This window comes from Leisingera sp. ANG-S5 (assembly GCF_000813925.1).
GTDB lineage: Bacteria > Pseudomonadota > Alphaproteobacteria > Rhodobacterales > Rhodobacteraceae > Leisingera.
This window is the reverse complement of sequence record NZ_JWLH01000005.1, coordinates 380,394-435,602: the sequence shown is the minus strand read 5'-3', so window position 1 is coordinate 435,602 and position 55,209 is coordinate 380,394. Positions and strand designations below refer to the sequence as shown.

Here is a 55,209-nt window from a genome sequence, read left to right as displayed (position 1 = left end):
GACCGTGAAACAGATTGCACGCTGCGGCTGTCGGCTGAAAACCTGAAAAAGCTGCTGAACGGAAACCTCAATCCGATGACCGCTGTCATGATGGGCAAGATCAAGGTTTCCGGAGATATTGGCGTTGCCATGAAACTGAGCAAGCTGATCAGCTGATCAGCTTTGCTGGCCGCAAGTTTCCCGGGCTGCGCGCCGCAGGGGCGCCGGGCACCCCTCTCGGCAAGTCAGATCTTTGCAGCCTTCATTTGTTCATAGTAGGGTATCGCCGCCTGCAGGACCGGCTGCAATACCTCCGGCACCTCCGGCAAAGGGCCTTCAGGGCCGGCGAATCCGGTGGAAGTCCAGACAGCGCCGTACCAATGCGCCGCCCAGACACCGTCATCCCTGTGGCCGCCTTTGGGCCAGCTCAGCATCTTTGGTGAATAGGGCATCCCGATCATCTCACACAGTTGTTCCAGCTTGGCGGCCGGATCCTCGCGGATGTCATGGCTGTCCACCACAACCGGCACCTGCCCCCAGCTTCGCACCAAATCAAACAGCTCCGCCTGCTGGCGAAAGCCGATGTCTTCCAGAACCGGGTTTTCCCTCTTTGCGGCATATGAGGCGATCACCCGTGCCGGGTGGCGGATCAGGAAGACGTTGGTGACCTCCCGCATCCATTCCCTCGGAACCCCAGGAATCATGTGCTGCGTCATGTGCTTCTGGTAGTAAAACGGCTTGGCCGCCGGCACCGCTCCCAGCAATGCCTGCGCCACGGTTTCAGGGTCCTGCGGCTGGCTTTCCAGAATTTCCGCACGCATAGGGTGATCGAGTCCGGTCATCGCCAGATAGGCTGCATAAAACGGCTCATCCACCACGGCGCAGTCGCCGCGGTTGCCAAAGGCATACATCATCGCCGTCGACAGGTTCCTTGGCCCGGACCACATGGCAATCCGCATCAGGCGCACTCCTTCTCGATCAGCGCCTTGTAAAGGCCGCGAATACGTTCAGTCATCGGTCCCATCTGGCCGCTGCCGATTTGCCTGCCATCTATGCTGCCGACCGGGGTTTGGGCACCAAAAGTCCCTGTGAGAAAGGCCTCGTCTGCGCCATAAGTATCCACCAAAGAGTAGTTCCGCTCGTAGACCGGAATGCTGTTTGCACGGCAGAGATCAATCACCTTTTGCCGGGTGATGCCGTTCATGCAGTAGTCACCAGTGGAAGTCCAAACCTCCCCCTTGCGCACGATGAAGAAGTTGCACGCGTTGGTGGTGTTCACAAAGCCATTCACATCCAGCATCAGCGCCTCATCCGCGCCGGCCTTCTCTGCCGCGATACAGGCGAGGATGCAGTTCAGCTTGGAGTGGGAGTTGAGCTTGGGATCCTGGGTCATCGGCAGCCCGCGGAGATGCGGCACCGTCGCCAGTTTGATCGGGCGCGGAAGATTGGGGCGGGAGTGCTCCATGATAATGGCCATCGTCGGCCCCTGGCGCGACAGTGAAGGATGCTGGAACGGCCGGGTTTTCACGCCGCGCGTCACCATCAGCCGGGCGTGAGCATTGGTCGTCATTCCATTGGCTTTTTGAGTCTCCAACACAGCATTTTTGACACCATTTCGGTCCAGGCCAATGTCCAGATCAATGGCCTTGGCCGCCTCGAACAGCCGGTCCAAATGCTCATCCATGAAGGCCCAGGTGCCGTTATACAGGCGCAACCCTTCCCACACGCCGTCACCCAGCATGAAACCGCTGTCATATACACTGACCTTGGCGTCGGCCTTGGGCACAATTTCACCGTTCAGATAAATCAGGATCTCTTCGTTGCGCTGATCTTCTTCGGCCTGGTGGGTGCTCATCTTTTCGGTCATGGGGTCCTCCTTGGCCGGCACGTTATTGATACTGGATCCGGAATCCAAACGATAACGTGCTGTCACCAGTCCGTGAAATCCTGACTTGCCGGGTTGAGAGAACCCACTGCAGCCGGCAGTCTGGCCCCAAGCAATTCAAGGAGTCGGGAATGCGAGTTCTGGAGAAGATTAAACCCCTGGTTCTGAGCGGTCTGATTGCTGCCGGGTTCGCCGCGCATGGTATTCCGGTTCAAGCGCAGTCCACAGAAACTCTGACCGTTGCTGGCGGCTGCTTCTGGTGCGTGGAAAGCGATTTCGAAAGCGTGCCGGGTGTGGTTGAAGCAATATCCGGCTATACTGGTGGCACTACGGTAAGCCCCACCTATAAAGATGTCACCAAAGGCGGCACCGGCCACTATGAGGCAGTGCAAATCGTCTTCGATCCCGCAAAAGTCTCTCGCGGGCACCTAATAAACTTGTTCTTCCGCTCAGTAGACCCCACCGACCCTGGAGGCCAGTTCTGCGACCGTGGCGACAGCTACCGCACCGCAGTATTTGTTTCTAACGGCGAAGAAAGGTCCCTAGCCGAACAAACAAAGGCACAGGCTCAGCAGGCGTTGGGGCAGAAGATTGTGACCCCAATACTCTCATCCAAGACCTTTTTTCAGGCTGAAGATTACCATCAGGACTACTACAAGGGCGACAGTCTGGTATTCACCCGGTTTGGTCCCAAGCGTCAGGCGGAGGCTTACAAACGCTACCGCCAGGCCTGCGGTCGCGACGCAAGAGTAATCCAGCTGTGGGGTGATACTGCGCCCTTTGCCAAAGGGCATTGAGCCGGAGCCGTCCGGTTTCAGAACCGGGCGGCTTGTAGTTCCGCCAAGGTAGGGATGACATCAGCCGTACCGTGCCGTGTGACCATAAGAGCCCCCGCGCGGCTGGCTTGCGCCATTGCCTCTGCCACTGTCAGCCCCAGATCCAGACCAGACAGAACGTAGCCGGTAAAGGTATCGCCGGCGCCGGTTGTATCAACCGGCGTGACCGGCAAGGCTGGCACGTCACTGACAGCGCCCGTCTCCCCGTTAATATGCCGCGCACCCTTGGCACCCAGGGTAATGATCACATCCGTGATGCCCAACGCCCCAGGTTCCTTTCCCGTGGCTTGCTGAAGCTGCTGCGCTTCGACCTCATTCAAAATCAGGAAATCCAAGTATGGAAGGACCGACTGCACAGCGTCTGCATCAAACGGAGCGGCAGCGTAGCAGACGCGCAACCCTTTGAGGCGGCCCAGCTGCGCCGCCTCTGCCTGCATGCTGGTTTCGTTCTGCATGACAAGAATGTCACCAGACTTCGCCATGGACAGAGCCTTCTCTACCTGCTTTAGACTCAGCGCCCGGTTGGCACCGGGGAACAGGATGATCTGGTTTTCTCCCTCAGGTTCCACCGCAATGATGGCATGCCCGGTTGGAGTGTCCGTCTGGACAATGTGGCCGATGCCGACCCCATACTCCTTAAGACGCTCCACCGCCCATTCACCGTCAGGCCCCACAGCACCGATATGGTACACGTCACTGCCGGCGCGAGTGGCAGCAACAGACATGTTGGCACCTTTACCGCCAAGGAAACGGTCAAGGCCGCGGGCGGCAAGGGTTTCCCCCGCCGCCGGCAGATGCGGCATGCTATAAACCATGTCCGCATTGATAGAGCCGAGATTCCAGATCGCCATGTCAGATCACCCGATATTGCAGGCCGCCAGCACCGCCATGTTCAGAATGTCATTGGTCGTGGAGGTGGTCGAGCAGATCTGGATCGGCTTGTCGATACCGGACAGAATCGGACCGATCACGGTGGCACCGCCCATCTCCTGCATCAGCTTGACCGAGATCGAAGCCGAGTGTCGGGCCGGAACGATCAGGATATTGGCAGGACCGGTCAGGCGCTGGAACGGGTAATACCGCTGCGCGCGCTCATTCAATGCCACGTCCACGGTCATCTCGCCTTCATACTCGAAATCCACCCCGCGCTGGTCCAGAACAGTCGGCGCGACATGCATCTTTTCAGCACGCTCCGAAACCGGATAGCCGAAGGTGGAAAAGCTGACAAAGGCCACCCGCGGTTCAAGCCCCATGTGACGGGCAACCACGGCGGCGCGCTCTGCGATGTTGGCCAGGTGGTTTTCATCCGGCCATTCGTGCACCAGCGTGTCGCCGATCAGCACGATCCGGCCCTTGTGCAGCAGCGCGGTCACACCAGCCACACCGTGGTCGGCATCGGCATCAAACACATGGTTGATCCGGTCCAGAACATGCGCCGACTTGCGAGTTGCGCCGGTAACCAGGCCATCACCATGCCCGTGCGCCAGCATCAAGCTGGAGAACACATGCCGGTCGCGGCCAACCAGGCGGTGGATATCCTTACGGTCAAACCCTTTGCGTTGCAGGCGGTTATACAGGAAATCCTTGTATGCCTCGAAATGCGGCGTGTTGGCAGCGTTGATAATCTCCAGTTCACGCACCGCATCGCCAAGTCCGGCTTTTTCCAGCTTGACGCGCACGTCTTCCTGGCGGCCCACAACCAACGATTTACCGAAACCGGAGCGCTGGTACATAACCGCGGCCCGCAGCGCCCGGGGATCGTCACCCTCAGCAAAGATCATTCGCGACTGGGCGGAGCGCGCACGGGCGTTCAGGCCGCGCAGGATCGACGCTGTCGGGTCCATGCGAGATTTCAGGCCAACCTCATAGGCATCCATGTCCACGATGGGGCGCCGCGCCGCGCCGGTATCCATACCTGCCTTGGCCACAGCCGGCGGAATCCGGTGGATCAGCCGCGGATCAAACGGAGTCGGAATGATGTAATCGCGGCCAAAGGTCAACGACTTGCCATAGGCCAGCGCCACCTCGTCCGGCACATCCTCACGCGCCAGCGCCGCAAGCGCATGGGCGCAGGCAATCTTCATCTCATCATTGATGGCGCGGGCATGAATATCCAGTGCGCCGCGGAACAGATACGGGAAGCCAAGAACGTTGTTGACCTGGTTCGGGTAATCCGACCGGCCAGTGGCAACGATGGCATCCACCCGCACTTCATGCGCCTCTTCCGGTGTAATCTCCGGATCCGGGTTTGCCATGGCGAAAATCACCGGGTTGTCGGCCATGGAGGCCACCATCTCCTGGGTCACCGCGCCTTTGACCGAAACGCCAAGGAACACATCGGCTCCGCGCATGGCTTCTTCCAGGGTACGCAGATCGGTGCTGATCGCATGCGCCGACTTCCACTGGTTCATCCCCTCGGTGCGGCCCTGGTAAATGACCCCCTTGGTGTCGCAGACGATGCAATTCTCATGCCGTGCACCCATTGCCTTCAGCAGTTCGATACAGGCAATACCCGCCGCGCCGGCGCCATTGAGGACGATCTTCACATCCTCGATCTTCTTGCCCGACAGATGCAGCGCGTTGATCAGACCCGCTGCGCAGATCACCGCGGTGCCATGCTGGTCGTCGTGGAACACCGGAATGTCCATCTCTTCCTTGAGCTTCTGCTCAATGATGAAACATTCGGGTGCCTTGATATCTTCCAGATTGATGCCGCCAAACGTCGGGCCCATCAGCTTGACCGCTTCGATGAACTTGTTCGGGTCCTCGGTGTCCAGCTCGATGTCGATTGAGTTGACGTCAGCGAACCGTTTGAACAGGACGGATTTGCCTTCCATCACCGGCTTGGAGCCCAGTGCGCCGAGGTTGCCCAGACCCAAAACAGCCGTGCCGTTGGAGATCACCGCAACCAGGTTACCTTTGTTGGTATAATCATAGGCTGTCTCTGGATTTTCGGCGATCGCTTCACAAGGCACCGCTACGCCCGGAGAGTAAGCCAGCGACAGATCCCGCTGTGTGGTCATCGGGACGGTGGCATTGATCTCCCACTTACCCGGAGACGGCTCCAGGTGGAACGCCAGGGCTTCTTCATCGGTGATCTTGTTCTTGGGCATTTAATTACGTGTCCTCTCCTCGTCGCGGACCGTCTTAGCCCAGCCCACGGCGCCCCTCAATCCGCGGTTTCAAGAATCTGTATCGCCAGATTTTAGAAAAAAGCGGCTAAAAGACGATAGATTCCGTCAGGTTTTCGCCTCAAAGCAGACCGCGGAATGCTGTAATTTCTTAATAGGTATTAACGCGCACCTGCCTCCCAGGTGGCGCTATGGCCAGGAATTCAGAGGCCTGCAAGCAAGGGCCAGAACGGCGTTTGTCCGCCCGCAAAGGGCATAGGATCAAAGGAAAAGTGAGGAATGATAAGCTTCCACAACAATTCCGGTGCGATGGTGGCCTTGCAGACATTGGGCGGAGTCAATTCTCAGCTCAATCAAACGCAAGACAGCATTTCCACCGGTCAGACCATTAACTCAGCACAAGATAACGCGGCCCTCTGGGCAATTTCCGAGCTGATGAACTCGGATATTTCCGGCTTACGCTCGGTGTCGGACTCATTGTCGCTGGGCGAAGCTACCGTGGCGGTTGCCTCAGCCGGGGCAGAGCAGATCACCGAAACCCTGACTGAAATGCGGTCACTTGCAATCATGGCCAGCAGCGGAATGGGCGACTTCAGCAAATATGAAGCGGCCATGGCAAAGAAGACCGAGCAGATCAATTCGATCATCTCGTCTTCCGGCTTCAACGGGGTGAACCTGCTGAAAACCGATGTCGACGGGGCCGGCGGCACTGGGCTGACAGTACCGTCAGCGATTTCCAGCGACGGCAGCCTCAGCACCCTCAGCGTTGATGGCGTCGACTTCGAAGGCAGCCCGCTTTTCGATCTCGGCAGCCGGACAACAATCACTGACGGTGCCAGCGCCCTGACTGCTTTGAGTGAAATCGAAGGCTTTCTTGCCTACGCAATCGAAGGCTCGGCGGCTTTGGGGTCGAGTGCCAATCAGCTGGCTGGCCAGGGCGACTATGTCAGCAAGCAATCTGATGCGCTCACCCGCGGTGTCAGCTCCATGCTCGACACCAACATGGAGGAAGCTGCAACCAAAATGCTGGCGTTGCAAGCACAGCAACAGCTGAGCACCCTCTCGCTCTCCATCGTCAACACGATGCCTGACACTCTGCGCAATCTCTACTGACAGCAGGCTGCCGCTGGCGCGCTGGCGGCAGCCATATCCGGGTTTTCCTCGCTCCGCCCCCATTGTAGATGTCTTGCAAAGACGACCCCGGGGGACCTCCAATGACCATAACGCCCATGATGGCGCAGTATCTCGAGATCAAGGAAGCGCATGCGGATGCGCTGCTTTTCTACCGGATGGGCGACTTCTACGAAATGTTCTTTGAGGACGCCGTCAACGCAGCCGAAGCGTTAGACATCGCACTGACCAAACGCGGCAAGCACAACGGTGAAGACATCCCGATGTGCGGTGTGCCGGTGCATGCAGCCGAAGGGTATCTACTGACTCTGATCCGCAAGGGATTCCGCGTTGCGGTAGGTGAACAGCTGGAAAGCCCAGCCGAAGCCAAAAAACGCGGCTCCAAATCTGTTGTGAAGCGAGATGTGGTTCGACTGGTGACCCCAGGTACCCTGACCGAGGATTCCCTGCTGGAAGCCCGCCGTCACAACTTCCTGGTTTCCTACTCCGAACTGCGCGATGAGGCTGCGCTGGCCTGGGCCGATATCTCCACCGGCGCATTTCACGTGATGCCGGTTGCACGGGTGCGCCTGTCTCCAGAGCTGGCCCGCCTCGCGCCCTCAGAGCTGATTGTTGCAGATGGCCCAGCCTACGAGGCCGCCCGCCCGCTGGCCGATGAATACAAGATCCCGCTGACCCCGCTGGGCAAATCAAGCTTTGACAGCACCGCTGCGGAAAAGCGCATCTGCACCCTGTTCAGCGTCAGCGCTCTGGACGGCTTTGGCACCTTCACCCGCGCTGAAGTTTCCGCAATGGGCGCACTGATCGACTATCTGGAGATCACCCAGAAGGGCAAACTGCCGCTGCTGCAGCCCCCCCAGCAAGAGGCACAGGACCGGGTGGTTCAAATCGACGCCGCCACTCGCCGCAATCTGGAACTGACCCGGTCCTTATCCGGCGGCCGGGCCGGTTCTCTTCTGTCTGTCGTAGACCGGACCGTCACCCCCGGCGGCGCCCGCTTGCTGGAACAGCGGCTGTCCAGCCCATCGCGCAATCTGGACACCATTCATCAGCGGCTGACCGCCCTCGACTTTGCTGTTGAAACTACGCGCAAAGCCGAAGACCTGCGCGCTGCACTGCGCAAGACACCGGACCTTGACCGTGCGCTCTCGCGTCTCGCGCTGGAACGCGGCGGCCCTCGCGATCTGGCCGCCATCCGAAACGGTTTGTCACAGGCAGAAGTAATCGCGGACCTCTGCACTGGTTTGGATCTGCCGGACCTGATATCCGGCGCCATATCCAATCTGCAAGGGTTCGATGATCTGGTATCGCTGCTTGACGCTGCCCTTGTAGCAGAACCACCGCTGCAGGCCCGCGATGGCGGCTTCATTGCAGCCGGCTATGACCCTGAGCTGGACGAGGCCCGCACTCTGCGCGACGAGGGCCGATCGGTAATCGCGTCAATGCAAAAGCAATACGCAGAGCACACCGGCGTCGCCTCGCTGAAGATCAAGCACAACAACGTGCTGGGCTACTTCATTGAAACCACCGCGACCCACGCGGACAAGATGATGTCGCCACCCCTCAACGAGACCTACATTCACCGCCAGACCACAGCAAACCAGGTCCGGTTCACCACGGTGGAGCTGAGTGAGATCGAAACCCGTATTCTCAACGCGGGCAACTTGGCGCTAGAGATCGAAAAAAGGCTCTATGCAAGGCTTTCTGGCGCCATTCTGGACAATGCCCCGCGCCTCAACACTGCTGCGCGGGGACTGGCAGAACTGGACTTGCTGACGGCACTGGCCGATCTGGCACGCGGCGAAAACTGGATCCGCCCCAAGGTCGACAACAGCCGTGCGTTTGACGTGGAAGGCGGCCGTCACCCGGTTGTGGAACAGGCCCTGCGCCAGCAAGGCGGAGAAGCTTTCGTCGCCAACGACTGCGATCTGACTGCGCAGGACGGTGCTGCCGTCTGGCTTCTGACCGGTCCCAATATGGCCGGTAAATCGACCTTCCTGCGTCAGAACGCATTGATAGCCCTGCTCGCCCAAATGGGCAGCTTTGTCCCGGCCGAGGCCGCACATATCGGCCTTGTCAGCCAGCTGTTCAGCCGCGTCGGTGCCTCTGATGATCTGGCCCGCGGCCGCTCCACATTCATGGTGGAAATGGTCGAGACCGCCGCGATTCTGAACCAGGCAGATGACCGCGCTCTGGTCATTCTCGATGAAATCGGCCGCGGCACTGCCACCTATGACGGCCTGTCGATTGCCTGGGCGACACTGGAGCATCTGCACGAGGTGAACCGCTCCCGTGCACTCTTTGCCACCCACTACCACGAGCTGACCCAGCTTGCCGCCAAACTGGAAGGTGTTGAGAACGCCACCGTAGCAGTCAAGGAATGGGAGGGCGAAGTGATCTTCCTGCATGAGGTGCGCAAGGGCGCCGCTGACCGCTCTTATGGCGTTCAAGTGGCCCAGCTCGCCGGCCTGCCTGCATCTGTTGTCGCCCGAGCCCGCGACGTCCTCGACATGCTGGAGCAAGGCAGCCGCGAAGGCGGGTCCAAGATCCAGATCGACGACCTGCCGTTGTTCGCAGCCGCCCCGCCACCACAGCCCAAGGCACCGGCAGGGCCCTCGCCGACCGAAGAGCTCCTCGCCAGCATTCACCCGGACGAGCTTTCTCCCAGGGAAGCACTTGAAGTGCTCTACAAGCTCAAGGAAGCTGCGAACTAAAGCAAAGAGCGGGTCCAAACGGACCCGCCCTTTCATCTTTCAAAAATACTCCCGCCGGAGGCGCAGGCCCGCCAGGGTCTGCTCATCAGCTGGCCGGGGTCGAGGACACACCCACCTGCGCCGCGCGCAGCAGACGGTCGTGCAGCATGAATCCTTCCGCTGAGACCTGAATGATGTCACCCGCCTTGGTGCCCGGTACAGGCGCTTCGAACATTGCCTCATGTACTTGCGGATCGAACTTGTCGCCAACCTCGGGCGACACAATCCGAATTCCGTGCTTCTCAAACACGCCAAGCAGCGAACGCATTGTCAGTTCCACGCCCTCAATCAGGGCGGCGGACACCTCGCGCTGCTCGTCGGTGGCCGCTTCAATCGCGCGCTTCATGTTGTCATAGACCGGCAGCATGTCGCGGGCCAGCTTCGACCCGCCATAGTTTTCTGCCTCACGGCGCGCTTTATCACCGCGTTTGCGGGCGTTCTCAGCATCCGCCAGCGCCCGCATGAAGCGGTCTTTCAGCTCATCCCGTTCCGCCCGGAGCGCATCAAGTTCCAGCGAGGCATCATCAAATTCCTCGGTTTGCGCAGCCAGCTCTTCAGCTTCGGCGGCGGCGATGTCATCCAGAAAGTCTTCGTCCTTGAGCTCTGCCATGTTTCACCTCTAACTCCGGTCGGACAACAGTTTGCCGACCAGCTGTGCCGTGTAGTCCACGATCGGCACAATCCGTCCGTAATTCAGGCGCGTTGGGCCAATCACCCCAACCGCACCGATGATCTTTCGATCCGCGTTCATATAGGGAGACACCACCAAAGAGGAACCCGAAAGTGAGAAAAGTTTGTTCTCCGACCCGATAAAAATGCGCACACCCTCGCCTTCTTCGGTCAGTTCCAGAAATTCGGCAATGTCCCGCTTGCGTTCCAGATCATCGAACAGCGTGCGGATCCGCTCCAACTCCTCGGCTGCTCCAGTCTCGGCCAAAAGATTCGCGCGGCCTCGCACTATCAGTCGTGCCTGTTCGCTGCCTTCCTCTTCCCAGACAGCCAGTCCGCTTTCGATCATCGCATGTGCAAGACTGTCGATTTCCTGACGCCGGGCGGAAATCTCTCTCTGGATCTGCCGTTGCACCTCGCTCAGCGTCTTGCCTTCGATCAGTGCATTCAGGAAATTTGCGGCTTCACGCATCGAACTGGGCGTCTGCCCTGGCGGCGGTGTGAATAGCCGGTTCTCCACATGACCGTCAGAAAAAACCAGAACCACCAGTGCGCGGTCATGCGCCAAAGAGACAAACTCAATGTGCCGGATCTCCGCTTCATGCTTGGGTGTCAGCACAAGGGAAGCGCCTTGCGTGACACCAGACAGTGCAGCGCCAACCCGGTCGAGCATCCCGCCAACGTCACCTGCATTCCGGCCTAGAGTCGCATCAATCTTCTCACGGTCTTTTACGTTGAGATCGCCAACTTCCAAAAGACCATCAACAAACATCCTGAGGCCCATCTGCGTGGGTACCCTGCCGGCGCTGACGTGCGGGCTGTCCAGCAGGCCAAGGTATTCAAGATCTTGCATAACGTTACGCACGGTGGCTGCGCTGACCTTTTCACTCAGCGAACGGGTCAGCGTGCGGCTGCCAACCGGATCGCCGCTCTCTAGATAGCTTTCCACCACTGCGCGGAACACGTCCCGGGAGCGGTCATTCAAGTCCTTCAGAATGTTGTTCGGATCGCTCATCAGCCTGCCAGCATTTCTTCCGGTCTAAACATAGGAACCCGGCTCCAAAATGTCATTAAAGAGCACTTCGGGAAAAGGTCAATCGGGCTTGCATAGCCCCGCGTCCGGGGGATATCCCCAAGCCAACAGCAAAAGGAAGTGCCATGCGACCCTCAGGACGAGAACTGAATGAAATGCGCCCTGTCTCGATCGAGACCGGCTTCACCAAACACGCCGAGGGCTCCTGCCTGATCAAGGCCGGCGACACCCATGTCCTGTGCACCGCCACCATCGAAGACCGTGTGCCGCCCTTCATAAAGGGTACCGGCCTGGGCTGGGTTACCGCCGAATACGGCATGCTGCCCCGTGCCACAAACACCCGGATGCGCCGCGAAGCAGCCTCTGGCAAGCAGGGCGGGCGCACAGTGGAAATCCAGCGCCTGATCGGCCGCGCGCTTCGGGCCGGCGTCGACCGCGTTGCCCTGGGCGAGCGCCAGATCACCATCGACTGCGACGTCCTGCAGGCCGACGGCGGCACCCGCTGCGCCTCGATCACAGGCGGCTGGGTTGCCCTGCGTCTGGCCGTCAACAAATTGATGAAAGCTGGTGATGTGCATATCGATCCGCTGGTGGATCCTGTGTCGGCCGTTTCCTGTGGCATCTATGCCGGCCAGCCGGTGCTGGATCTGGATTACCCCGAGGATTCTGAGGCCGGCGTGGACGGCAACTTCATCATGACCGGATCCGGTAAACTGATCGAAGTACAGATGTCTGCCGAGGGCTCCGTCTTTTCCCGCGACCAGATGAACCAGCTGATGGACCTGGCCGCTAAAGGCACCTCCGAGCTGGCAGAAATGCAGAAGGCCGCCTGCAAATGACCCGCAAACTGGAAGGCGGCAAGCTGCTTGTCGCCACCCATAACAAGGGCAAGCTGAACGAGATCTCCGAAATCCTCGCCCCCTTCGGCGTGCAGGTTGTTGGCGCCGGCGAGATGAATTTGCCGGAACCCGAGGAAACCGAGGACACATTTGTCGGCAATGCCCGCATCAAGGCCCACGCTGCCGCCACGGCAACCGGCCTGCCGGCCCTGTCCGATGATTCCGGCATCACCATCGACGCACTCAACGGAGCGCCCGGCGTCTACACTGCCGACTGGGCCGAAACACCGAACGGCCGCGACTTCAAGCTGGCAATGACCCGCGCCAATGATGAGCTAACCGCTGCCGGAGCCAGCGCGCCGCGCACTGCCCAGTTCCGCTGCACCCTGGTGATTGCGTGGCCCGACGGACATGACGAAGTGTTCGAGGGCGTGATGCCAGGTCAGCTGGTCTGGCCGATCCGCGGCGAACACGGCTTTGGCTACGACCCGATGTTCCAGCCTGACGGCTTTGACATCACCTGCGCCGAAATGGACCCGGCGGAGAAGAACAAGATCAGCCACCGCGGCAAGGCGGTGGCCCAGTTCGTCCAGGGCTGTTTCGGTGGATGACTGGCGCAATGGGGGCTTTGGCCTTTACGTGCATTGGCCTTTTTGCCAGGCCAAATGCCCCTATTGCGATTTCAACAGCCATGTTTCGGCAAGCATAGACCAAAAGCTCTGGGTTAGAGCCTATCTGAGCGAGCTTGACAGACTCTCAGAGCAGCTTTCCGGTCGTGTTCTGAACTCGATTTTCTTTGGCGGCGGCACCCCTTCCCTCATGCGGCCGGACACTGTGGCCGCTGTTATTGAGCGCGCACGTGAAATTTGGCCTTTCGCCAATGACATAGAGATATCTCTTGAAGCAAACCCTGGATCTGTTGAAGCCGGCCGTTTTGCGGGCTACCGCGACGCAGGCGTAAACAGGGTCTCCATGGGCATACAGGCCCTGAACGACGAAGACCTGCGCCGGCTTGGTCGTATTCACAGCGTTGCAGAGGCCAAAACAGCTTTCGACATAGCCCGTAAATGTTTCGATCGCGTGAGCTTTGACCTCATCTACGCGCGTCAGGGGCAAACATTAAAATCTTGGCAGGCGGAACTGCGCGAAGCGCTCTCCATGGCCATCGACCACCTGTCGCTCTATCAGCTTACCATCGAAGAAGGCACTGCCTTTGGCGACCGGTATGCCCGCGGCAAGTTGCGCGGGTTGCCGGAAGACGACACGGCAGCAGATATGTACCAGGCTACCCAGGAGGTCTGCGCCGGCTTCGGTATGGCTGGCTATGAAATCTCGAACCACGCCAAGCCCGGAGCAGAATCACGCCACAACCTGATCTACTGGCGCTATGGCGACTATGCCGGCATCGGCCCCGGGGCCCACGGACGTCTGACCTTGAACGGCCTGCGTCATGCCACTGAAACCCATCTGGCGCCCGGGGCCTGGTTGAATGCGGTGAGTAGTGGCAACGGGGAATCCCTTCGAGAGAAACTAAACCGGGTAGATGCTGCGGCTGAATACCTCATGATGGGGATGCGCCTGTCTGAAGGTCTGGATATGGGGCGATACAGCCAGCTTTCGGGGTGCAAATTGCCAGAAGACCGGCTGCATGATCTTGCACAAATGGGTATGGTGACTATCTCTGGCCAGAGGCTTCGCGCGACTGACCAGGGCCGCGCGGTATTGAATGCGGTACTCCGCGAACTGTTGATGGATTGAAGCAATGCGTTTCCTCTACGCCGGCCTGGGATTATTCTGCGTCGCCTTGGCCGTCATTGGCATTGTTCTCCCCCTGCTTCCCACCGTTCCATTCTTACTTCTTGCAGCGTTCTTCTTCGCAAATTCCTCTGAGCGCCTGCACAACTGGATCGTTGATCACAACGTCTTTGGTCCTATGATCATGGACTGGCGCGATCATGGCGCTATCCGGCCGGGTGCAAAAAAGGCGGCAACCCTGTCGATTGCCGCCGTCTTTGGCCTGTCTCTGCTGTTGGGCGTCCCCGGTCACGTGCTGGGGATTCAAACAGTAGTTCTGTCAACCGTGCTTCTCTTCATCTGGACCAGGCCTAACGGCTGAGCAGATTGCACAGTTCGTCCAACTGATCCAGGCTCTCATAGCTGATCGTCACCGCACCCGCCTCACCGCCAGGCTTGTGATCGATCGAGACCTTCATTTTCAGCATCGCTGACAAGTCGCCTTCCAGTGCCCGGGTATCGGCGTCCTTTTCTGGAGCTTTACGAGGTTTCTTGGCACCGGCCGCCTGAATGCCAGCCGCGTCTTTTTTCACCAATGCTTCGGTAGCACGAACGGACAAACCACCCTTCACGATCTTTGCCGCTAATTCTGAGGCATGATCCGAAGTGATCAGAGCGCGGGCATGGCCCGCGGAAAGTTTGCGTTCCTGAACCAGGATTTGGACATCTTCCGGAAGGTGCAGAAGGCGCACAAGATTGGCGATGTGGCTACGGCTTTTTCCCAGCGCCTCTGCCATCTTTTCCTGCGTATGCCCGAATTTTTCCATCAGTTGCTTGTAGCTCTGCGCCTCTTCCATTGCGTTCAGATCCGAGCGCTGGATGTTTTCGATGATGGCAACTTCCATCATCTCCAGGTCGGAATAATCGCGGATCAGAACCGGAACTTCGTGCAACTGGGCTGCCTGCGACGCGCGCCAGCGGCGCTCACCAGCAACAATCTCGTACTTCCCGCCAGGACGGGGCCGAACGATCAGTGGCTGAAGAACCCCCTTCTCCTTGATGGAAGCCGTCAGGTCATCCAGGTCTTCCTGCAGGAATTGGCGCCTCGGCTGGTTCGGGTTGGCAATGACATTTTCGATTGGCACCAGAATTTCCGCATTTCGTGGTGCCTCAGCCTGCGTGCTGACTGGCGCAGGGTTCACATCTGCCATCAACGCCGACAACCCCCGGCCAAGTCCGCGTGGTTTTGTCTTTTTGTCTGCCATGGTTGCCTCCGGTCCGTATTCTGCATTTAAGCCGCTATCTTGTGATGTTTATTCAGGATTTCTTCTGCCAGTGCGCGATAAGCCTGTGCACCCTGGGAGTTACTGTCATAGTTCAATACGGGCTGTGCGTAAGACGGTGCCTCACTCACACGCACGTTGCGCGGAATCTTCGTTTGAAATACAAGATCACCCAAATTATCCCGTGCGTCCTGCTCAACCTGTTGCGACAGGTTATTGCGCCGGTCGAACATGGTCAGAACGATTCCCTCAATCCGCAGATTCGGATTCGCCGACTGCCGGACTTCCCGGATCGTCAGCATCAACTGTGTCACGCCTTCCAGCGCAAAGAACTCACTTTGCAATGGCACTAGGACTGAATGCGCAGCAACCATCGCATTAACTGTCAGCAAATTCAGGGATGGCGGACAATCAATCAGAACATAATCCCAATCATATTCATCCATAGCCGTTTGCCGAAGAGCATCGTGCAATAGGAAGCTGCGCTTCTCATTGGTGAATAGTTCGATATCGGCAGAACTGAGATCAACAGTCGCTGGAATAATGCAAAGATCCTCAATCTCCGTTTGCCGGATAACATCCGACAAAGATGCGTCCTCAACAAGGAGATCATAAGTCGTCAGGTCCCGATCCGACGGTTCAATACCCAATCCTGTGGAGGCATTGCCTTGCGGATCCAGGTCGACAACCAGTACCCGCAGCCCGCATTCCACCAGCGCTGCTGCAAGATTTATGGCTGTTGTTGTCTTCCCTACCCCGCCTTTCTGATTTGCGACCGCGATGATCCGAGGCCCCTCCGGGCGGGAAAAATCAGACACGTTCTACTCCCCTGATTTTCAAGATTACTGCTTCTGGCTCAGTCAAACTTTTAGTCGTTTCCAACTCGAATCGCCATTGCTGCCGAGCGTTATCCACTTCTTTTTTCCAGTTCTCACCTTTGGGGAACACGCAAACGCCATCGGACGCGAGATGACGCTCTGCGAAACCCAAAAGATCACTCAATCCGGCAAGTGCCCTGGCAGACAATACATCTGCGCTCTGCGGTTCAACCTGTTCAATCCGGCTGCTCAGGACTGTAATCGATGCGCCGCACTCTCTGGCCGCTGTTCGAAGGAAGGCAGACTTGCGTTGATCACTCTCGATCAACGTTATCTTGGTTTCCGGAGTTTCATCCGCGGCGAGCAACGCAACCACAACTCCAGGAAATCCTCCGCCGCTGCCGATGTCGACCCAATGCTTCGGCGCGTCGACACTGCGGAAAACTTGAACAGAATCCGCTATATGACGCGTCCAGAGTTCGTCAAGACTGGAACGGGAGACCAAGTTGATCTTCGGATTCCACTTGCGAATAACTCTTTCAAAGATCTCGAGGCGTTCAAATGTTTCACGTGAAACACTGAGGTCATCTAGGAGCTTCTTGCTGCTCATGCAGTCTTCTCCTGCCCCGATTTCCCCTTGCGAAGACGGGCAAGGATCAGCGCAAGGGCAGCGGGAGTCATTCCGTCGATCCGAGCGGCTTGGGCCAGGGTTTCCGGACGCACTCGCGCTAGCTTCTGTTGAAGCTCTTTGGAAAGACCGTCGACATCTTCAAAAACAAAGCCCTTCGGGATCACATGACCTTCATCACGCTTCATTGCGGAGATTTCCCGCTCCTGACGCGCAATATAATTTGCATAGAGGGCGTCCCGCTCCATCTGCCGGCTAATCTCCGGATCCACTTCATCCAAGTCAGGCATCAGCTGGATCACATCTTCAAAAGTGACATCAGGAAAAGCCAGAACATCCAAACCAGTCCGCCTATTGCCATCCTGATTGATCCGGATACCCGCAGTTGCCACCTGTTTGGGTGTAAAAGTCTCGGACTCAAGTCTCTTTCGTGCTGAGACTAGTTGTTCATTCTTCTTCTCAAAGGCCCGCCGACGTTCTTCTCCGGCACACCCCAGATCAATCGCCATCGGTGTCAGCCTTTGATCTGCATTGTCAGCCCGAAGGGACAATCTGAACTCCGCCCTTGAGGTGAACATCCGGTAAGGCTCAGTAACGCCGTTAGTCGTAAGATCATCGATCATTACACCGATGTAGCTGTTCGACCGGCTGAAGGTGATAGGCTCTCTTTCCCTGGCCCTGTGCGCCGCGTTGAGCCCCGCGACCAGTCCCTGCGCAGCGGCTTCCTCATAGCCAGTCGTTCCGTTGATTTGTCCTGCAAGATAAAGGCCAGGAACATCCTTTAGCGATAGATCTAACTGGAGCGCTCTTGGATCGACATAGTCATACTCAATCGCATACCCCGGCTGCAGGATGTCTGCGTGCTCAAGACCTGAAATCGACCGGACATATTCCTCCTGCACCTCCACAGGCAGGCTGGTGGAGATGCCATTGGGATACACGGTGTGATCCGTCACCCCTTCTGGCTCCAGAAAGATCTGATGGCTTTCCTTGTCCGAGAACCTCACAATTTTGTCTTCAATCGAGGGGCAATACCGCGGTCCGACCCCTTCGATATGTCCGCCATACATCGCGGATCGTTCCAAGTTCCGGCGGATTATGTCGTGGGTTTTGGCATTGGTATGCGTAATGCCGCAAGACACCTGCTGCGCATTCAGGGTTTTAGACAGAAAGGAAAAGAAGACAGGATCATCATCTCCAGGCTGGGCGTCCAAACTCTCCCAGTTAATGGTCCGCCCATCCAAGCGTGGCGGCGTGCCAGTTTTAAGTCGACCGAGCGGAAGTTCAAAACTATCAAGGCGCTCAGCCAATTTGACAGACGGTTTATCTCCCATCCGGCCGCCTGGCTTCGACACATCTCCAATGTGAATAACGCCGCGAAGAAACGTGCCTGAGGTCAGCACAACCGACTTAGCTGGGATTTCGCTGCCGTCAGCCAGCACAACGCCGGCAACAGTTTCTCCGGACATCAGAAAGTCTGTTACTTCGCCTTCCACGATGTCCAGGTTCTGTTGAGACTCCGTCAGTCGAAGCATTTCCAGGCGATAGATAGCTCTATCCGATTGGGCCCGCGGCCCTTGTACGGCAGGTCCCTTTCTGCGGTTCAGCAACCGGAACTGAATTCCTGCCAAATCAGCAACACGGCCCATGACGCCATCCATTGCGTCAATTTCCCGGACCAAGTGCCCTTTGCCCAAGCCACCAATTGCCGGGTTGCATGACATTACTCCGATGCCGTCACGGTTCAAGGTCACCAGTGCAGTTGCGGCGCCCATTCTCGCCGAAGCATGGGCAGCTTCGGTACCGGCGTGGCCCCCGCCAACTACAATCACGTCATACGATGAATGTTTCACGTGAAACACTCCTTCACTTTCCGAGACAGAAACTAGAGAAAATCTCATCAAGAAGATTTTCAACCCCGATCCGGCCAACAAGCATCTCCAAGGATCGGATTGCCGAACGCATTTCTTCGGCAGCTATATCATAATACTCCGGTCCGCGCCGCAGAATGTCTTGGGCTTCAGTCAAGCTGAGCAGAGCCGACAACATCGCATCCCGGTGACGGGCACGCGTTGCAATTCCCGCCTGTGCTGAACGGCTCTTGAGGACAGAGGACACATGATCAACAAGCTGATCGACACCCTGCCCCGACCGGCCCGAGATTGCATTTCCTTGTTCTGCACGCAAATCAGCCTTTGGCCGCAAGCGAATGTCGCCGGCGCGCATCTCGACGTCCAGAACTTCACTGTCTTCCGCAAGAAACACACGCAGATCGGCTTCCTCAGCCCTCCTTCGGGCCAGGGCAATGCCGATGCCCTCGACATGGTCATCCGTGTCGCGAAGGCCGGCAGTATCCAAAAGCGTGACCGGCAGGCCGGCTAGATCCATCCGCACTTCGATAATATCGCGCGTCGTGCCGGCATACTCTGACGTGATCGCGGCTTCCCGGCCGGCCAGCGCGTTCAGCAGCGTGGACTTTCCCACATTCGGAGCACCGACAATAGCAACTTCAAACCCGCTGCGAATCCGCTCTGCTATTCTAACGCCGGCGGTCTCCTTTTCGAGGCCGGCTTGAACATGTGCCAGCAGCTCAGAGACTTCCGGGGTCACGTCAACCGGCACCTCTTCATCAGCAAAATCGATTGTGACTTCGATCAAGGATGCGGCACGGATCAGGCTTGTACGCCAGGATTCGGCCAATCGCCCCAGCCCGCCGGCAAGAACGACCTGTGCTTGTCTGCGTTGCGCTTCGGTTTCAGCATCTATCAGATCGGCGAGCCCTTCGACCTGCGCCAGGTCCAAGTTGCCGTTTTCCAAAGCGCGGCGGGTGAACTCCCCCGGTTCAGCCATGCGAAGCCCGTTGATTCGCCCCAGGGAATCCAACACAGCAGAGACCACCGCCGTACTTCCATGTGTTTGAAATTCAACGGTATTTTCACCCGTAAAGCTTTTTGGAGCTGAGAAGCTTAGAACCAGAGCTTCGTCCAGGCGTTCACCTGATTCGTCTTGCAAGATTCGCAGACTGGTGCCCCGCGCCGGCAGTTCACCGCCGCAAATCTGCGCGCCAGCGTCAAGCGCCAATGGGCCGGAAATGCGGATTACCGCGACCCCGGCCTTCCCTTGTGCGGAGGCCAGCGCAAAGATCGTGTCCATGGGATGGCCCTTCTTTCTTGCCGGCCCGGATCAGGTGTTCATAGAGTCGAAGAATTCGGAGTTCGACTTTGTCTGCTTCAGCTTCGACAGCAGGAACTCGATAGCATCGGTAGTGCCCATCGGGTTCAGGATCCGGCGCAGCACAAAGGTCTTGGCCAGATCGCCCTTGTCGACCAGCAGATCCTCTTTCCGGGTGCCGGATTTGAGAATGTCGATTGCCGGGAACACGCGTTTGTCGGCAATCTTGCGGTCCAGCACGATCTCCGAGTTACCGGTGCCTTTGAATTCTTCAAAGATCACCTCGTCCATGCGCGAGCCGGTGTCGATCAGCGCGGTGGCGATGATGGTCAGCGAACCGCCTTCCTCGATATTCCGCGCGGCACCAAAGAAGCGCTTGGGCCGCTGCAGCGCGTTTGCGTCAACGCCACCGGTCAGAACTTTACCTGAAGACGGAACCACCGTGTTAAACGCCCTACCAAGTCTTGTGATCGAGTCGAGAAGAATCACAACATCTCGTTTATGCTCCACCAGGCGCTTGGCCTTTTCGATGACCATTTCGGACACTGCAACATGGCGGGTTGCCGGTTCGTCAAAGGTGGAGGACACAACCTCACCCTTCACCGAGCGCTGCATGTCGGTCACCTCTTCCGGACGTTCGTCAATCAGCAGAACGATCAGGTAGCACTCCGGATGGTTCTTTTCGATCGAGTGCGCGATGTTCTGCAGGATCACCGTCTTACCGGTGCGCGGCGGCGCCACGATAAGCGAGCGCTGACCCTTGCCGATGGGGGCCACCAGGTCGATCACCCGGGCAGAGCGGTCCTTGATGGTGGGATCCTCGATCTCCATCTTCAGGCGCTCATCCGGATAGAGCGGTGTCAGGTTGTCAAAAGCGATCTTGTGACGGGCCTTTTCAGGCTCCTCGAAGTTGATCTTGGTGACATTGGTCAGTGCAAAATAGCGCTCCGACTCCAGCGGCGCCTTGATCTGGCCTTCGACCGTGTCGCCAGTGCGCAAAGAATACTGGCGGATCATGTCGGGAGAGACATAGATGTCGTCCGGACCCGGTAGATAGTTTGCCTCAGGAGAGCGCAGAAAGCCAAAGCCGTCCTGCAGCACTTCCAGCACACCGTCGCCGCCGATGTCCCAGCCCTCATCCGCGCGTTCCCGCAGGATCTGGAACATCATCTCGCCCTTGCGCATGGTCGAGGCGTTTTCGATCTCCAGCTCCTCAGCCATCGCCAGCAGGGCTTTAGGGCTCTTGGCTTTGAGATCGGACAGATTCAGGGATTGCACGGTCATATAGATACGGCCTCTACTCCCCGCTTACCCGGGGGTCGATCACACGACAGGTTAGGAAAACACGGTTGCCCGGACGGGCCCGCTGAGAGCCATACATAGGGACTCGTTTCAGATGAGTCAAACGCCGGCTGAAAACGTTTCGCAGCCACAGCCCCCACCCCAGCGCCGCTGCGTCAGAATTTGAAGATGACCGAGATCACAATCACCGCCATCAGCACCGTCGGCACCTCGTTCATCATCCTGAACTGCCGCCCCGTCAGCGTATTGCGCCCGTCTTTGAAATCCCGGTGGCGGAACAGCAGCCAATGGTGGAACCATGTCATGGCGATGACGGATAGACCCTTGGTCCAAGGCCAGAGGTAGCTCCAGTCGACAATGCCGGGTGTCAGTACGATGAACAGACCTGCAGCCCATGAAACATACATTGCAGGGCGCATGATGATCCTGAGAAGCTTCTCTTCCATAGTCAGGAAAATCGGTACTGCTTCCTGAACCTTCTCTGCCTGCTCCACATGATACACGAACAGACGGGGGAGGTAGAAGAGACCGGCCATCCAACTGAGTACTGCCATGATGTGAAGTGACTTGGCATATGGGTAGAGCGCGAACATCAGATCGCTCAAGTCCATGGGCAGTTCTCCCCGTTCAGATCTGACCACCCTAATAAATAAAGAAATATTAGAAGGATGATGTTTTTGTAGTGTGCGTGGATTCCAGTGGATAAGTGAATCTTCCTTCGCTTATCCCCAGCAGGGATAAGATTCCAGCGTGCATGGGACAGGAGTCGTGGAAATTTGGTTAACGCTCTTAAAACAAGGGTTGTTAAGGATCAGTTTACCTATCTGAACTTGGGGATAACCACGGGATGATCCGGGGAGAGCCGGCATATCCACGATTTCAAAGTTATCCTGACTCACAAAGGACGACTCAGCCGGCAGAATCCCGAGATTTGCGTCAACCCCTGGAGTCTTTACTTAACCGCGGAAAACCATACAAAACGTCCTGAAACGATCTGCGTCTTTCCCACGGGGTTTTCCACATGACTGCCCACATTGTGCTGGCTTCCGGTTCCGAAATCCGGGCGCATCTGCTGCGTCAGGCGGGTATTGATTTCGAATGCGATGTACCGCGCTTGGATGAGGATGCGATTAAGTCAGCCCTATTGGCCGAACAGGCTCCGCCGCGGGACATCGCGGATGCGCTGGCAGAGGCAAAGGCGCGCAAAATCAGCGGGAAGCATTCTGGAAAGCTGGTTCTAGGCTGTGATCAGGTGCTTGATTTTGAGGGGAGCCTTCTTTCCAAGCCAGTCAGTCCTGAGGAGGCACTGCACCAGCTCAAGGAGATGCGCGGCAAACGTCATATGCTATTGTCAGCTGCCGTGATCTACCGGGATGGTGAACCGATCTGGCGGCATGTGGGCCAGGTCCGGCTGGTAATGCGTAAATGTTCGGACAGTTACCTTGAGGACTATGTCGCCCGCAATTGGGATAGCATTCGCCATGCGGTCGGGGCTTACAAACTGGAAGAAGAAGGTGTGCGGCTGTTTGCCGGCATCGACGGCAGCTACTTTAATGTCTTGGGATTGCCGCTGATGGAGCTTATCAGTTACCTGGGTTTGCAAGGGGTGATCAAGCAATGACAGAAGCAAAAATCCCGCTCGCCGGTGTGATCGGCTGCCCGGTGGCGCATTCTAAATCCCCGCAGCTGCATGGCCATTGGCTGAAGACTCACGGCATCGCCGGTTACTATGTTCCCATGCATGTAGAGCCGGAAGATCTTGCCGAAACCATCCGGACGATGCCGAAGATGGGGTTTGTCGGGGCGAATGTCACTATTCCGCACAAGGAAGCGGTGATGGAGATTGCTGACAAAGTGACGGACCGGGCGCGGCTGATCGGTGCGGCTAATACGCTGATCTTCCGCAAGGATGGAACGATCATGGCCGATAATACGGACGGTTACGGTTTTATCACCAACCTGCATCAGGGCGCGCCGGATTGGGATCCGCAGTCCGGGCCGGCTGTAGTTTTGGGGGCTGGCGGGGCATGCCGGGCAGTGGTCGCTTCCTTGATGGAGGCTGGTGTGCCGGAAATCCTGCTGACCAACCGCACGCGTGAGCGGGCGGACCAGCTGCAGAAGGACTTTGGCAACCGTGTCAAAGTGGTGGAATGGGTTCAGGCCGGCAATATCGTGGAAGAAGGCGCGCTGATCGTGAACACAACCTCACTCGGCATGGTGGGCAAGCCGCGTCTGCGGGTTCCGCTGGACGGGCTGCGGTCAAATGCTGTTGTGACCGATTTGATCTATGCGCCGCTGAAAACCGACTTGCTGCAAACTGCCGAGGATGCGGGCTGCACTGTGGTTGACGGTCTGGGTATGCTGCTGCATCAGGCGGTTCCGGGATTTGAACGCTGGTTTGGACACCGGCCTGAGGTTGACGCTGCCACGCGCGCGGCGGCACTCAGATGAGTTTCAGCCTTGGCCTCACCGGCTCTATCGGTATGGGAAAAAGCACCACTGCCAAACTGTTTGCGGCCCAGGGCTGCGCTGTTTGGGATGCCGATGCGGCCGTTCACCGGCTTTACGGCCGAGGCGGTGCCGCGGTGGCGCCGATGGGTGCTGCCTTCCCGGAGGCAATCGAGGATGGCGCAGTCAGCCGTATTGCCCTGAAACAGATCATCGGCCAATCCCCGGACGCTCTTAAACGGATCGAAAGTATCGTGCATCCGCTGGTGGCTCAGGACCGGGCCGCTTTCCGGGCGCAGGAAATCAGTGACATCCTGGTTTTCGACATCCCCCTGTTGTTCGAAACCGGCGGCGATGCGGAAATGGATGCTGTGGCCTGTGTGACCGTGGATGCGGGCACTCAGCAAAAGCGTGTTCTGGCCCGCGGCACGATGACGGTTGAGCAATTCCGGCATATCCTGCAAAAACAGATGCCGATTGAGGAAAAAATAGCCCGGGCTGACTATGTGATCGAGACAGACACGCTCGACCACGCAGAGGCACAGGTGGCAGAGGTCCTCGCAGATATCAGGAGTAAGCTGGGCCATGCGTGAAATCGTCCTCGATACTGAAACCACTGGTTTTGATCCGTTTTCCGGCGACCGGATTGTCGAGATCGGTGCAGTGGAGCTGTTCAATCACATGCCCACCGGGGAAACGTTTCACGTTTACATAAACCCGGAACGCTCAATGCCGGCAGAAGCATTCTCGGTTCATGGCATTGGCCCGGACCTGCTGGAGCCGCCCCAGAAACCGGAACCCGGTGCGGTTACTCTGCGCGACAAACCGGTTTTTGCCAAAGTTGGCCAGAAGTTCCTGGATTTTGTGAAAGACTCCAAGATGGTCATTCACAACGCCAGTTTTGATATGAAGTTCCTGAACGCGGAACTTGAGTGGATGGGGCTGCCAAAGCTGCCGATGGACCAGGCAATCGATACTCTGGCAATGGCGCGCCAGCGGTTTCCCGGCTCGCCGGCGACGCTTGATGCGCTCTGCCGCCGGTTCAATATCGACAACTCCAACCGGACCCTGCATGGCGCGCTGCTCGACTCCGAAATCCTGGCAGATGTGTATCTTGAGCTGATTGGCGGTCGGCAGCCGGATTTTGGCCTGTCCACGCAAGCCGCCTCGTCAGGCTCCGCACAGGTTGAGGATGACTGGCGCCCTGCCCCGCGGCAATCTCCGCTTCCGCCGCGGATCACGGCCGATGAACTGGCGGCACATGAGGCCTTTGTCGGCAAAATGGGAGAAGATGCCTTGTGGAAGGCCACCTGACTCCAAATTGGCTGGAAACGAAAAAACGCCGCTGAGACCAGCGGCGTTTTCTGCTTCAGAGACCGAAGACTTTACTGTGTGGGTTCGGCTGCAGCCGCTTCTTGCTGGCGGCGCGCCAGTTCGTTGCGGTAGATCCCGACAAAGTCGATGTTGTCCAGGTTCAGCGGCGGGAAGCCGCCGTCGCGGGTCACATCGGACACGATGCGGCGCAGGAACGGGAAGGTCATGCGCGGGCATTCGATCAGCAGGAACGGGTGCAGCTGGTCTTCCGGCACGCCGACGATGTTGAAGACGCCGACATATTCCAGCTCAAGCACGAACAGGACGTTGCCGCCTTCCTTGTTCTTGGACTCGACGGTCAGCTTGGTGATCACCTCGTACTGGTTCTCAGTCGAACGCTTTTTCGCATCCAGGTTAACCTGCACGCTGACGTCGGGCTGAACCTCGCCGCCAGTGCCTTTTTGCGCCATCACGTTCTCGAACGACATGTCGCGGATGAACTGTGCCAGAACGTTCATCTGGACTTGCGGCTGCTGCTGGGCTTCGCCGTTTTCGGCCATCGGGATACTCCTGAAATATGCTTTGGACCGTGCTTAACAGCTTGGCCCGGACACCTCAACGGGGCCCGTCAACCCAGCCGGACGGGCTGCTTGGGCGCTGCCCGGGAGTCACATCTTCGTAGTCTCCGTCGATGATGTCATGCGGTTTTCCAGCGCTTCCCGGATAGTGGCGGCCCTGCATGCTGCCTGGTCCCATCTGGAATTGCGCCACGGTGATGCGAGCACGCAGATAGCGATAGACCGCCAGCCGGACCGGCGGCATCAAAAGCGCAAAGCCAACAGCATCAGTGAAGAAACCGGGGGTCAGCAGCAATGCACCAGCAACCAGGATCATGGCCCCATGGGCCAAAGGTTCAGCCGGATCGGACAATTGCTGAAAAGACGACCGCAGCTGTCCCATCGCCATGCGTCCCTGTGTTTTCACCAGCCAGGTGCCCAGTACTGCGGTTAGAACCACGATGGCCAGGGTCGGCCACAGGCCGATGGCGCCGCCGACCTGAATAAACAAAGCAATTTCAATGATGGGAACCATCAGAAAGGCCAGGAAGAGATACATGGGGGTTTCCTTGCGATCATACACCCGGGCGGTAGACTTGCCCCCGCCCGTCACCTACATAAGGTCTGACCGCTTTGGTTTCAAACAAAGCACGAACGCCTAGCATGAGGTATCCATGGAGTCGCCTGTGATTCAGCTTTTGGTTCTGGCCGGTATTGCCGTGTTTCTGATCCTGCGCTTGAAAAGCGTTCTGGGAACACGCGAAGGCTTTGAAAAGCCGCCGCTGCCGAAGTCCGAAACCAAGAGCCGCCGCCCGGATCTGGAAGTGATCGAAGGCGGCCCGGACCGCGACATCACCGATTATGTTGCTGAAGGCAGCCCGCAGGCTCAGGCCCTGGCTGCGATGAAACGGGCTGAACCCTCGTTCCAAGTGCAGGATTTCGTTCAGGGCGCCCGCGGTGCGTACGAGATGATCTTGATGGGATTCGAGCACGGCAATCTGGATGACATCCAGCCGTTCCTGGCGGAGGATGTTTTTGATAGCTTCGTGGAAGCCGTCGCGCACCGCGAGGACCAGGGGCTGAAGATCGAAGCCGAATTCATCGGAGTGCGTGAAACCACTCTGGCCGATGCGCAATTTGATGCGCAGTCTGGCCGGGCTGAGATTACAATGCGCTTCGTGGGGGAATTGACCTCCGTCGTGCGCGACCGCGGCGGCGATATTGTCGAGGGCGACCCCAAGGCGGTGAAACGCCAGAAAGACACTTGGGTCTTTGCTCGCAACATGGGCAGCGATGATCCCAACTGGCAGCTTGTTGCGACGGACGCATGATTGCGGCGCTTCGGGGGGCACTTGGGGCAGCTGCAATTGCAGGTGCCGCGATGACCGCCTCCGGGGCGCACTCCGAAACTGTGTCCAGCATTCTGGACTTTGCTCAGCTTGACGGCTGGGCACATGATGACCACGCAGCCGCGCTGGAGGTTTTTCTGGGAACCTGCCGGGACCTCAAGGATCCGGATTGGACCGCATTGTGCAAGGCGGCTCGCTCCCAGTCACCTGATGGCGCCCGTGCGTTTTTTGAGCTGTTTTTCCGTCCGGTTCTGATCGAGGACGGCAACCCTGCCCTGTTTACCGGATATTTTGAGCCGGAACTGACAGGGTCACGCTACCCCACGGGCCGGTTCCGCTATCCGGTCTACAAGATGCCCCCAGAGGCGCGTGCAACAGATCAGTGGCTGCCGCGCCGGGATATCCTGAGCAGTGACGTGATGCAGGGCCGCGGGCTGGAAATCGCCTGGGTCGATGATCCGGTAGAGCTGTTCTTTCTTCAGATTCAGGGATCAGGGCGCATCCGCCTGCCGGATGGCTCGACCATCCGCGTCGGATACGGAGGCGCCAACGGCCATCCGTACAAGTCGATCGGCAAGGAACTGGTGCGCCGCGGCGTCTACAATGCCCATCAGGTCAGCGCGCAGGTGATCAAGTCCTGGGTGCGGCGAAATCCGGCGGACGGCAAGGAGCTGCTGTTCCACAACCCGTCTTATGTGTTTTTCCGTGAGGTGCGTAAGGTCGCGGCTTCCAAGGGGCCGCTTGGCGCCATGAACCGCTCCGTCACCCCAATGCGGACTATTGCCGCCGATCCAGCCTATACACCTCTTGGTGCGCCGGTCTGGGTGGAAAAGGACGGGCATCTGCCGCTGCGGCGGCTGATGGTGGCGCAAGATACCGGTTCTGCTATCAAAGGTGCCCAGCGGGCTGACATTTTTGTCGGCACAGGGGATGCGGCGGGCGAAACCGCCGGCACGATGAAAGACCCGGGCCGGATGGTGGTTCTGCTGCCGATCCAGCGGGCCTATGCGATGCTGCCGGAAGACATCTAAATGACACGGCGCAAACTGACAGGAGATGAGATCGACCTTTGGCACAAGGTCGTGAAGCACACAGAGCGGTTGCACCCGGGTACCCACTCCACGCCGCCAGCAGCGCCGATGCCGAAACCCAAACCGGTCAAGCAACCGGAACCGCGCCTGGCGCCGTTCAAGGTTGGCAGCAATGCCAAACCCAAGCCGGTGAAACATGATCTGAAGCCGTCGATTGCCCGTAGCCTGGCCAGTGATCCGCTGCAGATGGACGAAAAGGCCTTCCGCCGGATGAAACGCGGCAAGATCAGGCCGGAAGGCAAGCTGGACCTGCATGGCATGCGGATCGACACCGCGCACCCTGCCCTGACGCGCTTTATCCTTTCGGCTCAGGCATCGGGCAAGCGGCTGGTGCTGGTGGTAACCGGCAAGGGAAAGGACCGGGACGAGCCGGGCCCGATGCCGGTGCCGCGCGGGGTGCTGCGCCACAAGGTGCCGCAATGGCTTGCCCTGCCGCCGTTGTCGCAGGCGGTTCTGCAGGTCACGCCGGCTCACATCAGCCATGGCGGAGAAGGTGCATATTACGTCTATCTCCGGCGGGGCCGCTGACGGCTGTCACCGGTTATTGGATGGGGGGCCTTCCAGCGCGATTTCTATGGCACTGTCCCGGATAACGATCTGGCCCGGTAAAATCCTGCGCAGACGGTCCTGATCACGTTCGAATGTCTGCGCCGTTTGCCGGGCGCCTTTCAGCAGCGCCAGCAGCGCCGGTGAGCTGGCAGCAACAAAATGCTGCGATTCCGCTTCGTCGGCAAAGGCCGTCGTATCAATGACTTCTACCGGAAGGTCGCTGATTTCCTCAATATTGTTGAGATTGCCCAGCCTTGCCCGCCCGTTCAATCCGCGCAGCCGTTGCGACAGGGTCAGGATATTGTCCTTTTGCGAAACGAAGATGGCAAACGGCTGCGGGACTTCGGCAAAGCGCTGCATCTGCGACTTGAACACATCAACGTCCAGGTCCGGAGACATCAGCACCACGCCGCCCAGGTTGCGGGCGGTCCATCCCGGTGTCTTGATTTCGATCTGGCGCAGCGCCTCCATGGTCAGCAGCCCGCCCATGGAATGCGCCACCACCACAACCCGGCCGGTGCCTGGCGAACGCAGCTTGCGCAGCAGCATTTCCAGTCCATCGCGGGCAAACAGGACGCTATCGGCATCATATGCATAGCCAAGCGCCTTGCCCTTGCTGGGCCAGGAATAAATGACCGTTGCCCCGGGGACGTTGATGTCATGGGTCAGTTGCGCCGCGCGGAACGCGGTTTCGGCCTGGGTGGAATTGAAGCCGTGCACAAATACAGTGACGTCCCTCTCCTGCGGCGGGAACTTGGCCAGTTCCTGGTTCAGGCGTGAAGAAAAGGCAGCTTCGCTCTCGAATTTCCGGCGTCCGGCCATGGTGAACTCAGTGGCTGGATCTGGATCCTGGTATCCGAATTCCAAGGATCCAGGCTGCCGGTTGGGCGGAATTGACACAGTAAGCTCAAGCAGGCTGAATCCTTCCGTCCGGTCAGAACCAAAGGTCCCATCCGGCAGGGGATCGCGGTTGGTCGCTGCAAAAATGGTCTTGGCAGTACCCAGCTGCAAAGCTCCAGGAACTGTGGGCGAGTAGGACCTGTCCGTGCAGCCTACGAGGACGGTCACGAACAATACGCAAACTGCGCGCAGAACCTGCATGATATTTGCCCCCGAATTCAAATAGCGGCAGGCTATCTGACCTGCCGCCATTGTCCAGTGGCTCAGCGCGGCTTGGGCAGTTTACAGCACGTAACGGCTAACATCCGCAGAGCGGCCAAGCTCACCCAGGTTCTTTTTCACAAAAGCCGCGTCTACCGTGACCGCCTCGCCCGAACGGTCAGGCGCTGTGAAGGAAAGTTCTTCGAACACGCGTTCCATTACGGTGTAAAGCCGCCGCGCGCCGATGTTTTCGACAGTCTGGTTCACCTCAGCCGCGATTTTGGCCAGCGCGGCAATCCCGTCTTCCGTGAAGGTCACTTCAACTTCCTCGGTGCCCATCAGCGCGGTGTACTGCCGTGTCAGCGCATTGTCGGTCTCCGTGAGGATGCGGACAAAGTCCTTTTCGGTCAGCGCCCGCAGGTTGACCCGGATCGGCAGGCGGCCCTGCAGTTCTGGCAGCAGATCCGACGGCTTGGCGATATGGAACGCGCCGGAGGCGATGAACAGGATATGGTCGGTCTTCACAGGCCCGTGTTTGGTGCTGACGGTGGTGCCTTCGATAAGCGGCAGCAGGTCGCGCTGCACGCCTTCCCGGCTGACGTCGCCGCCGCGGGTTTCCTGACGGGCGCAGACCTTGTCGATCTCATCCAGAAAGACGATGCCGTTCTGCTCCACCGACTCCAGCGCGGTGCGGGTGACGGTTTCGTCATCCAGCAGCTTGTCAGCTTCCTCGCTGATCAGCACCTCATAGCTTTCGGCAACGGTCATCTTCTTGCGCGTGGTGCGCCCGCCCATCGCCTTGCCGAACAGGTCGCCCAGGTTCAGCATTCCCATGTTGCCGCCACCGGGCTGGCCGGGGATTTCGAACATGCCCATCGGATTGGAGGTGTCGGCCACATCCAGTTCGATCACCGTGTCGTCCAGCTCCCCCGCCTTCAGTTTTTTGCGGAACATCTCGCGGGTGGCCTCACGGGCATCGCTGCCGGCGATGGCTTCCACAACCCGGTCCTCTGCGGCCTTATGGGCGTTGGCCTTCACGTCTTCGCGCATGTACTCGCGGGTCTGGGCAATGGCGCTGTCCACCAGATCGCGGATGATCTGTTCCACATCCCGGCCGACATAGCCGACCTCGGTGAACTTGGTGGCCTCAACCTTGATGAAAGGCGCGCGCGCGAGCTTCGCCAGACGGCGGGAAATCTCGGTTTTGCCGACGCCGGTGGGGCCGATCATCAGGATGTTCTTGGGGTACACTTCATCGCGCAGATCGTCGGCCAGCTGCTTGCGCCGCCAGCGGCTGCGCAGTGCCACGGCGACGGCGCGCTTGGCTTCCTTCTGGCCGATGATGAAGCGGTCCAGTTCCGAGACGATTTCGCGGGGGGTCAGATCAGTCATGGGTCTTTCCGTTTCAGTGTGAGGGCGGCAGCCGGTCAAGTGGCAGCACACCGGACAAGGGGGTAAGCAGGACCGCTCGGATGCGGCTCCAGAAGGCGCCGAGGGCAACCAGAAACACACCAAGCGCCAGTATGGTGATGGCGGTGCCTTCGCCGCTGAACACGGTGTCGGCCAGGGTGACGCTGTAGCCGATGGCGGCAATCAGGAAGGACCGGCGGTCGATGATGATTGCGATGAGGGCAAACAGCACAAGGACGGCAAATAAGAGAAAATTTGAACTGGAGGTGCCACTGTCCAGAAGGCTGAGAGCAATGGTGTTGACCAGGGCCGGTGCGGCAACGACATGCAGCCAGAACCCCTGCGCGGACCGCCGCGTCACCCGGTGCGGGTCGCTGAGATCGAAAATCATCGCAACCGCAAAAACGCAACACCCGACGGCCAGAGTGATCCAGGCAAAGGGGCCACTGGCTGACAGCAGGAACAGATCGCTTATTCCTGCTGGGGTGCCGGCCCGTATGGCGCCCGACAGAAGTGCAACCGCAAAGACCCCCAAAGCAATCAATGCCATGGCAAAGGGGACCCGGAAGCGCACCCAGAACACCGCGATTGTAGCGGTTGCGGCTGCAACAGGCAGCGGCAGGCTGGAGAAGTCGTTCTGCGCAATCATGAAAGGTTGCGAGAAATATGCTGTAAACCCGGTGCCTGCATTGCCGGCCCACAGCAGCGACAGGGCGATGGCAGGTGCAACCATGCGGCGGCGGCGGATGAAGTATTCAGCCAGCAGCCAAAGAACCGCGGCCCCTGCGATGGCGGAATAGACCGCCTTCTGCTGATAGCCGCCCAGCGAGCCTGCCAGATCGACGGCTGTAAAAGCCATCCAGCCGGAGGCCAGGATCAACAGGCCGATGACGATGAATATCTCGTTGAACCCTTTAAACAGTTCAAAGGGTTCATCGCCCGGAGCCAGGTTTTCCCTGGCGCCCCGGCGGCTGTCGGCCAATGCCAGCAGCGAGGCCGCCTGAGCTTCGCTTAGCAGGCCTGAGCCAACGGCGGCGCGCAGATCGTCCTGGTTGACCCTGCCCACCTCAGCCTTCCCGTCCAATGGTTTCGACGGTCAGATTTCCATTGGTGTAGACGCAGATATCGGCGGCAATGGCCATGGCGTCGCGGGCCACGGATTCCGCGGATTTATCGCTGTCCATCATGCCGCGGGCTGCAGCCAGGGCAAAATTGCCGCCGGATCCGATGGCCGCCACATCATGTTCGGGCTCCAGCACATCGCCGGCGCCGGTGATCACAAACATATCGGTGCCGTCAGTGACGATCAGCATCGCTTCCAGCTTCTGCAGGTATTTGTCGGTGCGCCAGTCCTTGGCCAGTTCCACACTGGCGCGGGCCAGCTGGCCCGGGGTTGCTTCCAGCTTGGCTTCAAGACGCTCCAGCAGGGTGAAAGCATCGGCGGTCGAGCCGGCAAAGCCTGCCACCACATCAAAACCGCCGGGCGACAGGCGCCGCACCTTGCGGGCGGTGCCCTTGATCACTGTCTGCCCCAGCGACACCTGGCCGTCGCCGGCGATGACCACCTGACCGTCCTTCTTGACGCCGATGATGGTGGTGCCGTGCCAGCCGGGGAATTGATCGTCTGCCATAAATGCCTCCGTTAAGTTGCCCCCTATATGGAACCATCCCCCCGCCGGCACAAGAGAGCGGGCCGGATCACAGGCTTTGCAAGGACTGCAAGGGGTTTCGCCGCTATGCAGAAAGCGCAAGGCGGGGCTGTCGAACCGGCAATTGCGGGACTCAGCTACGCATCCTACATGGGGCTCACAACCGGCACAGGGTCGGCTGTTTCTTAGAAGGATATGCGCAAATGACGACCGCAAACATTCATGCGCCGCTCGGAGCAGTCACCGTTCTCCGCGTGGTCGACGCTATGACCAATGTGAAAACCTCCATCGTGGAGTGGTATGAAGCCCGCGAGACCCGCAAGGCTCTGGCCCGGCTGACCGACGCACAGCTGGACGACATCGGCATGAGCCGCGCCGACATCGCCAAGATCTGAGACTAAATTGGTCGAAGACATTGAATGAGCCGCCCAGAAACGGGCGGCTTTGTTCATTTCGGGGCTGTGATTTTGTATTTCCCGGCCTGATCCGGCAGCCAGGCCTCGATTGCAGCGGTGGCCACTACATGGCGGCTGCCGGCTTCTGCATCCTCCACATCCAGCCCGCCGTTGACCGCCCGCACACTGGCCCTGCCCCGCGGCAAGTCCTGCGCTACCAGATCGCAATCCACCGCCTCCGGCCGCTGCACCCCGATGGTCACGTCAACACGCATTTCGCTGTGATCGATGCCAAGCTTGGAAAACAGGGTGATCGACGAATGATGCAGTGCGTCCTGCACCGCGCGCCGCGCCGCCTTGGTGTAATCCTGGCCGTAAAGGTCGTTGCCGGTGCCCATTTCCAGGATGATGCGTTTCTCGCTCATTCCACCGTCTCCATGTCAAAGGAAACCACCACAGCCGCATTGGCTATCACCGTCTGCCCGCCACGTGGTTTTTCGATGTCGAGCCCGCCTTCCACAACCCGGATGCTGGGCTGGCCGTAGGGAAAAATCTCCAGCAGTGCGTCCCTGTCTACCGCTTCTGGTTTCTGCACACCGATCTCCGCGTCGATAATCATGTCTTCCTTACGGAAATCAAACAGTTCCGCCATGTTGACGGAGTTGTGCCACAGCGCGTCCTTGATCGCCCGGCGAGCGGCTTCAGTATAGTCCTCGCGCCTCAGCGACGTGCCCATGCCGAATTCCACCAGTACCCGTGTCTTGGCCATTTTGCCTCCTTTACCTGTCTCAAGGCGAACCGTCGCAGGGTATCAGCTCAAAGGACAGTGCCAGTTTGCCGCCAGCCGGTACGCCAGCGCTCAAAACAAAAAAGGGCCGTCCCCGTGGGGACAGCCCTAGGAAATCCGGTTTGGATCCGGCTCAGATCGACTCTTCGATCCAGCTCTGCAGCGCGGCCTTGGGGGCGGCGCCGGCACGGTTGGAGATCACCTGGCCGTCCTTGAAGATGAACAACGCCGGAATGCCGCGCACGCCCATGGCGGCTGCGGAGTTCGGGTTGCTGTCAACGTCGACCTTGGCGATTTTCACCTTGCCGCCGAATTCCGCGGCCAGCTCTTCCAGAGCCGGGCCAATCTGTTTGCAGGGACCGCACCACTCGGCCCAGAAATCCACCACAACGGGGATATCGGAGTTCTTGACTTCGGCGTCAAAGGTGGCGTCGGTGACGGCTACGGTGGACATATGCATGTCTCCATGAGTGTGTGGCAACTGGAGTTGGAACCTATGTACGGCTTAACGGATCGTCAAGGTTCCAGACGCCGCATCAGCGCCGCTGTCACAAGTTCGTGCGGCAGCGGCATCAGCGTGGCCGTTCGGGTCCAAAGAAGCGCGGTTTCGATAGTGCGGCCCGGGTAAATCTGTGCCAGCGCATGGGCATAGGCACCCATCTGGCGCAGCAAACCTTCGGGGCATTGTTCCGGCACTTCCGGTACGGTGGCATTGGATTTGAAGTCCACCGCCAGAACCCTGTCAGGTGTGACGATCAGGCGGTCTATGATGCCATGCAGACGGCCTCCGTTCAGGTCGGCGGTGATGGGCACTTCGGCCAGGGTTTCAGGGGCGAAAATATGGGACAAGCCGGCGTTTTTCAGAACGCCGGACGCCTCGGCGAGCAGCTCTGCAATATCCTCGGCTTCCTGCAGAAGGTTGCCGGCAAGCTGCGGCCAGTGGTCTTCAGGCCGGCCCGGCAGGTGCTCCAGCAGCAGGTGCAGCCGGCTGCCGCGAGCCTTGGCGGCTTCCTCATCCAGGCCCAGGTCACCTGGCAAGGCCTTCGCCCCGCCCAGGTCAGAGGGGCTGAGCGCCGGCGCCGGCGCCTCATAGGCTCCGGCCGCGCGGGAAAAAACCTCCGGCAAGCTGTATTTCAGGACTTCCCCCACCGGCTTTTCAATCCGTGGCAGCCCGTCCCAATCCCCGTGCTGCAGGCGTAATCCTGCCCCGCCGGGACAGTCGAACTCCACTGCGCCACCCTCGCGCAAGGCGCCCTCTGTCATGCGGTACCAGCTGTCGCCTTGTTCGCCCGCGTCGCCCGCGGCAGCGACAATCAGCCACTTTTCCGCCCGGGTCAGAGCCACATAGAGCAGCCGCAGGCGTTCATTCTGCAGCTTTTCCTGGGCAGCTTCACGGGCCGCCAGCATAGCAGCAGGCATCTGGTCCTTGGGCAGCTTCCAGACAGGTGTGCCTTCGGCCAGCATGATCTCCGCGTCCCGCGGGGCCTGGCGTTTGGCGGTGTCCGGCAGGATCACGATCGGCGCCTCCAGACCTTTGGATCCATGCACCGACATCACCCGGATCATATTGCCGGCCGCGCCCATCTGGCGTTTGATCTCCAGATCATCGGTCTGCATCCAGACCAGAAACCCGGTGAGGCTGGGCACATCGGTGCGCTCATACGCCAGAGCCTGCGACAGCAGCGCGTTGATGCCGTCTTCCGCTTCCGGCCCCAGCCTGCCCAGCAGTTTCTGGCGGCCGCCGTGGCGGGTCAGGATACGCTCAATCAGATCAAAGGGCCGCAGGAAATCCGCATTGGCGCGCAGGTCATCCAGCACCGCCATGGTCTCCGGGAACTCCTGTGCCCGCTCCCGCAGCGCGGGCCACAGGTACATCGCCTCCCGCCGGTGCGCGAGATCAAACAACGCCTGCTCGGTCCAGCCGAACAGCGGCGATTTCAACGCTTCCGCCAAGGACAATGAGTCTTCCGGCAGCGCCAGGAACCGCAGCAGCGCGGCAATGTCCTTGACCGCCAGCTCCGCACCGACCTTCAGCCGGTCAGCGCCGGCGATAGGCAGTTCAGCCTTCTTGCAGGCGCGGATGATTTCCGAGAACAGATCGGAGCGGCGCTGCACCAGGATCAGGAAATCGCCGGCCTGCACCGGACGGCGCTGAAAGGTGCCGCGTTCGGGCCCATCCTCCGGAATGGTGACGCCGGTTTCAATCATCTGCTTGATCGACCCGGCAATCCGTTCTGCCAGAATCACCGTGTGATGGCGGCTGCTGGGGCGGTCGACGGGGCTGGTCCAATCGGGATCCTCGTCATCCTCCACCTTTTCTACCACCGGCCACAGGTCCACCCGGCCTGGCAGGTCCGACTTGAAGGCCCTATGCAGCGCGTCCTTGCGGAAACCGGCGCGCGGGCTGTCCTTGAACACCAGATCGACCAGCTTCAGGATTGCCGCAGAGGAACGGAAGGAGAAATCGAGCGAGGCATCCTGCAGCCCTGCTCCGGTTTCCGCCAGCCGGTTGCCGAACTCCTGCTGCATCCGGTCAAACGCATCCGGGTCAGCGCCCTGGAACGAATAGATCGACTGCTTCTTGTCACCGACCACAAAGATGGTGCGCTCCACGTCCGAGCGCGCGCCCTCGCCGGCAGTGAATTCCTGCGCGAGTTTTTCGATCACGTCCCATTGCACCGGGCTGGTGTCCTGTGCCTCGTCCACCAGAATGTGGTCGATGCCGCCGTCCAGCCGGTACAGCACCCAGGCAGCCACGCCGGGATCGTTCAGCAGTTGCCGGGCTTTCAGGATAAGGTCGTCAAAGTCGAGCCAGCCGCGCAGTTGCTTGCGCCGTTCATATTCCGGCAGGAAGGCGGCTGCGAAGCGGTGCAGGTCGTGGCTCTTGCGCGCGGCAGTCAGCGCCAGACGTTTGGCGCGCGCGTCCTCAACCCGCAGCATCAGCGGTTCCAGCTGGTCCATCAGCGACAGGTGGGATTCGCGCAGTTTCTTGGTTGGGAACTTGTCTATTTTGGCGGTGAAAGGCTCCTTGGCGCCGGCGCCGGTCAGGAACACGCTTTCGAGCGCGCCAAGATCGGCGATTGCCGGTTTAGTAATCCCCGCCAGTTTCTCCGCTGCTTTCTGGTCGGTTGACCCGCCCTGTCCCAGCATCTCCCGGGTACGCTGCAGCAGCTCTTCCTCGCCGCCCAGAAACACCAGCGATTCAAGCGCTGTTTCATCGAAACCTTTGGGAAGGCCAAACAGGTCCAGCAGCCCGTCCCAGTCCAGCGTCTCTCCGAAGTCGGCCCGGCGATTGCAAATTGAGGAAGTGAGTGTTTCGAAGTCGCTGTCGCTCACATGCCGCGCGAGGGCATCGACCAGCGGGGCATCAGCGCCTTGCGCAAAATCCTCCATGATCTCCGCCCGCAAAAGCTGGCCCGCACGGTCGTCCATTTCGGAAAACTGCGGGCTGACGCCGGCCTCCAGCGGGAAGCGGCGCAGCAGAGACGAACAGAAGGAGTGGATGGTCTGGATCTTCAGCCCGCCCGGCGTCTCAATCGCGCGGGCAAACAGGGTGCGCGCCTTGGCCAGATCCTCAGCCGCAGTGTTGACCTCTCCCAATTCGGTCAGCGCTGCGATCAGCGCCGGATCTTCCAGCATCGCCCATTCGCCCAACCGCTTGAACAGCCGGTTCTGCATCTCGCTGGCGGCGGCCTTGGTATAGGTGAGGCACAGGATGTGCTGCGGCTGCACGCCCTTCAGCAGCAGCCGGGCCACCCGGTCGGTCAGCACCTTGGTCTTGCCGGAGCCGGCATTTGCCGCCAGCCAGGTGGAGGCATCGGGCCGGGCGGCGCGGAACTGCGCCTCAGAGGCGGCGTCGCGGATGGTCATGCCAGATCCTCCGGTTGCGGTTCGGCGCTGCGGTCCCATTCGCCGTAGCGCGCCAGGTGGTCGTAGTCGCCGGCGATGTCATCCCGATACACCATGCGGCGGCTCGAGTAGCCCTGTTCAGGCTCGAAATAGGCCCCGATAAGGGTACGCAGCTCATCCCAGACCTTGGCGGGCGGCTCGTCCTTGAGCGGTGCGCGCACTTCTTTCATGCTGGAGCCAAGGCCAATGAACAGGGCGCGGGCAACCTCCGCCGGGCCAAGATCGTCAAAGGCGCCTTCCTCAGCCATGGCGGCCTCGATCAGCAGCTGCTTTTCAAACTTCTTCTGCTGGGACTCGCTGGGCGGCGCGCCGGTCTTGTAGTCATACAGATGCAGGAAACCGCGCTCATCCATGTCGATCCGGTCGGCGCGGCAGGCGATGGTGAAATCCAGCGGATCCAGCCGGGCGCTGCCCTTGGCTTCAAAGGCAACAGGTTTGGCGCGGGCCTGGCGTTCCTGTTCTGCCAGCACAAAGTCGCCGGCAATCTTGCGGATGCGGCTGTGCCACAGGATACGGGCAACGGGCCAAGGCACATGGGCATCCAGCAGCTCCCGGGTCTTTTCGATCAGCTGGCTGGCAGTCAGCAGGCTTGGATCCGCCTGGGCTTCCTTGATGAAATGCTCAAATACCTCATGCACCACAATCCCGCGCAGCAGGGCGTCGGGTTCCTGCACCAGCGGGTTCAGCGGCTTCAGCCGCAGCACATGTTTGGCGTAAATCGCATAAGGGTCGCGGATCAGCCGCGGAATTTCCGTAATGGTCAGGCGCCGCGGGCGGGCCGCAACCGGCGGACGCGGCGAGGGACGCGGCATCTGCGGAATGGGCGTAGGCTCCTCCAGCGCGTCTGCCCAGCCCAGCCATTGCCGGCCTTTGGCTCGCATCGCGTCCAGCGCATCCCGGCCGCCCTGGTCCGGCAGGCCGGACAGCAGGTTGGACAGGCGGTTCAGCCAGCGTGACGGTACGGTGTCGGCTTCCTCTGACCGTTCGGCGCGGGTCAGCCAGACCTCAGTTGCGGCAATTGCCTGCTGGAAGTCATGCGCCGACAGGCCGATGCGGCGTTCGGGCAGCAACAGACCTGCCTGATTGCGCAACTGGCGGTTCAGCCAGGGATCGGGACTGGCGGCCTCAGGCCAGCTGCCTTCGTTCAGGCCGCCCAGAATGACCAGATCGGCGCCCTGCACACGCGCCTCCAGCGTGCCCCAGATCATGATAGAGCCATATGGCGCATCGCGGTCGCGCACTTCACCCTGGCTCAGCAGCGCGCCCAGCAGGTCGGCAAAATCGCGGGCGGTCATCTCGCCGCCATAGGGGGCCTCACTCTCCAGATTTTCGATACAGGCGAGGGCGGCTTGGCCCGCCTTCTTGTCCCACAGCGTGCCGGCGCCGTCCGTTTGGCTGCCGGCAGCGATACGCTCGGCCAGATCGCGCAGCCGTTCGACCCAATCGGTCAGGGGCAGGGTGCCGGCGATCTCCTGATCCGCGAAACAGGCGCTCAACCAGCCGGTCCAGCCCTGTGTCAGCTGACGGCCCTTTTCAAAGCTGGCAAAGGCCGCGGCATCGGGGAAGGGCGGTCCGTTGCGGCGCAGCGACAGTTCCAATTCGCGGGTCTGGCGCAGGTGATTGCCGCGGTCCGCACCGTCATGGGTCAGCGGGTGCTTCAGCAGCGTCAGCAGGCTGTCACAGGCCAGCGGCTTGCAGAACAGCCCTGCCACATGGCGCAGAAACCGGCCTGGTGGCGACAGCTGCAGCGGCAGGCCGGCGGAATCATCCGGCAGGATGTTCCAGCGGTCCAGCGCGGCGGAAACCTGGCGTGTCAGCATCCGGTCAGGCGTGATCAGCGCAGCGGTCTGGCCGTCCTCTGCCGCCTGACGCAAGCGCAGCGCAATCGCCAGCGCCTCAGCACGGGGGCTGGGAGCCTCAACCAGGGTGACGTTTTCGGTGGCCTTGTCCAATCCGGTCAGCTTGGGGCCTTCGCTCATCCAGGCGTCGGTCACCGGGGCCGGGCGCAAGGCCAGCGAGACCAGCCGGTTCCGTTCGGGAGAGACCGGCCGCGTATCGGTCCAAGGCTGCACGTCGCCCGGGGCCAGTTCCAGGTCCTTCATCAGCTTGTGAAACCTGTACTGCGGGTGATCTTCCGAGATCATCGGGTCATCCAGCCCGCCCCAGACATGATCCGGCTGGTCGAAATCGAAACCGGGCAGCACCACGGCGCCCTGCGGCAGGCGGGCAATGGCCTGCATCAGCATCAAGGTGGTGCCGCGCGACCCGGTGGAGCCGGCCAGAATGACCGGGTGGGCAGGCGGGTTTTCCTGCCATTCCTCAATCAGGTTCAGCACCACCTGCCGCTGCCGCGCCTGTGCGTCCATCGCGCCCTCATGCAGGCCGGTGAATTCATCCGCGATGCCGATGAAGGCCTGCGCCCGTGCCCAGTGGCCGGACATGTCCGAAACGTCCAGTTCCCGGATGGCATCCGTGCTGACACCTTCGCCCTGCATCTCGTCAATCAGCGCCGCGAGGCTGTCAGAGAGATCATAAAGTGACGCGCGGGAGGCAAGGTCGGGCTGTGCATCCAGCAGCTTGGTAATCAGCTGCGACAGCTCCAGCCGGCGCCGCAGCGGGGGCAGGGCGGGCGGCAACCCGTCCAATGCAGCCCGCTGCGCCAGGTCGGTCAGCATCAGCATGCGCGGCAGCAGCATCGCGGGGCCGTCGTCAAACAGGCTGCGGATACGCCGCGCCATGCGGGAGGTGTTGACGATCAGCTCTGCCCTGGCCAGTGCTTCCGGCGGCAGCTTCCGGGCGCGCTCACGCAGTCCCTCGACCAGCGCCTGCGGGAAATCCACGCCGCAGGGCACGGCAAAGACGCGCGGTTTGGCGGACGGTTCAAACATCATCTGCGGCAATCAGGTCCTCGGCCAGCTTGATCCCTTCGGGATGGCCCACATCGCACCAGCGGCCAGGATATTCCAGTGCAAACAGCCGTCCGGCTGCAGCCATCCGGTTCCACAGGACATTAAGCGAGAACACCTGCTCCTCAACGTCCTGCAGCCCTTGTGTTTTCAGGATCTGCACCCCGCCATAGACCAGATTTCCGCCGCGGCTGATACGGCCCTCGGCATCGGCTGAAAAGTCGCCCTGGCCACTGCGGCCGATGGCATTCGCAAGCGGCACACAGACCAAAAGCGCATCCATCCGGTCCGGGTCCCAGGCCTTTTGCGCCAATTGCAGCGGGTTCGGGCCTTTCCAGATGGCATCCGTGTTCATGGTGAAAACCGGGCCGCTGCCCAGCAGAGGCAGGGCATGGCGCAACCCGCCGCCGGTATCGAGAATTTCAGGTGCTTCATGGCTGATCAGCACGCTTTCAGGCTCTAAAAAGGCTTTCAGAGGCTCAGGTTTGTAATGCACATTGGCCGCAATCCGGACAGGCTGAACTGCCTTGGCCAAGTCCAGAGCATGAGCAATCAGCGGCCGGCCGGCCACTTGGATCATTGGTTTCGGCTTGTCGCGGGTCAGCTCCCGCATCCGAGTGCCGAACCCAGCGGCAAACAGCATGACAGCTTCGGGGCAACGCTGCATCAGGGCCTCAGCTTTTCGAGATTTTCGGGCGTCGGAGCGGGCAGGCTGTCTCGCAGCAGGTTTGCCACAGGTGCCAGTGCGGAGTGCTCCAGGCCGCGGATGAGGTGGTCCCAGACCCGCGGAATCAGGTCCACGTAATGCGGCTTTCCGTAGTCGTGGCAGAGCCGCGCAAAAACACCCAGAATCCGCAGGTTCCGCTGCACGCCCAGCACCGTATAGGCGGTACGGAAGCCTGAATCATCCATCCCGGCACCGTCTATGTAACGGTTCACCATCTGCATTTCGATACCGGCGGGCACGTCGCGTCGGGCGTCCTGCAGGAGCGACACAAGATCATAGGCCGGGTGGCCCGCGCGTGCGTCCTGAAAATCCAGCAGGCCGACACGGGCGACACCATCCCGGTCCGGCAGCCACAGCAGGTTTTCGGCGTGGTAGTCGCGCTGCACCAGGACCGGATCGCCCTTGACTGTTTCGCGCAGGATGTCCTCGAACTGGTTTTCGAACCGGGCCTGCAGATCCGCGTCGCCTTCACCAAGAATGCCGGCGCGGTATTTCGAAAATGCCAGCCCGGCCATTTCCGCCATCAGCCGCGGCCCGTAGGACTCCAATTCCGGCATCGGCGCCTGATGAAGGGCAACCAGCGCGTCGGTCGCAGCTTCATAAAGCTCTCTTTCCAGCACCGGCTCGCGTTCGATGATGCGGGCATAAAGATCGTCGCCCAGATCCTCCAATAGCAGAAACCCGTTTTCGGGATCCTGCGCCAGAATTTCAGGAGCGCTGAGGCCCTGGGCACGCAGGTAGTCTGCAATGCGGACAAAAGGCCGGATGTCCTCGCCTTTTTCCGGCGGCGCGTCCATCAGCACAACAGTCTGGCCTTCAGCGCTAGTCAGCCGCTCATAACGCCGGTTGGAGGCATCGCCGGCAAGCGGGCCGCGCTGCCAGTTGGCATAGGGTGTTTGCGAAAGAAAACTCTCGCACAGGGAATTACGGTCGCTCATGCGCAAATGCGCTCCATAAGGGGCTGCCACTTTGCGTCACTCCAGCGGAGCGTCAGGTGGCGGCGGTCTTCGTGTTCGGCATCCAGGGCCAGCGTCAGATGCAAGGCGTGCGGCGGAGTCAGTTCCTGCAGCCGGTCAGGCCACTCAACCAGGCAGATCGCACTGTCAAAGGCTTCGGTCAGGCCCAGTTCCTCCAGTTCGTCCAAAGAGGACAAACGGTAAAGGTCGGTGTGCCACAACTCGCCGGCGGGCACGTCATAAGTCTGCACCAATGTAAAAGTGGGCGAGGGCACATCCTCGGGAACGTCCATCAGCGACTGTATCAGATGGCGGGCAAAATGGGTCTTTCCGGCGCCGATAACACCCTCCAGCAACAGGCAATCGCCGGGGCGCAGTGCTCCGGCGATCTTGGCGGCCAGCTGGGCCGTTTCATCAGGTGAATTCAGCGTGCAGGACGCAGTTTCAAATGTCATGGCGCTAGAATGGCGCCGCCGCGGTGCTGCTGCAAGCGGGTTTCCCCGCTCAGCCCTTGCTTGAGGCGGGGAACCGTTCCTGGCCAGCCGGCAGAGCAGCGGTTTCAGGCTTGCGGAAGCTGACCATGGTGGCACCGTTCTGTATAGCGGACACTTTGCAGACCAACCCGGTGCCGTCGCGCAGCTGAACATGGGACCACCAGGCCTCGCGCCCTTCGCAGCCTGCCACGAAGTCACGGATCTCGCCCCAGACAGGGGTCGGCGAACAGATGTCCTGCCAGATGCGGCTGGCATCCATGATAGACACTTTGGCAAAGCTGGAGTCCGGGTCCATCTGCCAAAGGGTGTCATACGCGCTGTTTGAAAAGCTCATGCTGCCGTCATTGGCGAACACCGCGATGGCTTCGTCCATCTGATCCAGGATTGATTGCCCCATTTCCAGCTCAGAGCGGAACTGGCGGGTAAGGGTGACTTCGGCGGTGATATCCTCGAACAGGAAGGCGATGGCGCCATCCGGATGCGGCCGGCCCGAGACCTTGTAGACAGACCCTGAAGGCAGCGACCAGGTTTCCTGGTAACGCCCCTCGGCGGCAGCCTCCAGCAGGTCCGCCATCTGGTGGCGCCAGCTGGAGTAGCTCTTGGGTTCCGGCATCATCCGCTGATCGCGCAGCCGGTCAAAGAAGGTCAGCAGGTTGGGCCGCGAGCTCAGGAAGTTTGCCGGCAGCGCGGTCAGGTCGATCAGCACCGGATTGAACAGAACCAGCTGGCGGTTGCGGTCAAAGATCGCCAGGCCAATGGACAGCTGGGCAAAGGTCTTGGCCAGCGTCTGCACAAAATTGCGCTGGGCAACCTCGGCGTCGACCACCGCGTTCACATCGACCGCGTGGCACAGCCAGCCGGCCTCGGTTTCGGTGGTTGAGACGTTGTACCACAGCTTCTTGGTGCTTTCCGGCAGCGGGATGGAAATCCGTTCCGGTTTGCCGCTGGTCATCGGATCATGGAGATCCACGAACAGAGGATCAGAAAAATCTGCGCTGCGGCCGCGAATCTTCTGGCCGAGATTGTCATAGGCCAGGTTGGACCAGGTAACATTGCCTTCTTCCGACTGAAGCCAGACCGGATAGGGCGCCTGATGCACCGCGGCCCGCAGGGTGGTCAGCTCTTGATCCAGGGATTTATTGTGTTCTTCCAAGGTGCTGCGGCGCAGCTGAACGCGGGTCACACCATCAATCCATTCGCAATGTGCTTCGCGGCTTTCAGCGGCGGCGGTGCCGGACAGCACCAGCGGCCCCACATCCTTGAGAAAACCAGGCGACTGCGGCAGGCCAGGATAGCTGCGGGCCAGCTGGTCGCGCAGCATGCTCCAATCAAAGTTCTCCGCTTGGTCGCCGATAAATTTGCGGGCCCCGGAAGACCAGCCGATCAGGCTGCTGTCATCGAACAGGAACACGGCATCAGTCCGGCCATCGGCGGCCAGCAGATCGTGCTCCATGCCACTGCGGCGGGGGGAGGGGGACAGCCACCAAACTGCGGCGGCAGCCGTGGCAGCGCATAGCGCGGCCAGTACAAACCATTCGATCGACGCGAAATCCTGCATGTCTTCCTGCCTAGTTCAGCTCTCGTTTACCCGCATGGTTCCCTAAAAATGGTTAAATGAAGTTTAATTGGTTTCCCAAAAGTGAATAGTTAAATTTCTAAAGGTAAATTTTTGCCGGTGACAGGGCCTCCTGCTTCCATGGCGTCGATTTTCTCGCGTGGCCAGGCAACCTCGACAATGGCGCCCGTCTGTTCAATGCCGGGGGAAATGGTCTGGTGGGGGTCAGAGCCGTTGGCGAATCTCAGCTGTGCGCCTGTGCGCTGCAGCAGCGTCTTGGCAATGAACAGGCCCAGCCCCATGCCCTCGTACTCCGGGCGCTGCTTCAGTTCGCTTTCGCCCCGGCGGCGGCGCACAAAAGGGTCGCCTATGCGGCCCAGCAAATGCGGAGGGAAACCCGAACCGTCGTCGCTGATCTTCAGGACGATGCGGTCGTTGTCCCATGCCGCATCAATCCAGACAGTGGACTGCGAGAAATCGACGGCATTCTGAACCAGATTGCGCAGCCCGTGAATGATCTCCGGTTTGCGCAGCACCGTCGGCTGCTGAAAATCGCCGCCTTCCAGCGGCTCCTCATGGTAGAGAACTGCTTTGCCGCGGTGCATATGCGGCTCTGCCGCTTCTGTCACCAGTGTCGAGAAAGGGGCCTGGCGCAGGTGCAGGTCGTCTTTGCCGGCCCGGCCCATACCGCGCAGGATGTCCCGGCAGCGGTCGGCCTGTTCGCGGATCAGCGCGGCGTCCTCGCGCAGGTCCGGGCGGTCGTCCAGCTCCTCGATCAGCTCGGCACTGGTCAGCTTGATGGTGGCCAGCGGTGTGCCCAGCTCATGCGCTGCCGCTGCCACCACGCCGCCCAGATCGGTCAGCTTCTGTTCGCGCGACAAGGCCAGCTGGGTGGCGCTCAGCGCGTCCGACATCAGCCGCATCTCGTTGCTGACCCGGAAGGAATAGGCACCGATGAAGAGGATGGCGATGACGATGGCGATCCAGTTGCCGAAGATGAACACATCCGGGATCCGTAGGATAAATCCCTGCTCGGTCCGCAGCGGCAGGTGAAACTCGGCCATCAGCGTGACCAGGATAATGGCCGTTGCCCCGATGATCAGGGTCGAGCGCAGGCCCATCACCGCGGCGGAAATCGTAACCGGCCCCAGCACCAGCAGGGCAAAGGGATTGTTCAGCCCGCCGGTCAGGTAAACAAGGAAAGCCAGCTGCAGCAGGTCGAACAGCACCATCAGGAAGTTCTCGAACTCGCTGAGCCGCTTGTTTTCCGGGAAGGCAAAGATGGCAATCAAATTGCCGGCGGCGGAGATGCCGATCGCCAGGTAACAGAGCCCCAGTTCCAGCTGCAGGTTGAACCGGTGCTGCGCCACAGCAATGGCGGTGATCTGCCCGGCAATGGCGACCCAGCGCAGCAGGATCAGTGTCCGCAGCCGGACCCAATGACTGTGATCGTGGCTGCTTGCCAGCATAAATAGTCGGTCGTTCATCCGGTTCCGGTGCTCCCGCAGATGTGACGCCGTGCGCCAGTTGCATCGGCTGTATTTCTTGATAGGTCTGGCGCCGCAAACGATCAACAACCCTTCCCTGACGAAAAGTGTGATCCCATGACCCGCGTCTATGCTCTTCTAGCTGCTGCTTTTGTCGCTGCCCTGGTGGGCGGTGCCTGGTTTCTGACCCGCGGAGGCAGCGGGGGTGACAAATTCGCGCAGTGCCGCAGCAGCCAGATCGCAGGCGGCACCGAAACCATTGGCGGGCCGTTCGAACTGATCAATGCCAAGGGCGAAACCGTCACCGACAAGGACGTGATCACGGAGCCTTCAATTGTCTATTTCGGCTACACCTTCTGTCCTGACGTCTGCCCGATGGACGCAGCACGCAACGCTGATGCTATCGACGTTCTGGCTGAGCGCGGCGTCAGCGTGACGCCGGTGTTCATCTCCATCGACCCGGACCGCGATACCCCTGAAGCCGTTGGCGATTTCGCCGCCAACCTGCATGAAAAGATGATCGGCCTGACCGGTTCGCTGGAACAGGTGAAGGCGGCCAGCATGGCCTACAAGACCTACTTCAAAAAGAACGAAGGGGATGAGGACTACTATCTCGTCGACCATTCCACCTTCTCCTACCTGGTGCTGCCCGAGGAAGGGTTTGTTGAGTTCTTCCGCCGCGATGAAACGGCAGAGCAGATGGCCGACAAGACCGCCTGCTTTGTCGGGAAAATCTGAAGCAGGATAGCTGTTTGACCTTTTCCCCTGCCCGGACATATTCTTGCGCCAATAGATAAAACCGCGCGGAGGACCGGGCATGGCCGAAACTGATCTGCAGGAAATCGGACCTGACAAGACACTGCTGCTCGTCGATGATGACGAGCCGTTTCTGCGGCGCCTGGCCAAGGCCATGGAAAAACGCGGGTTCGAGGTAGAGACTGCGGGATCCGTCGCCGCAGGCAGCGCCATCGCAACCGCTCGCCCGCCGGCCTATGCGGTGGTTGATCTGCGGCTGGAGGACGGCAACGGCCTGGATGTGGTCGAGGTGCTGCGCGAGAAACGCCCCGACAGCCGGGTTGTCGTGCTGACCGGCTACGGCGCCATCGCCACAGCGGTTGCGGCGGTCAAGATCGGCGCGACTGACTACCTGTCCAAGCCGGCCGATGCCACCGACATCATGAATGCGCTGCTGTCCACCAGTGATGAGCTGCCGCCGCCGCCGGAAAACCCGATGAGCGCCGACCGGGTGCGCTGGGAGCATATCCAGCGGATCTATGAGCTCTGCGACCGCAATGTCTCGGAAACCGCCCGCCGGCTGAACATGCACCGCCGCACCCTGCAGCGGATCCTGGCCAAGCGCAGCCCGCGCTGAGCCTTCCACTTCAGACACGGGGCTCTGCCCGTCAACGCAGGGTGTTGCGCACCCTGCGTACGCTGGTCTCACGGGATCTTAAGCGGCCTGCGGCATAGTTCCAATTGATCGCGGTCACCGCCGGGCCTGACACCCCCGGCACTTTGGAACTGGGCCCATTGGCACGGGCACGCACAGACGACGTTTCGCGTGCGGGAGTAACCCTCCCGTCCCGCCTCCGCCCCTTGGCGGCGCCGCCATCCTTAACTTGCTTCCGCTCTTACGCAGGACAGCCAGCAGGATACCGATTGGAACCACCGGCAGGGCAGCGGCCCTGGCTGGGTAAAACCCGTTTCATTCACATCTGCTGCAACAGCGCCTGATGCCGGGCAATGAACTCCTGCCGCACCTCAACCGGCGGGCGCAGGCGGATCAGCAGGCCCTTGGCAATCTCTGCATTCGGACGGCCAAAGAACTTGCTGGCTTCGGCCTCTGAAAAACCCGCGATCTGCACCGCTTCCATCCAGGCGCTGACCTTGTCTGCCCGCTTGATCTGCGCCTTGACCGTCTTGGGCAGCGCCGCCGGCAGCCCGAACCGCAGGTGAATCGCCGCCGTCAGCCGCTGATCCAGATCGCCGTAGCCCGGTCCTACTGCGGCCTTCACAGGGGATATCATGTCACCGATCACATATTCCGGCGCATCGTGCAGCAGTGCCGCCAGCCGCCATTTAACCGGCGCCTTGGGCTGCATCCGGGTGAAGATGTCCTCAACCAGCAATGAATGCTCTGCGACTGAGTAGGCAAAATCCCCCATCGTCTGGCCGTTCCACCGCGCCACAAAGGCCAGCCCGTGGGCAATATCCTCGATCTCGATATCCACGGGTGTCGGATCCAGCAGGTCCAGACGGCGGCCGGACAGCATTCTCTGCCAGGCGCGGGCGGGTTTGGCGGGCATGGGGATTCCTGTCGCTCTATTCACCCTCTGACTACCTTCTGCGCGTTGCCCGGGCAATGCTTGCCATCGTTTGAGTGTTTGCGCGAACACGGATGAAAACGGGCAGTTTACGCCCTGTGAGTTTGAAAAAGGTGCGTCCCGAACCAATATTATAAGTACACAAGGGGCACCGCCCCCTCCCCGCGGCAAACCCCTTTGCGACGTGACACGCAACAGAAAGGAGTTTGTCATGTTCAAGCGTTTACTTGGTCTTTCCCTGTTGTTCGGCATGGCAGCGACAGCGCCGCCAGCCCTGGCCGCCAGCTGCGGCGACCGCGAGGTCATGACGCAGAAGCTGGAAAGCGGATATTCCGAACGGCTGACGGCCGGCGGACTGCAGAAAAGCCGCCCCGAAGCGACAGTGATTGAAGTATGGTCGTCGGATGAAACCGGCACCTTTACGGTTCTCGTTACACATGCAAACGGGATCAGCTGCGTTGTCGCAACCGGATCCTCCTTCTTCCACATCGCGGAAAAAGCGCCGGACCCGGGCACGCCAAGCTGATACTGGCTGCCTGACGGGCTTCCCCTACAGCCTGACACTTGATGAAAAGCCTGAGCCATCCGGCTCCGGTTGCGGGTATCTTCGTTGAATATCAACAAATGCAGTGCTAGGCCCTGCACCAAGTGTACTCGTAACCGGAATGGAGCAGACTATGGCCGGGGATTATATCGTCAAGGACATCGCGCTGGCAGGCTTTGGCCGCAAAGAGCTGGACATCGCCGAAACTGAAATGCCGGGCCTGATGGCGCTGCGCGAAGAATACGGCGCAAGCAAGCCGCTGAAGGGCGCCCGCATCGTCGGTTCGCTGCATATGACCATTCAGACTGCGGTTCTGATTGAAACGCTGGTGGCGCTGGGCGCGGATGTGCGCTGGGCCTCCTGCAACATCTTCTCGACCCAGGATCATGCAGCGGCAGCCATCGCCGATGCCGGCATTCCGGTCTTCGCGATCAAGGGCCAGACCCTGGAAGAGCATTGGGACTACTTGGATAAATCCTTCATGTTCCCCGAGGGCGCGAACCTGATCCTGGACGACGGCGGCGACGCCACCCTTTATGTGCTTCTGGGCGCCCGCGCCGAGGCGGGCGAAGAGATCATCCCGGTGCCGCAGTCCGAAGAAGAAGCGGTCATCAAGGCGCAGATCCTGAAGCGCATGGAAGCCTCCCCCGGCTGGTTCACCAAGACCCGCGATGCCATCCTGGGTGTTTCCGAGGAAACCACCACCGGCGTCCACCGCCTGTATGAGCTGCAGAAAAACGGCCAGTTGCCGTTCCCGGCGATCAACGTGAACGACTCGGTCACCAAATCGAAGTTCGACAACAAATACGGCTGCAAGGAATCGCTGGTTGACGGTATCCGCCGCGCCACTGACACCATGATGGCCGGCAAGGTTGCCGTGGTCTGCGGTTATGGCGACGTCGGCAAAGGCTCCGCTGCCTCCCTGCGCGGCGCCGGCGCCCGTGTGAAAGTCACCGAAGCCGACCCGATCTGCGCCCTGCAGGCTGCGATGGACGGTTTCGAAGTGACCCTGCTGGAAGATGAAGTCGCCACCGCCGACATCTTCATCACCACCACCGGCAACAAGGACGTGATCCGCATCGAGCACATGCGCGAGATGAAGGACATGGCGATTGTCGGCAACATCGGCCACTTCGACAACGAGATTCAGGTTGCGGCGCTGAAGAACCACAAGTGGACCAACATCAAGGACCAGGTGGACATGATCGAAATGCCCTCGGGCAACCGCATGATCCTGCTGTCCGAAGGCCGCCTGCTGAACCTCGGCAACGCCACCGGCCACCCGTCGTTTGTGATGTCGGCGTCCTTCACCAACCAGGTGCTGGCGCAGATTGAGCTGTGGACCCGCGGCGACCACTACGAAAACGACGTCTACATCCTGCCCAAGCACCTGGACGAGAAAGTCGCCCGCCTGCACCTGGGCCGGATCGGCGTCAAGCTGACCCAGCTGAGCTCCGAACAGGCCGCCTACATTGGCGTCAAGCCGGAGGGCCCGTTCAAGCCGGAGCATTACCGCTACTAAGCGGAAAAAGCAGAACTCCAGAAAGCGCCGCCGGGGAAATCCGGCGGCGCTTTTCTTTACCTGACCCTAATTGCCGGTGGTGGGGTCGATGACAGTTTCGATTCTGGTGATTTTGCTGGCCGGAAAGCCGCTCAGCTTTGAATGCTCGTGTATCGCGTCTTCGGAGTCGGCCAGGTAGATGCAGAAGGTCTTGTCGCCGGCAACATAGGAGTGCTGCCATTGAACCCGGGGGGCCAGTTTGGCCAGCGCGTCATTGGAGGTGCGCGCCGCGCCGCCAAGTTCTTCACCGCTCATGCTGCCGACCTTCGGGATGTCCCGTTCGATGAGAAACCTTTGCATAGGATAACCTCCTCCGTGTCACTGTTACGCAGGCCTCGATATAGGTCCCTGGTCCGGAAAGGCATCCGCTCTGGCTGCGAAAGGCGGCGGGAACCCAATTGAGAGATTTGAATTTCTGGTCCCGGAGGATGGGATCGGCTCAGCGGGTAATACCTGAAGGTGAAAATCTCTGCCGGCATTCACGTCAGTTCTGATTTAGCTCGCATTGTCCGGGTTATTGCTTTGCGGAATCGGCGCAAGGCGGCCTATACCTAAGAAACCGGCCAGGACGGCCAGGAACCAGATTTTCATACGCGTGTGGTGGATAGTGGAGCACGCGGGGTGGAAGGGAAGGTCCTGATTGTCCTCAGGTCCTTCCCTTTTTCATTTCAGATGTGTGGCAGCTTAGAACAGCGTCAGCGCCAGACCAGCCGCCGTACAGGCCAGCGTTGCATAGCCGCCATCGATCAGCGTCAGTTTCACCGGCCGCATTCCGTACATATTGTTGAGCGCAATCCACGGGCTGATGAAGAACAGGCCGATGCCGGCACCGCCGATCAGCCCCGCGCCCAGGGTTTCGATGCCTGACAGGCTGAACACATGGCGCATCATGCCGGCAACGATCAGCTGCAGCACAAAGGCCATGGCAAAGATCATCGGGCTTTGCCCGCCCTTCGGCTTGCCGTCTTCATCACATTCAACGCCGGAAGCCTCAATCCAGGGCTTGGCCAATGCGCCGTAGTAGACGGCGCCCAGCACAAATGCCGCTGCCGCCGCAACAATCACACTCAGGAATTCCATGATGCTCTCCTCAATGGTTTCAGCCATTTGAGAGCAGAGTGGCAGATCAGGCGGGGTCTGTCTCCCCCAGCGCGCAGATGGCTTGCCATTCCGCCTCGCTCACCGGCTGCACCGACAGGCGGGAGTTTTTGACCAGCACCATGTCCTCCAGCCGCGGGTCACCCTTGATCTGATCCAGGCTGACCGGCTTGGCAAAGGCCCGCACCGCCTTGATGTCGACGCACTCCCAGCGGTCGTCTTCGGTGGTGCTGTCGGGATGCGCTTCGGCGCAGACCTCAACGATGCCGACCACGGATTTCTCTTTCTGCGAATGATAGAAAAAGCCGCGGTCGCCAATGTTCATCTCGCGCATGAAGTTGCGCGCCTGGTAGTTGCGCACGCCGTCCCATTCCTCGCCCGCGTCACCCTTGGCAATCTGGTCATCCCAACTCCAGGTGGAGGGTTCGGATTTGAACAGCCAATAGCGCATCAGCCGATGACCTTTTTCCAGGTGATCAATTCGACAGCTTCAAACAGGCCGGCCTTGTTGTAGGGGTCATTTGCCGCCCAGGCTTCACCCGCTGCCATGTCTTCGACGTCCAGAATAACCAGGGAACCGGCCATATTGCCATCCTGATCCAGCAGCGGACCTGCCTGCGCCACGGCGCCGGTGTCGTTGATATAGGCCAGATGGGCGTCACGGTTGTCGAGCCGGGTCTGCAGATGGCCGGGTTTGTCGCGGGCGATCAATGCGATGAGCATTTTATTCCTCTTTTAATGGTCTTTTAAGCAAATGTGCCGCAGCCTCGCTGATCGTCAAGCGCTGATCTACCAAATTGGTTACCGTGAGCGTGACCGGCATATCCAGCCCCATCCGCTGGGCCTGTGCCGCAACCGCCCGCGCGGTGGCTGCGCCTTCTACCGTGACACTAGGGTCAAACTCCTCTCCGCGGCCAATGGACAGCCCCAGCCGGTAGTTCCTGGACAGGTCAGAGGTACAGGTCAGCGCCAGGTCGCCAAAGCCGGACAATCCCGCCAAGGTTTCCGGCTTGGAGCCGCCGGCCAGCGCCATGCGCTGCATTTCGGCATAACCGCGGGTCATCAGCGCAGCGCGGGCGCTGTCGCCCAGCCCGGCGCCGATGACCGCACCGCAGGCAATCGCCATCACGTTCTTCAGGGCACCGCCGATTTCCGCGCCAATGGTGTCTGTGGTCCGGTACAGGCGCAAGTTGGCCGTGGTCAGCTGCTCCTGCAGTTTTTTGCACACCTCCGCATCGCCGCAGGCCAAAGTCAGTGCAGTTGGCAGGCCCCTTGCAATGTCCGCCGCAAAGCTCGGCCCGGTCAGCAGCGCGGCCTGCGCATCCGGCAAAACCTCGCGGATAACGGCCACCGGGCCAAGCCCGCTGTCCAGCTCAATCCCCTTGCAGCAGGCAACAAGCGTCTTTCCTGCCAGATGCGCGCCGTACTCCTCCAGCACACCGCGCAGCGTCTGCATTGGCACCGCCAGCAGCAAGACTTCGGACTGGCAGGCCTCGGCAATATCCGCGGTGACAGAGAGGTTTTCCGGCAATTCCACACCGGGCAGGCGGGTGCCGTTGCGGCGGCTGTCCTGCATCGCCTGGGCTTTCATCGCGTTGCGCGCCCACAGGGTCACCGGCCCGTTGCCGGCCAGCGAAATTGCCAGGGCGGTGCCAAAGGCGCCCGATCCCAGTACCGAAATGCTCATGCTTTGGCTCCTTTGCGGCCGGATCCGATCAATGCCGGGCTGCTCTGATCCAGCGGCCAGCGGGGGCGGGCGGTCAGGTCCAGACCATCACGTGCACCCGCCTTGAACCGCTCAAGGCCCGCATAGGCGATCATCGCGGCATTGTCCGTGCACAGCCGCAGCGGCGGGGCGGTAAAGGCGGCGCCTGCCTCTGCACACACGGTCTCCAACGCGGCCCGAATGGCTGTGTTTGCTGCCACCCCGCCAGCCACGGCGACGGTTGGCTGCGCTGGCTGCTCTTCCAGATACAGACGGATTGCGCGGCGGGTTTTCTCTGCCAATGTATCAACCACCGCAGCCTGAAACCCGGCACAGAGGTCGGCACGGTCCTGGCGGGTTAGTCCGCCTTTCTCGGCCACGATCTGATCCCGCATCCGCATCAGCGCGGTTTTCAGGCCGGAAAAGGACAGGTTGCAATCCGGCCGGTCGAGCAAGGGCCGGGGAAAACGGAACCGCTTGGGATCACCCGTTTCCGCCTCGGCCTGCACCGCCGGACCGCCGGGCTGAGGCAGCCCCAGAAGGCGGGCGGTTTTGTCAAAGGCCTCGCCCGGTGCGTCATCGATGGTGCCGCCCAGCCGGGTGAAATCCTCCGGCCCGCGGACCAGCAGGTACTGGCAGTGGCCGCCGGAAACCAGCAGCATCAGGTAGGGATAGATGATCCCGTCCGTCAGCCGCGGCGTCAGCGCATGGCCCGCCAGATGGTTCACGCCAATCAGCGGCAGACCGGTTGCGGCAGCGATGCCCTTGGCGCACATCACGCCGGACATCACGCCGCCGATCAGCCCCGGTCCGGCCGTCACCGCCACCGCATCCATGTCCTTCAGGCTCAGCCCCGCCTCTGCCAGCGCATCGCGGACGCAGATGTCCAGCTTTTCCGCGTGGGCGCGGGCGGCGATTTCCGGCACCACGCCGCCAAAGGCGCTGTGCAGTTCGGTCTGGCCGAACACAACCGAAGACAAAACCTCGGGATTCCCGCCGTCTGCCTGCCGCACCACGGCGGCGGCGGTGTCGTCGCAGCTGCTCTCCAGCCCCAGGATTGTCAGGGTCTTTGTCATGGCCTTACCGTTGCATCAAACTGCTGCCGGGGCTACCACCGAAGTGGGGTGCAAACAATCCCGGGAGCCTTGCTATGGTGCCTTTGCTGATGACACGCCCGCTGGCCGCGGCAAAGCGGTTTGCTGACGGCCTGCCAGCCGAAGCGCTTGCGGGCCTGCATGTGGTCTACACTCCGCTGATGGAAATCCAGCCGGTTCAGGCACCGGTAAACTTGCAGAGTGTGAAGGGCGTGGTTTTCACCTCCGCCAATGCAGTTGAGGCCGCTTCACGTGAAACGGCAGTTCGGCTGCCTGCCTATTGTGTCGGGGAGCGCACGGCGCAGACCGCCGCAGAACTGGGCTGGCAGGCGGAGTTTCTGGGCCAATGCGCCGAAGAGCTGACGGCTGCCCTGCTGCAAAAGCGCCCCGAGGCACCGCTTTTGCATCTGCGCGGTGCCCATGCGCGGGGGGAAATTGCCCAGCTTCTGACGGATGGCGGCCTCCCCTGCGGGGAGCAAATCGTGTATGATCAGGTGCTTTTGCCGCTGACGGAGGAGGCGCAGGCTGCGCTTGCTGCGCAAAATGATGTGATCGTGCCGCTATTCTCACCCAGGACTGCGCGCCATTTTGCCAATCTGTGCGGGGACGCGCCGCATTTGCATCTGATTGCGCTTAGCCAGGCCGTTGCTGAACCGTTGAAAGGCTTGAATTGCAAGGTGTTGCGCGTAAGTAAGGCACCGGATGCACCGGCCATGGCTGCGGCTGTCCTTGATGCCGCAGCGCAGCTGTCCCGGCTTGAGGGCAAGGGGCGCGCGGAGTAGGGTCCAGCGTGTTCGCAAGAATGTATTTTAGGAATCGAGGGGGAGGCCGGCGTGGCTGACAAGAAAAATCCGGAAGACGTGATTGAGCCAGGCCCCGGTGAAAACAAACCGGCCGAGGACGCTGCAGAAACCTCTGAACAGGATGCGGCGCAGGAAACCGGTGCTGAGTCTGTTGACGCCCCTGATGATGTAGAGTCTGCGGTTTCCGAGACCGAGACCGAGACC

57 protein-coding genes (1 of these 57 cut by a window edge) are annotated in these 55,209 nt (G+C 60.2%); 21 read left to right on the top strand and 36 right to left on the bottom strand.

The window, feature by feature from the left end:
• Positions 1-156, top strand: partial view of an SCP2 sterol-binding domain-containing protein gene (locus RA25_RS10405; protein ID WP_019295297.1) — the 3' portion only. The gene continues 129 nt to the left of window position 1, outside the view; only the last 156 of its 285 coding nucleotides appear in the window; its start codon lies off the left edge, out of view; the stop codon is at positions 154-156.
• A 68-nt stretch (positions 157-224) separates the two neighbouring features.
• Here RA25_RS10405 and RA25_RS10400 read toward each other — a convergent pair whose 3' ends face one another.
• Together RA25_RS10400 and RA25_RS10395 are read right to left on the bottom strand one after the other, a co-directional pair.
• Positions 225-938: a sulfotransferase-like domain-containing protein gene (locus tag RA25_RS10400; protein WP_039172056.1), complete on the bottom strand. Its 714-nt coding sequence runs from the start codon at positions 936-938 to the stop codon at positions 225-227.
• Complete coding sequence (locus RA25_RS10395) at positions 938-1,846, bottom strand: D-amino acid aminotransferase (protein ID WP_039172053.1); 909 nt, start codon at positions 1,844-1,846, stop codon at positions 938-940. The genes RA25_RS10400 and RA25_RS10395 overlap by 1 nt, the downstream gene beginning before the upstream one ends.
• A gap of 149 nt (positions 1,847-1,995) precedes the next feature.
• Here RA25_RS10395 and msrA point away from each other — a divergent pair, with 149 nt between their 5' ends.
• Positions 1,996-2,661, top strand: coding sequence for a peptide-methionine (S)-S-oxide reductase MsrA (gene msrA / locus RA25_RS10390; RefSeq protein ID WP_019295300.1), 666 nt, complete (start codon positions 1,996-1,998; stop codon positions 2,659-2,661).
• Positions 2,662-2,678: 17 nt separating this feature from the next.
• Here msrA and RA25_RS10385 read toward each other — a convergent pair whose 3' ends face one another.
• Together RA25_RS10385 and RA25_RS10380 are read right to left on the bottom strand one after the other, a co-directional pair.
• On the bottom strand, positions 2,679-3,551 hold the full coding sequence (locus tag RA25_RS10385; RefSeq protein WP_039172051.1) for a ribokinase: 873 nt from the start codon (positions 3,549-3,551) through the stop codon (positions 2,679-2,681).
• A gap of 6 nt (positions 3,552-3,557) precedes the next feature.
• Positions 3,558-5,813, bottom strand: a complete 2,256-nt coding sequence (locus RA25_RS10380; protein ID WP_039172048.1) for an NADP-dependent malic enzyme — start codon at positions 5,811-5,813, stop codon at positions 3,558-3,560.
• 297 nt (positions 5,814-6,110) lie between these two features.
• On the opposite strand from RA25_RS10380, the gene RA25_RS10375 reads away from it, so the two are divergent.
• Positions 6,111-6,944, top strand: coding sequence for a flagellin (locus RA25_RS10375; protein WP_039172046.1), 834 nt, complete (start codon positions 6,111-6,113; stop codon positions 6,942-6,944).
• 101 nt (positions 6,945-7,045) lie between these two features.
• Positions 7,046-9,676, top strand: a complete 2,631-nt coding sequence (gene mutS / locus RA25_RS10370) for a DNA mismatch repair protein MutS (RefSeq protein ID WP_039172044.1) — start codon at positions 7,046-7,048, stop codon at positions 9,674-9,676.
• Between the two features lie 85 nt (positions 9,677-9,761).
• Here mutS and RA25_RS10365 read toward each other — a convergent pair whose 3' ends face one another.
• Positions 9,762-10,325: a nucleotide exchange factor GrpE gene (locus tag RA25_RS10365; RefSeq protein ID WP_019295305.1), complete on the bottom strand. Its 564-nt coding sequence runs from the start codon at positions 10,323-10,325 to the stop codon at positions 9,762-9,764.
• Between the two features lie 9 nt (positions 10,326-10,334).
• Entirely contained in the window at positions 10,335-11,399 is a 1,065-nt protein-coding gene (gene hrcA / locus RA25_RS10360; protein WP_019295306.1) for a heat-inducible transcriptional repressor HrcA, read from the bottom strand.
• A gap of 143 nt (positions 11,400-11,542) precedes the next feature.
• On the opposite strand from hrcA, the gene rph reads away from it, so the two are divergent.
• Genes rph through RA25_RS10340 form a run of 4 tightly spaced genes read left to right on the top strand, consistent with a single transcriptional unit; the run spans position 11,543 to position 14,372 of the window.
• Positions 11,543-12,256: a ribonuclease PH gene (gene rph, locus RA25_RS10355; RefSeq protein WP_019295307.1), complete on the top strand. Its 714-nt coding sequence runs from the start codon at positions 11,543-11,545 to the stop codon at positions 12,254-12,256.
• Complete coding sequence (gene rdgB / locus RA25_RS10350) at positions 12,253-12,867, top strand: RdgB/HAM1 family non-canonical purine NTP pyrophosphatase (RefSeq protein ID WP_019295308.1); 615 nt, start codon at positions 12,253-12,255, stop codon at positions 12,865-12,867. Before rph ends, rdgB begins: the two co-directional genes overlap by 4 nt.
• On the top strand, positions 12,860-14,014 hold the full coding sequence (hemW, locus tag RA25_RS10345) for a radical SAM family heme chaperone HemW (protein ID WP_039172041.1): 1,155 nt from the start codon (positions 12,860-12,862) through the stop codon (positions 14,012-14,014). The genes rdgB and hemW overlap by 8 nt, the downstream gene beginning before the upstream one ends.
• A 4-nt stretch (positions 14,015-14,018) precedes the next feature.
• Complete coding sequence (locus RA25_RS10340; protein ID WP_019295310.1) at positions 14,019-14,372, top strand: YbaN family protein; 354 nt, start codon at positions 14,019-14,021, stop codon at positions 14,370-14,372.
• Here RA25_RS10340 and RA25_RS10335 read toward each other — a convergent pair.
• The 7 genes from RA25_RS10335 to RA25_RS10305 form a co-directional block, all read right to left on the bottom strand.
• The gene (locus RA25_RS10335; RefSeq protein WP_019295311.1) at positions 14,362-15,255 is read right to left on the bottom strand and encodes a ParB/RepB/Spo0J family partition protein; all 894 of its coding nucleotides are present in this window, start codon (positions 15,253-15,255) and stop codon (positions 14,362-14,364) included. The two genes, RA25_RS10340 and RA25_RS10335, sit on opposite strands and share 11 nt — an antisense overlap.
• Before the next feature lie 26 nt (positions 15,256-15,281).
• Positions 15,282-16,091, bottom strand: a complete 810-nt coding sequence (locus RA25_RS10330) for a ParA family protein (protein ID WP_019295312.1) — start codon at positions 16,089-16,091, stop codon at positions 15,282-15,284.
• Positions 16,084-16,701 carry a 16S rRNA (guanine(527)-N(7))-methyltransferase RsmG gene (gene rsmG / locus RA25_RS10325; RefSeq protein WP_039147563.1) on the bottom strand — a complete coding sequence of 206 codons (618 nt, stop codon included), beginning with the start codon at positions 16,699-16,701 and terminating at the stop codon, positions 16,084-16,086. Before rsmG ends, RA25_RS10330 begins: the two co-directional genes overlap by 8 nt.
• A complete protein-coding gene (gene mnmG, locus RA25_RS10320) occupies positions 16,698-18,572 on the bottom strand; it encodes a tRNA uridine-5-carboxymethylaminomethyl(34) synthesis enzyme MnmG (RefSeq protein WP_039172360.1) in 1,875 nt (624 codons plus the stop codon). The genes rsmG and mnmG overlap by 4 nt, the downstream gene beginning before the upstream one ends.
• Before the next feature lie 13 nt (positions 18,573-18,585).
• The gene (gene mnmE, locus RA25_RS10315; RefSeq protein ID WP_019295315.1) at positions 18,586-19,872 is read right to left on the bottom strand and encodes a tRNA uridine-5-carboxymethylaminomethyl(34) synthesis GTPase MnmE; all 1,287 of its coding nucleotides are present in this window, start codon (positions 19,870-19,872) and stop codon (positions 18,586-18,588) included.
• A gap of 30 nt (positions 19,873-19,902) precedes the next feature.
• Entirely contained in the window at positions 19,903-21,174 is a 1,272-nt protein-coding gene (gene rho, locus RA25_RS10310; RefSeq protein ID WP_019295316.1) for a transcription termination factor Rho, read from the bottom strand.
• Positions 21,175-21,347: 173 nt separating this feature from the next.
• On the bottom strand, positions 21,348-21,803 hold the full coding sequence (locus RA25_RS10305; protein WP_039172040.1) for a CopD family protein: 456 nt from the start codon (positions 21,801-21,803) through the stop codon (positions 21,348-21,350).
• A gap of 410 nt (positions 21,804-22,213) precedes the next feature.
• On the opposite strand from RA25_RS10305, the gene RA25_RS10300 reads away from it, so the two are divergent.
• The 4 genes from RA25_RS10300 to dnaQ are packed head-to-tail and all read left to right on the top strand — an operon-like array spanning position 22,214 to position 24,954.
• Positions 22,214-22,813 (top strand): Maf family protein, encoded by a 600-nt coding sequence (locus tag RA25_RS10300; RefSeq protein ID WP_039172038.1) that lies wholly within the window; start codon positions 22,214-22,216, stop codon positions 22,811-22,813.
• A complete protein-coding gene (locus RA25_RS10295) occupies positions 22,810-23,643 on the top strand; it encodes a shikimate dehydrogenase (RefSeq protein ID WP_019295319.1) in 834 nt (277 codons plus the stop codon). Before RA25_RS10300 ends, RA25_RS10295 begins: the two co-directional genes overlap by 4 nt.
• Entirely contained in the window at positions 23,640-24,233 is a 594-nt protein-coding gene (coaE, locus tag RA25_RS10290) for a dephospho-CoA kinase (RefSeq protein WP_039172036.1), read from the top strand. The genes RA25_RS10295 and coaE overlap by 4 nt, the downstream gene beginning before the upstream one ends.
• A complete protein-coding gene (gene dnaQ / locus RA25_RS10285) occupies positions 24,226-24,954 on the top strand; it encodes a DNA polymerase III subunit epsilon (protein WP_039172035.1) in 729 nt (242 codons plus the stop codon). Before coaE ends, dnaQ begins: the two co-directional genes overlap by 8 nt.
• A 71-nt stretch (positions 24,955-25,025) precedes the next feature.
• Here the strand turns inward: dnaQ and secB are convergent, their stop codons facing one another.
• Both secB and RA25_RS10275 read right to left on the bottom strand, forming a co-directional pair.
• Entirely contained in the window at positions 25,026-25,514 is a 489-nt protein-coding gene (gene secB / locus RA25_RS10280; protein ID WP_019295322.1) for a protein-export chaperone SecB, read from the bottom strand.
• Between the two features lie 55 nt (positions 25,515-25,569).
• Positions 25,570-26,070 (bottom strand): FxsA family protein, encoded by a 501-nt coding sequence (locus RA25_RS10275; RefSeq protein ID WP_039172032.1) that lies wholly within the window; start codon positions 26,068-26,070, stop codon positions 25,570-25,572.
• A 115-nt stretch (positions 26,071-26,185) separates the two neighbouring features.
• Between RA25_RS10275 and RA25_RS10270 the strand changes: the two genes are divergently transcribed.
• From RA25_RS10270 to RA25_RS10260, 3 genes are read left to right on the top strand one after another with little or no spacing between them, the layout of a single operon-like run.
• A complete protein-coding gene (locus RA25_RS10270; RefSeq protein WP_019295324.1) occupies positions 26,186-26,842 on the top strand; it encodes a Tim44/TimA family putative adaptor protein in 657 nt (218 codons plus the stop codon).
• Positions 26,839-27,891, top strand: coding sequence for a murein transglycosylase A (gene mltA / locus RA25_RS10265; RefSeq protein ID WP_039172030.1), 1,053 nt, complete (start codon positions 26,839-26,841; stop codon positions 27,889-27,891). The genes RA25_RS10270 and mltA overlap by 4 nt, the downstream gene beginning before the upstream one ends.
• On the top strand, positions 27,892-28,479 hold the full coding sequence (locus RA25_RS10260) for a Smr/MutS family protein (protein WP_019295326.1): 588 nt from the start codon (positions 27,892-27,894) through the stop codon (positions 28,477-28,479).
• 6 nt (positions 28,480-28,485) lie between these two features.
• Here RA25_RS10260 and RA25_RS10255 read toward each other — a convergent pair whose 3' ends face one another.
• The 4 genes from RA25_RS10255 to hslV form a co-directional block, all read right to left on the bottom strand.
• Entirely contained in the window at positions 28,486-29,601 is a 1,116-nt protein-coding gene (locus RA25_RS10255) for an alpha/beta hydrolase (RefSeq protein ID WP_039172027.1), read from the bottom strand.
• Positions 29,602-29,682: 81 nt separating this feature from the next.
• Positions 29,683-30,993: an ATP-dependent protease ATPase subunit HslU gene (hslU, locus tag RA25_RS10250; RefSeq protein WP_019295328.1), complete on the bottom strand. Its 1,311-nt coding sequence runs from the start codon at positions 30,991-30,993 to the stop codon at positions 29,683-29,685.
• Positions 30,994-31,006: 13 nt separating this feature from the next.
• Positions 31,007-32,077, bottom strand: coding sequence for a hypothetical protein (locus RA25_RS10245; RefSeq protein WP_039172024.1), 1,071 nt, complete (start codon positions 32,075-32,077; stop codon positions 31,007-31,009).
• Between the two features lies 1 nt (position 32,078).
• Entirely contained in the window at positions 32,079-32,642 is a 564-nt protein-coding gene (gene hslV, locus RA25_RS10240) for an ATP-dependent protease subunit HslV (RefSeq protein WP_039172021.1), read from the bottom strand.
• A 221-nt stretch (positions 32,643-32,863) separates the two neighbouring features.
• Here hslV and RA25_RS10235 point away from each other — a divergent pair, with 221 nt between their 5' ends.
• A complete protein-coding gene (locus RA25_RS10235) occupies positions 32,864-33,055 on the top strand; it encodes a DUF1127 domain-containing protein (RefSeq protein ID WP_019295331.1) in 192 nt (63 codons plus the stop codon).
• A 53-nt stretch (positions 33,056-33,108) separates the two neighbouring features.
• Here RA25_RS10235 and RA25_RS10230 read toward each other — a convergent pair whose 3' ends face one another.
• The 10 genes from RA25_RS10230 to regB all read right to left on the bottom strand — a co-directional run bounded on the left by RA25_RS10230 (position 33,109) and on the right by regB (position 45,876).
• The gene (locus tag RA25_RS10230; RefSeq protein WP_039172019.1) at positions 33,109-33,480 is read right to left on the bottom strand and encodes a Lin0512 family protein; all 372 of its coding nucleotides are present in this window, start codon (positions 33,478-33,480) and stop codon (positions 33,109-33,111) included.
• The gene (locus RA25_RS10225; protein ID WP_039172016.1) at positions 33,477-33,824 is read right to left on the bottom strand and encodes a Lin0512 family protein; all 348 of its coding nucleotides are present in this window, start codon (positions 33,822-33,824) and stop codon (positions 33,477-33,479) included. The genes RA25_RS10230 and RA25_RS10225 overlap by 4 nt, the downstream gene beginning before the upstream one ends.
• Positions 33,825-33,975: 151 nt before the next feature.
• Positions 33,976-34,296, bottom strand: coding sequence for a thioredoxin (trxA, locus tag RA25_RS10220; RefSeq protein ID WP_019295334.1), 321 nt, complete (start codon positions 34,294-34,296; stop codon positions 33,976-33,978).
• A 62-nt stretch (positions 34,297-34,358) separates the two neighbouring features.
• Positions 34,359-37,712, bottom strand: coding sequence for a double-strand break repair helicase AddA (addA, locus tag RA25_RS10215; protein ID WP_039172013.1), 3,354 nt, complete (start codon positions 37,710-37,712; stop codon positions 34,359-34,361).
• Positions 37,709-40,642 carry a double-strand break repair protein AddB gene (gene addB, locus RA25_RS10210; protein WP_193747970.1) on the bottom strand — a complete coding sequence of 978 codons (2,934 nt, stop codon included), beginning with the start codon at positions 40,640-40,642 and terminating at the stop codon, positions 37,709-37,711. Before addB ends, addA begins: the two co-directional genes overlap by 4 nt.
• Positions 40,632-41,324, bottom strand: coding sequence for a nucleotidyltransferase family protein (locus RA25_RS10205; RefSeq protein ID WP_241477389.1), 693 nt, complete (start codon positions 41,322-41,324; stop codon positions 40,632-40,634). The genes addB and RA25_RS10205 overlap by 11 nt, the downstream gene beginning before the upstream one ends.
• A complete protein-coding gene (locus tag RA25_RS10200) occupies positions 41,324-42,322 on the bottom strand; it encodes an aminoglycoside phosphotransferase family protein (RefSeq protein WP_039172011.1) in 999 nt (332 codons plus the stop codon). The genes RA25_RS10205 and RA25_RS10200 overlap by 1 nt, the downstream gene beginning before the upstream one ends.
• Complete coding sequence (tsaE, locus tag RA25_RS10195) at positions 42,319-42,795, bottom strand: tRNA (adenosine(37)-N6)-threonylcarbamoyltransferase complex ATPase subunit type 1 TsaE (RefSeq protein ID WP_019295339.1); 477 nt, start codon at positions 42,793-42,795, stop codon at positions 42,319-42,321. Before tsaE ends, RA25_RS10200 begins: the two co-directional genes overlap by 4 nt.
• 49 nt (positions 42,796-42,844) lie before the next feature.
• Positions 42,845-44,392, bottom strand: coding sequence for a PAS-domain containing protein (locus RA25_RS10190; protein ID WP_039172008.1), 1,548 nt, complete (start codon positions 44,390-44,392; stop codon positions 42,845-42,847).
• An 89-nt stretch (positions 44,393-44,481) separates the two neighbouring features.
• A complete protein-coding gene (regB, locus tag RA25_RS10185) occupies positions 44,482-45,876 on the bottom strand; it encodes a sensor histidine kinase RegB (RefSeq protein ID WP_019295341.1) in 1,395 nt (464 codons plus the stop codon).
• 117 nt (positions 45,877-45,993) lie between these two features.
• Here regB and RA25_RS10180 point away from each other — a divergent pair, with 117 nt between their 5' ends.
• Positions 45,994-46,614, top strand: coding sequence for an SCO family protein (locus tag RA25_RS10180; RefSeq protein WP_019295342.1), 621 nt, complete (start codon positions 45,994-45,996; stop codon positions 46,612-46,614).
• A gap of 79 nt (positions 46,615-46,693) precedes the next feature.
• Positions 46,694-47,248, top strand: a complete 555-nt coding sequence (locus RA25_RS10175) for an ActR/PrrA/RegA family redox response regulator transcription factor (RefSeq protein WP_039172005.1) — start codon at positions 46,694-46,696, stop codon at positions 47,246-47,248.
• A gap of 337 nt (positions 47,249-47,585) precedes the next feature.
• On the opposite strand, the gene RA25_RS10170 is transcribed toward RA25_RS10175, so the two are convergent.
• Complete coding sequence (locus RA25_RS10170) at positions 47,586-48,182, bottom strand: HD domain-containing protein (RefSeq protein ID WP_019295344.1); 597 nt, start codon at positions 48,180-48,182, stop codon at positions 47,586-47,588.
• 229 nt (positions 48,183-48,411) lie between these two features.
• Between RA25_RS10170 and RA25_RS10165 the strand changes: the two genes are divergently transcribed.
• Both RA25_RS10165 and ahcY read left to right on the top strand, forming a co-directional pair.
• On the top strand, positions 48,412-48,726 hold the full coding sequence (locus RA25_RS10165; protein WP_019295345.1) for a hypothetical protein: 315 nt from the start codon (positions 48,412-48,414) through the stop codon (positions 48,724-48,726).
• Positions 48,727-48,877: 151 nt separating this feature from the next.
• The gene (gene ahcY / locus RA25_RS10160; RefSeq protein WP_019295346.1) at positions 48,878-50,266 is read left to right on the top strand and encodes an adenosylhomocysteinase; all 1,389 of its coding nucleotides are present in this window, start codon (positions 48,878-48,880) and stop codon (positions 50,264-50,266) included.
• A 66-nt stretch (positions 50,267-50,332) separates the two neighbouring features.
• On the opposite strand, the gene RA25_RS10155 is transcribed toward ahcY, so the two are convergent.
• From RA25_RS10155 to tsaD, 6 genes are all read right to left on the bottom strand, one after another.
• Positions 50,333-50,605, bottom strand: a complete 273-nt coding sequence (locus tag RA25_RS10155) for a DUF4242 domain-containing protein (protein ID WP_019295347.1) — start codon at positions 50,603-50,605, stop codon at positions 50,333-50,335.
• Between the two features lie 384 nt (positions 50,606-50,989).
• Positions 50,990-51,385 carry a DUF1761 domain-containing protein gene (locus RA25_RS10150; protein ID WP_039172350.1) on the bottom strand — a complete coding sequence of 132 codons (396 nt, stop codon included), beginning with the start codon at positions 51,383-51,385 and terminating at the stop codon, positions 50,990-50,992.
• A gap of 46 nt (positions 51,386-51,431) precedes the next feature.
• Entirely contained in the window at positions 51,432-51,854 is a 423-nt protein-coding gene (locus RA25_RS10145; protein WP_039171999.1) for an EVE domain-containing protein, read from the bottom strand.
• Entirely contained in the window at positions 51,854-52,126 is a 273-nt protein-coding gene (locus tag RA25_RS10140; RefSeq protein WP_019295350.1) for a YciI family protein, read from the bottom strand. The genes RA25_RS10145 and RA25_RS10140 overlap by 1 nt, the downstream gene beginning before the upstream one ends.
• A gap of 1 nt (position 52,127) precedes the next feature.
• Positions 52,128-53,090 (bottom strand): NAD(P)H-dependent glycerol-3-phosphate dehydrogenase, encoded by a 963-nt coding sequence (locus RA25_RS10135; protein ID WP_039171995.1) that lies wholly within the window; start codon positions 53,088-53,090, stop codon positions 52,128-52,130.
• A complete protein-coding gene (gene tsaD, locus RA25_RS10130; RefSeq protein WP_039171992.1) occupies positions 53,087-54,184 on the bottom strand; it encodes a tRNA (adenosine(37)-N6)-threonylcarbamoyltransferase complex transferase subunit TsaD in 1,098 nt (365 codons plus the stop codon). Before tsaD ends, RA25_RS10135 begins: the two co-directional genes overlap by 4 nt.
• Positions 54,185-54,273: 89 nt before the next feature.
• Here tsaD and RA25_RS10125 point away from each other — a divergent pair, with 89 nt between their 5' ends.
• Positions 54,274-54,984: a uroporphyrinogen-III synthase gene (locus RA25_RS10125; RefSeq protein ID WP_241477388.1), complete on the top strand. Its 711-nt coding sequence runs from the start codon at positions 54,274-54,276 to the stop codon at positions 54,982-54,984.
• Positions 54,985-55,209 lie beyond the last annotated feature (225 nt).

Excerpts from the sequence above, each read along its gene's own strand:
- RA25_RS10230 (WP_039172019.1), bottom strand. The coding sequence starts at position 33,480 with ATGAGCGAGAAACGCATCATCCTGGAAATGGGCACCGGCAACGACCTT.
- rph (WP_019295307.1), top strand. The coding sequence starts at position 11,543 with ATGCGACCCTCAGGACGAGAACTGAATGAAATGCGCCCTGTCTCGATC.
- rho (WP_019295316.1), bottom strand. The coding sequence starts at position 21,174 with ATGACCGTGCAATCCCTGAATCTGTCCGATCTCAAAGCCAAGAGCCCT.
- RA25_RS10300 (WP_039172038.1), top strand. The coding sequence starts at position 22,214 with ATGACTGCCCACATTGTGCTGGCTTCCGGTTCCGAAATCCGGGCGCAT.
- RA25_RS10335 (WP_019295311.1), bottom strand. The coding sequence starts at position 15,255 with ATGGCAGACAAAAAGACAAAACCACGCGGACTTGGCCGGGGGTTGTCG.
- tsaD (WP_039171992.1), bottom strand. The coding sequence starts at position 54,184 with ATGACAAAGACCCTGACAATCCTGGGGCTGGAGAGCAGCTGCGACGAC.
- ahcY (WP_019295346.1), top strand. The coding sequence starts at position 48,878 with ATGGCCGGGGATTATATCGTCAAGGACATCGCGCTGGCAGGCTTTGGC.
- RA25_RS10200 (WP_039172011.1), bottom strand. The coding sequence starts at position 42,322 with ATGAGCGACCGTAATTCCCTGTGCGAGAGTTTTCTTTCGCAAACACCC.
- rdgB (WP_019295308.1), top strand. The coding sequence starts at position 12,253 with ATGACCCGCAAACTGGAAGGCGGCAAGCTGCTTGTCGCCACCCATAAC.
- RA25_RS10235 (WP_019295331.1), top strand. The coding sequence starts at position 32,864 with ATGACGACCGCAAACATTCATGCGCCGCTCGGAGCAGTCACCGTTCTC.
- RA25_RS10375 (WP_039172046.1), top strand. The coding sequence starts at position 6,111 with ATGATAAGCTTCCACAACAATTCCGGTGCGATGGTGGCCTTGCAGACA.
- msrA (WP_019295300.1), top strand. The coding sequence starts at position 1,996 with ATGCGAGTTCTGGAGAAGATTAAACCCCTGGTTCTGAGCGGTCTGATT.
- RA25_RS10205 (WP_241477389.1), bottom strand. The coding sequence starts at position 41,324 with ATGCAGCGTTGCCCCGAAGCTGTCATGCTGTTTGCCGCTGGGTTCGGC.
- RA25_RS10255 (WP_039172027.1), bottom strand. The coding sequence starts at position 29,601 with ATGCAGGTTCTGCGCGCAGTTTGCGTATTGTTCGTGACCGTCCTCGTA.
- RA25_RS10275 (WP_039172032.1), bottom strand. The coding sequence starts at position 26,070 with ATGTATCTCTTCCTGGCCTTTCTGATGGTTCCCATCATTGAAATTGCT.
- dnaQ (WP_039172035.1), top strand. The coding sequence starts at position 24,226 with ATGCGTGAAATCGTCCTCGATACTGAAACCACTGGTTTTGATCCGTTT.
- RA25_RS10295 (WP_019295319.1), top strand. The coding sequence starts at position 22,810 with ATGACAGAAGCAAAAATCCCGCTCGCCGGTGTGATCGGCTGCCCGGTG.
- tsaE (WP_019295339.1), bottom strand. The coding sequence starts at position 42,795 with ATGACATTTGAAACTGCGTCCTGCACGCTGAATTCACCTGATGAAACG.
- RA25_RS10175 (WP_039172005.1), top strand. The coding sequence starts at position 46,694 with ATGGCCGAAACTGATCTGCAGGAAATCGGACCTGACAAGACACTGCTG.
- RA25_RS10170 (WP_019295344.1), bottom strand. The coding sequence starts at position 48,182 with ATGCCCGCCAAACCCGCCCGCGCCTGGCAGAGAATGCTGTCCGGCCGC.
- RA25_RS10365 (WP_019295305.1), bottom strand. The coding sequence starts at position 10,325 with ATGGCAGAGCTCAAGGACGAAGACTTTCTGGATGACATCGCCGCCGCC.
- RA25_RS10135 (WP_039171995.1), bottom strand. The coding sequence starts at position 53,090 with ATGAGCATTTCGGTACTGGGATCGGGCGCCTTTGGCACCGCCCTGGCA.
- RA25_RS10145 (WP_039171999.1), bottom strand. The coding sequence starts at position 51,854 with ATGCGCTATTGGCTGTTCAAATCCGAACCCTCCACCTGGAGTTGGGAT.
- mltA (WP_039172030.1), top strand. The coding sequence starts at position 26,839 with ATGATTGCGGCGCTTCGGGGGGCACTTGGGGCAGCTGCAATTGCAGGT.
- RA25_RS10340 (WP_019295310.1), top strand. The coding sequence starts at position 14,019 with ATGCGTTTCCTCTACGCCGGCCTGGGATTATTCTGCGTCGCCTTGGCC.
- RA25_RS10180 (WP_019295342.1), top strand. The coding sequence starts at position 45,994 with ATGACCCGCGTCTATGCTCTTCTAGCTGCTGCTTTTGTCGCTGCCCTG.
- RA25_RS10270 (WP_019295324.1), top strand. The coding sequence starts at position 26,186 with ATGGAGTCGCCTGTGATTCAGCTTTTGGTTCTGGCCGGTATTGCCGTG.
- hrcA (WP_019295306.1), bottom strand. The coding sequence starts at position 11,399 with ATGAGCGATCCGAACAACATTCTGAAGGACTTGAATGACCGCTCCCGG.
- rsmG (WP_039147563.1), bottom strand. The coding sequence starts at position 16,701 with ATGAGCAGCAAGAAGCTCCTAGATGACCTCAGTGTTTCACGTGAAACA.
- regB (WP_019295341.1), bottom strand. The coding sequence starts at position 45,876 with ATGAACGACCGACTATTTATGCTGGCAAGCAGCCACGATCACAGTCAT.
- RA25_RS10225 (WP_039172016.1), bottom strand. The coding sequence starts at position 33,824 with ATGGCCAAGACACGGGTACTGGTGGAATTCGGCATGGGCACGTCGCTG.
- coaE (WP_039172036.1), top strand. The coding sequence starts at position 23,640 with ATGAGTTTCAGCCTTGGCCTCACCGGCTCTATCGGTATGGGAAAAAGC.
- hslU (WP_019295328.1), bottom strand. The coding sequence starts at position 30,993 with ATGACTGATCTGACCCCCCGCGAAATCGTCTCGGAACTGGACCGCTTC.
- RA25_RS10400 (WP_039172056.1), bottom strand. The coding sequence starts at position 938 with ATGCGGATTGCCATGTGGTCCGGGCCAAGGAACCTGTCGACGGCGATG.
- hslV (WP_039172021.1), bottom strand. The coding sequence starts at position 32,642 with ATGGCAGACGATCAATTCCCCGGCTGGCACGGCACCACCATCATCGGC.
- mnmE (WP_019295315.1), bottom strand. The coding sequence starts at position 19,872 with ATGGACACGATCTTTGCGCTGGCCTCCGCACAAGGGAAGGCCGGGGTC.
- RA25_RS10155 (WP_019295347.1), bottom strand. The coding sequence starts at position 50,605 with ATGCAAAGGTTTCTCATCGAACGGGACATCCCGAAGGTCGGCAGCATG.
- RA25_RS10305 (WP_039172040.1), bottom strand. The coding sequence starts at position 21,803 with ATGGACTTGAGCGATCTGATGTTCGCGCTCTACCCATATGCCAAGTCA.
- RA25_RS10165 (WP_019295345.1), top strand. The coding sequence starts at position 48,412 with ATGTTCAAGCGTTTACTTGGTCTTTCCCTGTTGTTCGGCATGGCAGCG.
- RA25_RS10380 (WP_039172048.1), bottom strand. The coding sequence starts at position 5,813 with ATGCCCAAGAACAAGATCACCGATGAAGAAGCCCTGGCGTTCCACCTG.
- mutS (WP_039172044.1), top strand. The coding sequence starts at position 7,046 with ATGACCATAACGCCCATGATGGCGCAGTATCTCGAGATCAAGGAAGCG.
- RA25_RS10190 (WP_039172008.1), bottom strand. The coding sequence starts at position 44,392 with ATGCAGGATTTCGCGTCGATCGAATGGTTTGTACTGGCCGCGCTATGC.
- RA25_RS10125 (WP_241477388.1), top strand. The coding sequence starts at position 54,274 with ATGACACGCCCGCTGGCCGCGGCAAAGCGGTTTGCTGACGGCCTGCCA.
- addA (WP_039172013.1), bottom strand. The coding sequence starts at position 37,712 with ATGACCATCCGCGACGCCGCCTCTGAGGCGCAGTTCCGCGCCGCCCGG.
- secB (WP_019295322.1), bottom strand. The coding sequence starts at position 25,514 with ATGGCCGAAAACGGCGAAGCCCAGCAGCAGCCGCAAGTCCAGATGAAC.
- RA25_RS10385 (WP_039172051.1), bottom strand. The coding sequence starts at position 3,551 with ATGGCGATCTGGAATCTCGGCTCTATCAATGCGGACATGGTTTATAGC.
- RA25_RS10260 (WP_019295326.1), top strand. The coding sequence starts at position 27,892 with ATGACACGGCGCAAACTGACAGGAGATGAGATCGACCTTTGGCACAAG.
- RA25_RS10150 (WP_039172350.1), bottom strand. The coding sequence starts at position 51,385 with ATGGAATTCCTGAGTGTGATTGTTGCGGCGGCAGCGGCATTTGTGCTG.
- RA25_RS10395 (WP_039172053.1), bottom strand. The coding sequence starts at position 1,846 with ATGACCGAAAAGATGAGCACCCACCAGGCCGAAGAAGATCAGCGCAAC.
- trxA (WP_019295334.1), bottom strand. The coding sequence starts at position 34,296 with ATGTCCACCGTAGCCGTCACCGACGCCACCTTTGACGCCGAAGTCAAG.
- RA25_RS10140 (WP_019295350.1), bottom strand. The coding sequence starts at position 52,126 with ATGCTCATCGCATTGATCGCCCGCGACAAACCCGGCCATCTGCAGACC.
- addB (WP_193747970.1), bottom strand. The coding sequence starts at position 40,642 with ATGATGTTTGAACCGTCCGCCAAACCGCGCGTCTTTGCCGTGCCCTGC.